This is a genomic window from Pseudomonas borbori (genome assembly GCF_900115555.1).
GTDB classification, from domain to species: domain Bacteria; phylum Pseudomonadota; class Gammaproteobacteria; order Pseudomonadales; family Pseudomonadaceae; genus Aquipseudomonas; species Aquipseudomonas borbori.
Genome location: NZ_FOWX01000010.1, coordinates 114,609 through 172,279, shown reverse-complemented (window position 1 = coordinate 172,279; position 57,671 = coordinate 114,609). Strand labels below are relative to the sequence as shown.

The window sequence follows — 57,671 nt, the reverse complement described above, 5'->3', positions numbered from 1 at the left end:
AACTGGTTGGCGCTGCTGCGAATCGACAATTGCTGACGCGCGATAATCCCGGCACACACCACAGTCGCCACCGCCACCACCAGCATCACGGTGATCAGCGCCACACCGCGTTGCGCCTTCATGGCTCGAGCACCTCGCCAGACTCTTCCGGCTCATCCGGCGATTGCGCCTCCGACGCCTGCGCCACGCTCTCGGGGCGCACGTCGGGTAGACGCAGCAACCGGCGCAACTCGCCATAGCGGCGATGCTCCAGCACCAGCTCGATTGCCCGGGGCAACCCGATCAGCCGCGCTTCGCCAGTGGTTCCGGTTGGCGGCCAACTGTCCAACCAGTTGCCGTCGCCGTCCAGGTATCGCAAGCGTAGGGCTGTCACCCCGTCCAGTGCCTGCTGCACCTGAGGCTGGCTGTCCTGGGCCTGATCGAGGACATTCCAGTAGCGGCGCTGCCACTGCTCGCCGCTCAGTTGCCAGCGCACCCGCTGCACGCTCGCGCGACTGCGCCCCAGCGGATTGCGCCAGCCGGCGCGACTCAGCTCCACGGCCGCGACCTCGTCCGCCTCGCCACGCAGGGCCGGGCGTGGATCGCCGAACGGGTCGCGCACCGGCCTCTGCGCAACCTGCAACAGGTCGCGCTCGAAGGCGGCGATGGCGCGCACCAGTTCGCGCAGCTGCAGTTCATGGGCACGGGTAACGCTGTCGGTACGCAGCACACTGGTGAGCATGCGGTAGGTCGCCAGCCCGAGCAGGGCAAAAATCGCGATGGCGATCAGCAGTTCGAGCAAGGTGAAGCCACGCGCCCGCCTCATCGCGAGTCTCCAAGAAAGCCGTTGAGACTGACCACCGCGCGCTCGCGCAGTTCGCCACCAAGGCGTCCGCGCGCCGGATGCGGCGCCACCCACAGGGTGACCCGGTACATGCTCGGCTCGCTGGTCGCCTGGATTTCGCTCTGCCATTGCCAGCGCCGCCCGGCGAACTCCAGTTCCCCCTGCTCGCGCCCGGCGCTGGCCGGTGTCTCGGCCAGTTGCAACTCGGTCAAGCGATTGTCGGCGATCCACATCGCCAGGGTTTTCTCTTCCAGCCGTGCAGCGGTTTGCAGGCTGCGCGCACTGGCGGTCAATACGCTGGCGGCGACCAGTGCAAAGATGGCCAGGGCCACCAGCACTTCGAGCAGGGTGAAACCTCGGCAACCCTTCATCCCGAGCGCCCCGGTGGACTATCGACCTCGACCCTGGGCAAACGGAAGCCGTCGCTGGACAGTTGCAATTGCACACCACCCTTGCGCCGCTCGCGCAGGTGCAAACGAAAGGGGCTGAGTTCGCCGCTGGAAAGAATCAACAGCTGCGGGGGGGCTGCCCGTCGCCGCTCGGCTGCCGGCTGTGGCAATTGCAGCGCCTCTCCCTCCAGCTCGACACTCAACTCGGCCCAGTCCGGCAAGCGATAGGGCTCGTCATCCAGAGCCTGCCAACGCGCGCTGCCGGGCTGGTACTGCAACACCTGATAGCCCTCTGCGCTCAGCCGCAGACCATACTCGCGGTTATCCAGCAGCGCTTCGTCGGCCAGTACACCGATCAATCCGGCCAAGCGCTCGGCTTCGTTACGCAACTCGCGGGCCGGACCGGCGATACCGCTACTGAGTACGGCGAGACCGATCAGGCTACCGAGAATCACGATGACCACCAGCAGCTCGATCAGGGTAAAACCCCGGAGCGGGCCGGACGCGCCAATGCGCCGGGCAAGCATGGCTCAGTCAAGCCTCATCAGAGGTCCCAGCTACCGATATCGGCATCCAGCTCGCTGCCACCCGGCTTGCCGTCGGCGCCCAGCGAATAGAGGTCGAAAGCACCCTTGGTGCCGGGCGCCAGGTATTGATAGACATTGCCCCAAGGGTCGATGGGTAAACGCTTCAGGTAGCCCTCGCGGTTCCAGTTCTTCGCCGGCGGATTACCCGTGGGTTTATCCACCAGCGCTTCAAGCCCTTGCTGGGTGCTCGGGTAGGCATGGTTGTCCAACTTGTACATATCCAGAGCCGCGGAGATGGCCTTGATGTCGCCTCTGGCGACTGTCACCTTGGCCTGATCCGGCCGGCTCATGATCTGCGGCACCACCAGGGCGGCGAGAATGCCGAGAATCACCACCACCACCATGATTTCGATCAGGGTGAAACCTGCCTGACGCCGGGCAGCCCGCTGCCAAGCGGCCTCGGTTGTCTTGACGATCCCACCTGCGTGTTGCAACGACCTGCTATTCACCTGCTTACCCCACCAACTGATTGAGAGACAGAATCGGCAGCAGAATCGCCAGCACTATGACCAGCACCACTGCGCCCATAAACACCAACATGAACGGTTCGAACAGCCCGACCAGCAGCGCCACCTGGGCGCCCAGGTCGTTTTCCTGATTGCGTGCCGTGCGTGCGAGCATCTGATCCAGCTCGCCGGAACGTTCGCCGCTGGCAATCATGTGCAGCATCATCGGCGGGAACTGCCCACTGGCTTCCAGTGCGCGGGTCAGGCTGCCGCCTTCGCGGACCTTCTGCGCGGCCACCACCACCTGCGCGCGAATCACCCGGTTGACGATCACCTCGGCGCCAATGGCCAAGGCTTCGACCAGCGGTACGCCGCTCTGGGTGAGGATGGCCAGGGTCGAGGCGAAGCGCGCGCAATCGGTGGCGCGAATCAAGCGCCCGAGCAACGGCACGCCCAGCAGCAAGCCATGCCAGCGCAGTTTCACCGCCTCATCGCGCAGCGCCCAGCGCAGCACGAAAAAACCCAGCAGCAGCACAATGACCGCCAGCCAGCCCCAGCTCTTGACCCATTCGCTCGCCACGATCAGCCCGCGGGTCAGCATCGGCAGGGTTTGCCCGGAATCGACGAATACCCGCACGATATCCGGCACCACGTAACCCAGCAGAAAAGCGACGATCAGCAGCGAGGCGCACATCAGGATCAGCGGATAAAGCAGTGCCAGCTGGATCTTCTGCCGCGATTGCTGGCGCTGCTCGGTATAATCGGCCAGTTGTTCCAGCACCGGCCCCAGGTGCCCGGCGTGCTCGCCCGCCGCCACCGTGGCGCGGTACAACTCGGGGAAAGCCGCGGGAAACTCTTTCAGGCTGCTGGCCAGGCCATGGCCCTCCAGCACCCGCGCGCGCACCGCCAGCAGCATGGCCTGAATGCGCGGCAAGCGGGCCTGGGCCGCCGCCGCGCGCAGCGCTTCCTCGATCGGCAGCGCGGCCTGGATCAGGGTCGCCAACTGGCGGGTAAGCAAGGCCAGATCGCGCGCCGACAGCCCACGCACCAGACTGAAGCGCCCGCCCCCGGGAGCCTGCTCGCGGGGGCGGGTCGCCTGCACAGCGAGCGGCGCCAGTTGCCGCTCGCGCAGGAGTTGCCGCACCTGACGCGCGCTGTCGGCCTCCAGCACACCTTTGTGCTGGCGGCCTTTGCCATCGAGGGCGAGGTATTCGAAGGCGGCCATTAGCGTTCCCGGCTCATTCGTCTTGGGTTACGCGCAGCACTTCTTCCAGGCTGGTCAGCCCTTCCAGCACCTTGCGCCGGCCATCTTCGCGGATGCTTGGACCCAGGGTCCGGGCATGGCGGATCATCTCCTGCTCCCCTGCAGCGCTATGGATCAGCGTACGCAAGTGATCGTCGAACACCACCAGTTCGTAGATCCCGGTACGACCACGGTAACCCTGTTGATGACACTCGTCGCAGCCATGCGGGCGATAGAGGGTCGGTGCCTGCCCGGCAGCCACGCCAAGCAGCGCGCACTCGGCAGCATCGGCCTGAAAGGCCTCCTTGCACTGCGGACAGAGGACCCTGACCAGGCGCTGGGCCAGCACGCCCAGCAAGGAGGACGACAACAGAAACGGCTCGATGCCCATGTCCACCAGGCGGGTAATGGCGCCTATCGCGCTGTTGGTATGCAGGGTGGAAAGTACCAGATGCCCGGTCAATGACGCCTGCACGGCGATTTCGGCGGTTTCCTTGTCACGGATCTCACCGACCATCACCACATCCGGGTCTTGCCGCAGAATCGCCCGCAGACCGCGAGCGAAGGTCATGTCGACCTTGGTGTTGACCTGGGTCTGGCCGATGCCTTCGAGGTGGTACTCGATCGGGTCTTCGACCGTGAGGATATTGCGCGTGCGGTCATTCAGGCTGACCAGACTGGCGTACAACGTAGTGGTCTTGCCCGAACCGGTCGGGCCGGTGACCAGCAGGATGCCGTGGGGCTTGCGCAAGGTCGCCTCCATCGCCTGGCAATCCCGCGCGCTCATGCCCAAGCGCTGCAGATCGAGGCGCCCGGCCTGTTTGTCGAGCAGGCGCAGCACCACCCGTTCGCCATTGGCCGAAGGTAGCGTAGAGACACGGATATCCACCTCGCGACCACCGACCTTGAGGGAAATACGCCCATCCTGCGGGATACGCTTCTCGGCGATGTCCAGCCGCGCCATGACCTTGACCCGCGACACCAGCAACGCCGCCAACTCGCGCTTGGGCTCGAGCACCTCGCGCAGGATGCCATCCACACGAAAACGCACGACCAGACGCTTCTCGAAGGTTTCCAGGTGGATATCCGACGCGTCTTCCTTGATCGCTTCGCCAAGGATGGCGTTGATCAGGCGAATGATCGGGGCGTCGTCTTCCTGCTCCAGCAAGTCTTCGGTTTCCGGCACCTGCTCGGCCAAGGCCGCCAGATCGAGGCTACCGCCAAGGCCTTCGGCCAGCTGCATGGCCCCGGATTCGTGCTGATAAGCCTTGGCCAGCGCCTGCTCGAAAGCTTCGTCGGCCAAGGACCGCATGGGTAAACGGCGCCCGGCAAAGCGCTGGGCCTCGGCCAGCGCCACCAGCTCGACAGCGGTGCGATGGGCCAAACAGGGCGGATCTGCCTCGATCAGCAAGACCACCCCATGACGCTTGGCGAAGCTGAACGGCAAACGGCGCAGGGGCGCTTCGGTGGGCAGTGCGTTCATCCTGGATAGGCCTTGAAGCGGTAACCTGACCGGCGTATCACGACTGATTCTGACCGTTGTACGCCTGCGATTGCACCGCTTGATGATTATGAATTCCCCGCCCTGGAGCGGAAATACTGAGAGGTTGTACAGAAACCTCGCCTACTGCGGCCGCCTGCCGACGGCATCCGAGACTTTCACGATCTCTGAGCTATCTTTAGCACATCACATGGCGCTACACACCACCCTGAATGGGGGCTGTCAAATACTTGGCAAGTGTCTATGATCGACGCGCGAGCCGCGCCACATAAGAATAAATTTCGGGAGTGATGCCCTTGCCTCTTTTGGCTACTCGACGCTGGATGCAACTGCACGCGGGCACTCTGCTCGGCGTAGCGGTCATTCTGCTCATGAGCATCAGCCTGGCCTGGCAAACCGCCGAATGGCTGCGTCTGCTGCGCACACCGGCCGCCCTCGACAGGCCGAACGCAGCCAGCCTGCAGCCCTCCACCGCCCGTCAAGATCTGGAACAATTATTCGGCGGCGGCCAGAGCAGCGCTGCGCCAGCGCCCGCCACCAGCATGCGCCTGACCCTGCTCGGCAGCTTCGTCCATACCGACCCCCAGCGCTCCAGTGCCATCATCCGCCTGGATGGCAACCCGGCACAGCGCTACAGCGTAGACAGTGAAGTGGTGGGCGGCGTAAGCCTGCATGCGGTCTACGTCGATCGCGTAGAGTTGCTGCGCAATGGCCGTCTGGAAAGCCTGGCATTTCCGCGCAATTACTCCAGCGATGAGGCTATGGTTTACCCGCCGGACGAAGCCGCTGCTGACCCGCGGGATCAACCCGAGCAACTGGAAGCCGACAACCTCACACAATTGCGCGAACGCATGGACGCCCTGCGTCAGCAGATGGAGATGTCCGGCACCTTGCCAGCGGACGCCGAACCCACCGACCCGCCTACGGAAAGCAACTGAACCGATGACTCCGATCTTCTCGCGTCTCACCTTCGTCCTGCTTGCCGCCGGCTTGGCCGCCGGCCCTTTGCCCCTGAATGCCGCGATCACTCCGGCAGTGCCCAGCACCAACCAGCAGGAGGAAAGCTGGACCATCAACCTGAAAGGCGCCGACATCCGCGAGTTCATCGAGCAGATCGCGCAGATCACCGGGGAAACCTTCATCGTCGATCCGCGGGTCAAAGGCCAGGTCAGTGTCGTGTCGAGCACCCCGCTGAGCCTGAGCGAAATCTATCAACTGTTCCTCTCGGTGATGGCCACCCACGGTTTCAGCGTCATCACCCAGGGCGAACAGGCGCGTATCGTGCCCAACGCCGAGGCCAAGGCCGATGCCGGACAAGGCCGCGCCGCCCCGGATCGTCTGGAAACCCGCCTGATTCAGGTGCAGCACAGCTCGGCAACCGAACTCATTCCGTTGATTCGCCCGCTGGTTCCTCAATACGGTCACCTGGCGGCGGTCACCTCGGCCAACGCCATCATCATCAGCGACCGCAGCGCCAATATCGCCCGCATCGAAGACTTGCTGCGCCAACTCGACCAGAAAGGCGATCGCGATTACAGCGTGCTCGACCTGCGGCATGCCTGGGTCATGGATGCCGCCGAACTGCTCAACAACACCCTGGAACGTGGCCAGGCAAAGGCCTCGGCCGGCGTCCAGGTGATCGCCGATTCGCGCACCAACCGCCTGATCATCCTCGGCCCGCCGGCCGCACGCGCCAAGCTGGTCGCGCTGGCGCAATCGCTGGACAGCCCGACCAGCCGCTCGGCCAATACCCGGGTGATTCGCCTGCGGCATAACGACGCCAAGGCTCTGGCGGAAACCCTCGGCGAGATCTCCGAAGGACTGCAACCCCAGAGCGACGGCGAATCCATCGGCAGGCCGCAGAACATCCTGATTCGCGCGGACGAAAGCCTCAACGCCCTGGTCCTGCTGGCCGACCCGGACCTGGTAGCGACCCTCGAAGACATCGTCCGCCAGCTCGATGTGCCACGCGCCCAGGTGATGGTGGAAGCGGCCATCGTCGAAGTGTCCGGTGACATCAGCGAGGCCATCGGCGTGCAGTGGGCGGTGGATGCCCGCGGCGACACGGGCGGTCTCGGCGGAGTCAATTTCGGCAACACCGGTCTGTCGGTCGGAACTGTTCTGCAGGCTATCCAGGACCAGCGCAACAACATCGACAACCCGATCCTGAACAACCTGCCGGACGGAGCCATCATCGGCCTCGGCACCGACAGCTTTGGCGTGCTGATCACCGCACTGTCGGCCAACGCCAAGAGCAACCTGCTGTCGACGCCCAGCCTGCTGACCCTGGATCACCAGAAAGCCGAGATCCTGGTCGGCCAGAACGTCCCCTTCCAGACCGGCTCCTTCACCACCAGCGCCTCCGGCGCCGACAACCCCTTCACCACCATCGAGCGCCAGGACATCGGCGTGACCCTCAAGGTCACCCCGCATATCAACGAAGGCGCCAGCCTGCGCCTGGAGATCGAGCAGGAAATTTCTTCCATCGCCCCCGTCGTCACCCAGACTGTCCAGGCGGTGGATCTGATCACCAACAAGCGCTCGATCAAGAGCACCATCCTCGCCGAGGATGGCCAGGTCATAGTGCTGGGCGGACTGATCCAGGACGACGTGACCCAGACCGACTCGAAAGTGCCGCTGCTGGGCGATATCCCCTGGCTCGGCCGGCTATTCCGCTCAACCAAGGACACCCATATCAAACGCAACCTGATGGTATTCCTGCGCCCGACCGTGATCCGCGATGGCGCAGGCCTGGCCGCGCTCTCGGGCAAGAAGTACAGCGACATCCGCGTACTCGGCGACGTGCGCAGCGATTACCGCCCCGGCATCCTGCCACGCGACCCCACCAAGCTGTTCGATCGCGACCCCGAACCGGCCATCGACCTGCGCGAGTAAGGCCTGCATGGCAATGGGTTTGCGCGCTGGGTGAGTTCGCCGCTCCTACGATGGGCATTTATCGCCAGCATCCGCACACAACAAAAAGCCCCGCACGAGAGCGGGGCTTTTTTTCAAGGTCTGCGCAGCTGCTTTAGAGCGCCGCCAAACCGCGCGCCAGATCGGCCTTGAGGTCGACGATATCCTCCAAACCCACGGCCACCCGAATCAGGTTGTCGCGAATCCCGGCGCTGGCCCGCTCGGCCGGCGATAGACGACCATGAGAGGTGGTAGCCGGGTGGGCGATGGTGGTTTTTGTATCGCCCAGGTTGGTGGTGATCGAAATCACCCGAGTCGCGTCGATAAAGCGCCAGGCCGCGTCCTTGCCGCCCTTGACTTCGAAACTGACCACCGCGCCGAAGCCACTCTGCTGACGCTTGGCCAACTCATGCTGTGGATGACTGGGCAACCCCGAATAGTAGACATGCTCAATGCCCGGCTGCTGTTCCAGCCATTCAGCCAACTGCTGGGAACTTGCGCAATGCGCCTGCATACGCACGCGCAGGGTTTCCAGGCCCTTGAGAAAGATCCAGGCATTGAACGGGCTGAGGGTCGGCCCTGCGGTACGCAGGAAGCCCACCACTTCCTTCATCAACTCGGCCTTGCCGGCGACCACCCCGCCCATGCTGCGGCCCTGGCCGTCGATGTACTTGGTCGCCGAGTGCATGACGAGATCGGCCCCCAGCTTGAGCGGCTGCTGCAGCGCCGGGGTACAGAAGCAGTTATCCACCGCCAGCAACGCGCCCTTGCCGTGGGCTATTTCCGCCAGCGCGGCGATGTCCACCAGTTCGGCCAGCGGATTGGACGGCGACTCGACGAACAGCAGCTTGGTATTGGGCTTGCACGCAGCGCTCCAGGCCTGCAGATCGGCCAGCGGCACATAATCGACCTGCACGCCGAAACGCTTGAGGTACTTCTCGAACAGACTGATGGTCGAGCCGAACACACTGCGCGACACCAGTACATGGTCGCCGCCACTGCACAGGCTCATGACCATGGCCAGGATCGCCGACATGCCGGACGAAGTCGCCACGGCTTGCTCGGCGCCTTCCAGCGCCGCGATGCGTTCCTCGAAGGCGCGCACCGTGGGGTTGGTGTAGCGCGAATAGACGTTCCCCGGCACTTCGCCGGCAAAGCGCGCGGCAGCGTCGGCAGCGGTGCGGAACACATAGCTGGAGGTCGGGTAAATCGCCTCGCTGTGCTCGCCCTCAGGCGAGCGCTGCTGGCCGGCGCGTACCGCCAGGGTGTCGAAACCCACACCGTCCAGATCGCTATCCAGACGCCCTGCTTGCCATTCTTCGGTCATGCTGCAAACCTCATTACGACCGGCAGCGCCGGCCGTGCCGCGTAGGGTGCGCCGCGCGCACCAGCCAAACGCCGGACAGATTCCGCCTGCCCAGCCTGCCGTCAGTTGTTGTACAGGTCGATAATCGCGCTGACCGCCTGGGACTTGACCTTGCTGGCATCGTTGCGCGCCTGCTCGATCTTGTCCAGGTAAGCCTCGTCGACATCGCCGGTCACATACTTGCCGTCGAACACCGCGCAGTCGAAATTGTCGATCTTGATCTTCTTGCTACCACTGACCGCTTCGATCAGATCCGGCAGATCCTGATACACCAGCCAATCGGCACCGATAAGCTCGCAGACCTCTTCAGTGCTGCGGTTATGGGCAATCAACTCATGGGCGCTGGGCATGTCGATGCCATAGACGTTCGGATAACGCACCGCCGGCGCCGCCGAACAGAAGTACACATTCTTCGCCCCGGCCTCGCGGGCCATCTGGATAATCTGCTTGCAGGTGGTGCCGCGCACGATGGAGTCGTCCACCAGCATCACGTTCTTGCCGCGGAATTCCAGCTCGATGGCGTTGAGCTTCTGCCGTACCGACTTCTTGCGCGCCGCCTGGCCCGGCATGATGAAGGTACGACCGATGTAGCGGTTCTTGACGAAGCCTTCGCGGAACTTCACCCCCAGGTGATTGGCCAGCTCCAGCGCCGAGGTACGGCTGGTGTCGGGAATCGGAATGACCACGTCGATATCGTGATCGGGGCGCTCGCGGAGGATCTTGTCGGCCAGCTTCTCGCCCATGCGCAGGCGCGCCTTGTACACCGAGATGCCATCCATGATCGAATCCGGGCGCGCCAGGTAGACATGCTCGAAGATGCACGGCGAGAGATGGGGATTGCTCGCGCACTGGCGGGTCGACAGTTTGCCGTCCTCGGTGATGTACACCGCCTCGCCCGGCGCCAGGTCGCGAATCAGGGTGAAACCGAGCACGTCCAGCGACACGCTTTCCGAGGCGATCATGTATTCCACGCCTTCGTCGGTGTGGCGCTGGCCGAAGACGATCGGACGAATGCCGTTGGGGTCGCGGAAACCGACGATGCCGTAACCGGTGATCATCGCCACCACCGCATAACCACCAATGCAGCGCTCATGCACCTGGCTGACCGCGGCGAAGATGTCTTCCTCGGTCGGCTGCAACTTGCCGCGCTGGGCCAGCTCGTGGGCGAAGACGTTGAGCAGTACTTCCGAGTCGGAGTTGGTGTTGACGTGACGCAGGTCGGATTCGTAGATCTCCTTGGCCAACTGCTCGACGTTGGTCAGGTTGCCGTTGTGCGCCAGGGTGATGCCGTAGGGCGAGTTGACGTAGAAGGGCTGCGCCTCGGCCGAGCTGGAACTGCCGGCGGTGGGATAGCGCACATGGCCGATACCCATGTGACCGACCAGTCGCTGCATATGACGTTGATGAAAGACGTCGCGCACCAAGCCATTGTCCTTGCGCAGGAACAGCCTCCCATCGTGACTGGTGACGATACCGGCAGCATCCTGGCCGCGGTGCTGGAGGACGGTCAAGCCGTCATACAGCGCCTGATTGACGTTCGATTTACCGACGATACCGACAATGCCACACATGTGCCGCAACCCCTAGTGAAGTGAAACAGGCTAATTCCGAATGCGTTTAAGGCAGTTTATGCTGCATCAGCGCTTCTTTGAACGGCAGCTCAGCAGGTGCGCTGATGCTGCTGGCAAGCCACTGGCTGGACACCCCCAGAATGAGGTTCTTCGACCAGTCCGCGACCATTAAAAAATGAGGCAACAGCGTCGATTGCCGCCACCATGGATCTTCCTGCACCGGCGCCAGGCTGAGCAGCCCGACCAGCACGACAACCAGCAAGCCACCACGGGCGGCACCGAAAACCATACCGAGAAGACGATCGGTACCGGACAGTCCGGTGACGCGGATCAGTTCGCCGATCAGGTAATTGACCAGCGCGCCAACCAGCAAGGTGACGATGAAGAGTAAGGCGCAGGCTGCTATCACTCGCGCCGAAGGAGTCTCGATCCAGGCGCCGAGGTGTTCGGACAGCGCCCCGCCGAACATCCAGGCAACCACACCGGCAATGATCCAGGTGAGCAAGGACAGGGCTTCCTTGACGAAGCCACGGCTCAAACTGATCAAGCTCGATACGGCGATGATGGCGACAATCGCCCAATCGACCCAAGTGAATGCCACGATGCGAGTTACCTACGGAAAAGGCGCTGCATTTTAACAGAGCCCCCGCCACTGGGGTAAACAAAGGATGCCCGGCTCACTGGAAAACAGCCGCACCCGCTCATATCGCCTCGCCGCACCCGGCGTACCGGCGACCTCAAGCTCCGTTCGCCTACTAGCAGGCCGTTGAAAAACGTAGGCGAGGCAGCCGAGGCTAGGCCAAAACAGGCGAAACGCAGCGCAGCGGAGTAACAGCCGCAGGCTGGCCCGCAGGGCGAGCGAAGCGAGTCAAAAGCGCAGTTTACTGTTGTAAATGAGCATTGGGCTCGCACCCGAGCCTGTTTTTAACGACGCAGCGGCAACGCAGGTAGTTTTTCAACAGCCTGCTAGCTGCGCTCCGGCTGAAAGCGCACCACGATGCCGCTGAGTTTGTGCTGGCGGTTCAATTGGTCACGCAGGCGATCGGCTTCCGCTCGCTCGATCAAGGGACCGACGAACACTCGATTCATCCCATCCACGTTGCGGATATAGGCGTTGTGGCCTTGACTGCGCAGGGTTTTCTGCAGATTTTCCGCTCCCGCGCGGCTGGACAGACTGGCCAATTGCACCGACCAACTGACCGGCAAGCTGTTGACATCCAGGCGACTGGCGGGGGCTTGAGTCGGAGCAGCTACTGGTGCGGGAGGGGCCGCCACCGGCTCAGGCGGCGCGGGTAGCGGAACCGGCGCCAGATCGGCAGTGGCCGGAGCCTCGGCAATGGACTCATCCGCGAGCGATTCCTCAGGTTCCTCAGGCAACAACTGAGGCTCAGGCACGATCACCGGCTGCATTTCAATCTGCGGCATGCTCGGCGCCTGCGGCATCGCCGGCGCATCGACCACCACAGGCTGCAGTTCGTCTTCACGCGACAACAGCATGGGCAGAAAAATCACCGCCAAGGCCAGCAACACCAAAGCGCCGACAATGCGTTGCTTCAATCCTTTATCCAGCAAAGCCATCCTGCACATCCCCCTTGGCATGGCGGGCCAGCCAGTCCAGGGCCTCGGCCACGCAGTAAAAAGACCCGAACAGCAGTATTTCATCGCCTGCCGACGCCCGCGTACATTGCGCCTGCAACGCCGCCTGCACATCGGCATGGGCCGTCACCTGCGCGCCACAATTGTGCAGATACGCCTGCAACTCGCCGGCCGGACGGGTGCGACTGGTCGGTAGCGGCGCCACCGCCCACTCCACGACCTGATCGAGCAAGGGCATCACCACCCCGGCCAGATCCTTGTCGGCCAACAGGCCGAACACCGCCAAGCGCTTACCGGCCAACGGCCTGCCGGACAAACGCCGCGCCAAATACTCGGCCGCGTGGGGATTATGCCCAACATCCAGCAGCAACGTGAGGGGCTTACCCTGCCAACTCAGCATCCGCCGATCCAGGCGACCGGTGACCCGGGTGCGCGACAAGGCGCTGGCGATTCGCTCGGGCTGCCAGGGCAGATCGAGCAAGGCATAAGCCTGCAAGGCCAGCGCGGCATTCTCCATCGGCAGATCGAGCAATGGCATGTGCTGCAGACGCACGCCCTCGCCGTTGCCATTCAAGCCGAACCAGGACCAGTCCCGCCCTTCGATGCTCAGACCGTAATCGCGACCGCGCAGAAAAAACGGCGCATCCAGCAACGCCGCTTGCGCCAGCAACGTCTGCGGCGGGTCGAGATCGCCACACAAGGCTGGCTTGCCCGCGCGAAAGATGCCGGCCTTCTCGAAGGCCACCGACTCGCGGTTATCGCCCAGCCACTCGGCGTGATCGATGCCGATACTGGTCACCAGGGCCAGATCGGCGTCGATCAGGTTGACCGCGTCCAGACGCCCACCCAGCCCGACCTCCAGCACCACGGCGTCCAGGGCTGCGCGCTGGAACAGCCAGAAAGCCGCCAGGGTGCCCATCTCGAAATAGGTCAGGGAAATCTCACCACGCGCGGCCTCGATCGCCGCGAAAGCCTGGCAAAGCTCGGCATCGCCGGCCTCGACACCGGCAATCTGCACTCGCTCGTTGTAGCGCACCAGGTGGGGCGAGCTGTACACCCCGACCTTGAGCCCCTGCTCCTGCAGCAAAGCGGCAAGAAAAGCACAGGTCGAGCCCTTGCCATTGGTCCCGGTAACCGTGATCACCCGCGGCGCAGGCCTGGACAAACCCAAGCGCTGCGCGACGGCTCTGGAGCGTTCCAGCCCCATATCGATGGCGCTTGGATGCAATTGCTCCAGGTACGCCAGCCAATCGGCCAGGGAGCGCCCGGTCATGCAGTGACCGGCAATGCATCGGCAACGGGCGACGGCCGCCCCATCAACTGAGCCAGCAACCTGGCCAGGCGCGTGCGCAACTCTTCGCGAGGAATGATCATGTCGATGGCGCCGTGCTCGATCAGGAACTCGCTGCGCTGGAAACCTTCCGGGAGTTTTTCCCGCACCGTCTGTTCGATCACCCGTGGACCGGCGAAACCGATCAGCGCCTTGGGTTCGGCGACGATGACATCACCGAGCATGGCCAGGCTGGCGGAAACGCCGCCATAGACCGGGTCGGTCAACACCGAGACGAACGGAACCCCTTCTTCACGCAGACGCGCCAGCACCGCAGAGGTCTTGGCCATCTGCATCAGCGAAATCAGCGCTTCCTGCATGCGCGCACCGCCCGAAGCGGAGAAGCACACGAACGGGCAACGCTGCTCCAGCGCCACGTTGGCCGCACGCACGAAACGTTCGCCAACGATCGCCCCCATAGAACCGCCCATGAAGGAGAACTCGAAGGCACAGGCCACCACGGGCATCGACTCGAGCGTGCCGCGCATGGCGATCAGTGCGTCTTTTTCGCCGGTCTGCTTCTGCGCGCCAGTCAGGCGGTCCTTGTACTTCTTGCTGTCGCGGAATTTCAGGCGATCGACCGGCTCCAGCTCCGCACCGATTTCTTCGCGGCCTTCGGCATCGAGGAAGATATCCAGGCGCGCACGCGCATTGATGCGCATGTGGTGGTTGCACTTGGGGCAGACATCCAGAGTCTTCTCCAGCTCGGGTTTGTACAACACCGCATCGCAGGACGGACATTTGTGCCAGAGGCCTTCGGGCACCGAACTCTTCTTGACTTCGGACCGCATGATCGATGGGATCAGTTTGTCTACCAACCAGTTGCTCATGCTTTTGATTCTCCAAAACTGTGGGCTCGAACAGGCGTCTGGCACAGGGCCTTGCCGGCACATCCAAGCAAATTCACGAGGGCAGTCTCAACAGGGGCCGTCCGCCACCTTGACCTCGACTGCCAAAGGCGGTCACTGCATCTGGGTTATGGACGGCCAAGCCTGCAGCGCCGTCACATCGACCAAGCATTGGCTCAGGCCCCCCTGACCGCATGTACGAACGCATGAATCTTGTCGCTGTCCTTCAGACCCTTGCTCGCCTCGACACCGCCGCTGACATCCACCGCATAAGGGCGCACCTGCTCGATAGCGGCGCGCACATTCTCCGGCGTCAAGCCTCCCGCCAGGATAATCGGCACAGACAAATCCTGCGGCACCAATGACCAGTCGAACGCCTCGCCGGTCCCGCCCGGCACGCCCGGTACAAAAGTATCCAGCAAAACGCCAGCGGCAGAGCCGTACAAGCCGATCCGGGCGGCAATGTCGTCGCCCGGCTTGACCCGCAATGCCTTGATATAAGGCCGACGAAAACCCTCACAGGCAGCCGGAGACTCGTCGCCATGGAACTGCAGCAGATCGAGCGGCAACACATCGAGAATGGCGTTCAACTCGCTGCGTGCGCAATCGACGAAAAGCCCCACCGTGGTCACGAACGGCGGCAACGCCGCCAGAATCGCCTGCGCCTGCGGCACGGTCACGGCGCGCGGGCTCTTGGCATAAAACACCAGACCGATAGCGTCCGCACCAGCCTCAACGGCAGCCAATGCGTCTTCTACGCGGGTAATTCCACAGATCTTGCAGCGAACGACTGGCAACGGGCGAATACCTCCAGTAAAGGGCCGATGGTAGCAAAGGAACGCCTAGGCGTCTGCCGTCACATCCGGCAATCCCGAGAGGAAGTGCGGCCCCAGATAACGGGTGGGCAAGTCGAACTCCTGCGGGTAGTCGACTTGCACCAGATACAAGCCATATGGATGCGCGGTCACCCCACCCGTGCGCCGCACCCCGGTTTCCAGCACCTCACGCGCCCACTCCACCGGCCGCTCGCCGGCACCGATGGTCATCAATACCCCGGCAATATTGCGCACCATGTGATGGAGGAACGCATTGGCACGAATATCCAGAACGATGAAGCGGCCGTGTTCGAGCAATGTCAGGTGATGCACGGTCTTGATCGGCGACTTGGCCTGGCACTGGCGGGCACGGAAGGCACTGAAATCGTGCGTCCCGACCAAGGCTTGCGCCGCTTCGCGCATGCGCCCGATATCCAGCGGCCGATGATTCCAGGTCACTTCCTCGGCCATATGCGCCGGGCGAATCTGATCGTTGTAGATCACATAGCGATAACGCCTGGCCATGGCACAGAAACGCGCATCGAAGTGCGCCGGCATGAGCTTGGCCCACACCACGCTGATATCGACCGGTAGATTCCGGTTGGCCCCCATGACCCAGGCGAGCGTGGAGCGCTCGACCGGCGTATCGAAATGCACCACCTGAGCACTGGCATGCACCAGCGCGTCGGTACGCCCGGCACAGCTCAGGGTGACAGGCGCGCCACCAGCCACTTTCGACAAGGCTTTTTCCAGGGATCCCTGGATGGTCGGCACGCCGGCACGCTGGCGCTGAAAGCCACGATAACGCGAGCCTTTGTATTCGACACCGAGGGCAACTCTGTAAATGCCAACGGCAGCCGAATCGGCTGCCGCTGCGGGTATTGCATCAGACATGGATCAAACCAAGTTGGAGATCAGCTCACGCGCTTCCTGCTGCTGACCATCGTTACCTTCGGCGATCACTTCATCGAGGATGTCACGCGCACCCTCGGTATCGCCCATGTCGATATAGGCGCGCGCCAGGTCAAGCTTGGTCGCGGTTTCATCGGTCCCGGAGAGGAAGTCGAAATCATCGTCGCCATCCAGATCAGCCCCTTGCAGCGCAGCATCAGGTGCTGGCTGAGTCAACTCGGCGGGCTGATCCAGACTCTCCGACAACTGATCCAGCTCTGCGGTCACCTCATCGAGCTGGGCAGCGAAACTATCGCCGCCGGGCTGAACCGCAGCCTCATCGCTTAGCGACAGATCGAAGTCGTCGGACAGGTCGAAACTCTCACCCTCGCTTGCGCCCGGCAAATCGAAGCTCAAAGCGGCCAGCTCATCAGTCACAGGCTCGGCAGCCGGCTCATCGTCCAGGCTCAACAGAAACTCCTCTTCATCGGTTTCTGCCGGCTTGCTCTCGGCATCCAGATCCAGGCTGAAATCCGCCAGATCCCCAGCCAGCTCCACATTCTCGGCGGTGGCATCGTCAAGGCTCAGATCGAACTCCAGCTCATCGTCTTCCTCCACCGGCTCGACCGGTGCAGCCAGATCCAGCTCAGCGTCCAACGACAGGCTGTCCAGGTCAGCCAGCGAAGCATCGCTACCCGACGCATTCAGCTCACGCTCGAGGTCGGACTCAAGATCGTCCAGACTCAAATCGAAGGCATCATCCAGGTCGCCTGCAGCAGCCGCCGGCTGATCTGGCTCATCCAGACTCAGATCATCCATACTGAAGCTGGAAAAATCATCGTCAGCCAAGGTAGCGGCAGCTACACCGGCGCCGGCGAAAGCCGCGATCGCCGGATACTTGCCTTTCAATTGCTCGACCTCGGCAGAGACACCGCCAATTTCATGTAATTCGCCTTCCTGACGGGTGAAACCTTCACGGTCACCCAGTTCGGCGTAAACCTCCATCAGCTTGAGCCGCAGGTCACTGCGTTGCGGTTCATCGTTGATGGCATTCTGCAACAACTCGGCAGCCTGATTGAAACGGCCATAGGCGATATAGATGTCCGCCTCGCCCAGCGCATCGTTGGTTTGCGCAATCACACGATCTTCGCCTGACTCGGCAGCAGCCGGGCTGTCGAGGATGTCATCGGGGAAGCTGTCGGCCGGCAGCTGCATATCGCCATCGAGACTATTGTCGTGGCTCTCGGCAGCCTGACGTTCGTGCAGCTCGGCCTCCTTCAATGCGTTGCGCCGTGACAGCATCATCAGCCCGATCAATAGCACCAGCAACGCGCCGCCACCGGCCAACCCCAGGAGCATGGGATTGGCGAGCAGGTCATCGAAAGTACTGAGCTGTGGCGGCTGTTCAACAGGTTTGGCCGGAACGACCGGAGCGGCGGCTTTGGCCACCGGAGCTGGCGGCACCTCGGCGACGGGCGCCGCTGCAGGCTCAACGGCTATGGCAGGCGGAGAAACCGGCTGCAGGGGCTCGGCTTCGCCAACCGCTGGTTCTTCGCCCTGGTTAAGGTCGGGGGCTTCGGCTGCTGCGGGGACAACCGGCGCAGCGGCGGGCGCTACCGGTACAGCCGTGACGGGCGTCTCGGTCTGGACTTCTGCCGCAGGAGCCTGCGCTTGCGCAGCAAGGTCGGCCTGCAGCTTGGCCAGCTGATCGTCTTTGAGTTGAATCAAACGTTGCAATTTATCGAGCTGACCTTGCAGGTCACTCATGCGCCCTTTCAGCTCCTCGTTCTCGCGGCGGGTGGAGTCCAGCCCCTCCTGAGTCACCGCCAACTTGTCGCTCAGCGCCTTGCTATCGGCGGCACCTGCCTCACTGCCACTGGCGGCCTTGCCGGTATCGGCGGCGACCAGCTTCAGACTGTCCTGCGTTTTGGCCTCGGCAGGCGCTGCGCCGGCAACACTGCGCCTGGTCGCATCCAGTTGGCGTGCACTGGCAGCAACGTCACGCCCCTCGCGCCAGGCGGCATTCTGTTCGGTAACCTGGGCCACTGCTTCGGCCTGGGCACGGCTGGTAATCTGCTGCTCTTGAGGCAGACGCAACACCTGGCCGCTCTTGAGGCGATTGATATTGCCCCCGATAAAGGCATCAGGATTCAGATCCTGAATGGCCAGCATGGTTTGCTGCACACTGCCGCCGCCGCGCACGCGCTGGGCGATTTCCCACAGGGTGTCATTGGCCGTGGTCTTGTATTCATCGCCTGACAAGGCACTTGGCGCAGCGGCTGGCGCACGCGCCACCGGCGCACTGGCTTGCGGAGCTGAACGTTGAATAGGAGCACTGGCTTGCGGGCGTGGTGCCGGCGCGGCTACCGGCAGCTGCGGCGCCGCGGCAACAGCGGTTTGCGGCGAGTAAAGCGGCGGATCGAGCAGCAACGTGTACTCGCGCAACAGGCGGCCATTGGGCCACAGCACCTCGACCAGGAAATTCAGGTAAGGCTCACGCACCGGTTTGCTCGAGGTCACACGGATGACGCTCTTGCCATTGGGTTTGAGGATCGGGGTGAACTTGAGGTCGGTCAGGAAATACTGACGTTCGACTCCGGCCCTGGTGAACTCTTCGGGGGACGCCAGGTTCGGCAGCAACTCATTGGAAGCCAGGTCGCGCACCTCAAGCAATTCGATCTCAGCCACCAACGGCTGATTCAGCGCCGACTGCAAGGTCACCTCACCCAGTCCCAGCGCGTGCGCCATACCGGAGGACAGTGCCGAAGCAGCTGCGATTGCCAGCACCAGTTTGCGAACCCGAACCATAGCGTTATCCCTTGTTTTATCTTTTTTCTCGATATCCGAGAGGATCTTGATAGCTGCTGCCTGCATTCACCCGAAGGTGGCTCCCCATTCAGCAATCAACTCAGCCAATGTTGCCAAGCTCGAAAGATTATTCAGATTTCCAGCTAAGTATCTTTTACAGATAGTCTTTTATCAATAACTCAGCCAATTGCACAGCGTTCAAGGCGGCGCCTTTCCTCACATTATCAGACGCAATCCACAAATTGAGTTCCGCAGGGTCATCCTGCCCGCCACGCACGCGGCCTACATACACCACATCCTGCCCCACCGCATCGCCCACAGCCGTCGGATAATCGCCGGACTCGATGTATTCCAGGGCGGTACATACCTGTAGAGCCGCACAAATCGCCGGCAGATCGACAGCAGCATCTGCCTGCAGCGACACACTGAAACTGTCGCCAAAGAACACCGGTGCCTGAATACAGGTTGCCGATACCTTTAACTGCGGCCGAGCAAGCAACTCCTTGAGTTCATTGGCCAGGCGTTTTTCCAAGACGCCATGGCCGGCGCTATCCGGCATTTCCACTTGCGCCAGCAGATTAAAGGCAACTTGGCGGTCGAACAACTGCGGCTCGAATGAACGACCGTTAAGCAATTCGGCGGTTTGCCGGGCCAACTCGGACACGCCTTGACGCCCGCGACTGGAAACGGCCAGACAAGCCGTGACCGCCACACGCTGCACATCGACCCGCTCGCGCAGAGCGGCCAGCACCAGCGCCACGGCAATCGCCGCGGGACTCGGGCTGGTCAATTGATAGGGCGCAGCGAGGGTCTTCAAGACCTCGGGGTTTACTTCAGGCACGACCCGAGGCGCCTGTTCGGTCGGCAAAGCGGCGGTCAGATCGATCAGGGTACAACCAGCCGCATGGGCCCTGGACGCATAGCTGCGGGTAATCGCCTCACTGGCGGCGAAGAAAACCAGGCCGACGCTGGAGAAATCGAAAGATTCCAGGGTGCGCACCCGCAGATTCTTGCCTTTGAACGACAAGGAACGCCCGGCCGACTCGCCACTGGCCAGCAGGTGCAGATTGGCCACGGGGAAATCGCGCTCTTCGAGCAGTTGCACGAGGGTTTCGCCGACGCTGCCGGTGGCGCCGATCACGGCGATATCAAAGGTACGGGTCATGGACAGGCTTCTGACGGAATAATCAGCGCACTGTATAGCGCAGCCCCACAAATGCAAAGGAGCCAGCTATGCCGATGATCGCTCAACATCTCGATCATCGACACCGCTCGCTCCTATTCATTCCAGCTGGGCACGCTCAGGCCAAACTCACTGCGCCAGCTATCAACGCTCCAGCAGAATCCGCAGCATACGGCGCAGCGGTTCGGCGGCGCCCCACAGCAACTGGTCGCCGACAGTGAAGGCGCCCAGGTACTGCGAGCCCATGTTCAGCTTGCGCAGACGCCCGACCGGTACGCTCAGGGTGCCGGTGACGGCAGTTGGGCCAAGCTCACGGATACTGGCCTCACGCTGATTGGGTACCAATTTGACCCAGGGGTTATGCTGGCTGATCAGCCCTTCGATATCCGACAGCGGCACATCCTTGTTCAGCTTGATGGTCAACGCCTGGCTGTGGCAGCGCATGGCGCCGATGCGCACGCAGAGGCCATCGACCGGGATCGGATTCTTGAAGCGGCCGAGAATCTTGTTGGTCTCGGCTTGGGCCTTCCACTCTTCACGGCTCTGGCCGTTGGGCAGTTCCTTGTCGATGTAGGGAATCAGGCTGCCGGCCAGGGGCACACCGAAGTTGTCCACCGGGAAGGACTCTCCGCGCATGGCCTCGGCCACCTTGCGGTCGATATCCAGGATGGCACTGGCCGGGTTCGCCAGATCGTCGGCCACCGCACCGTTGATCGCGCCCATCTGCTTGATCAGCTCACGCATGTTCTGCGCGCCGGCGCCGCTCGCCGCCTGATAGGTCATGGCGCTCATCCACTCGACCAGACCGGCTTCGTAGAGACCGCCCAGGGCCATCAGCATCAGGCTGACGGTGCAGTTGCCGCCGATATAATTCTTCATGCCCGCGTCGAGGGACTGGTCGATCACCTTGCGGTTGACCGGATCGAGCACGATCACCGCGTCATCGGTCATGCGCAGCGAAGACGCGGCGTCGATCCAGTAACCCTTCCAGCCAGCCTCGCGCAGCTTGGGGAAGACTTCGCTGGTGTAGTCGCCACCCTGACAGGTGAGGATCACGTCCAGGCCCTTGAGCTCGTCGATGCTGTAGGCATCCTTCAGCGGGGCGATGTCCTTGCCGATGGCCGGGCCCTGACCGCCAACATTGGAGGTGGTGAAGAATACCGGTTCGATCAAGTCGAAATCCTGCTCTTCCAGCATGCGCTGCATCAGCACGGAACCGACCATGCCACGCCAACCGATCAGACCTACACGTTTCATAACCACTACACCTATATGAACAGACCGCCGGAAACGTTCCGGAGAACCTGGAAGATTACAGACTACGCAGCGCTTCGACTACCGCATCGCCCATGGCCGCAGTGCCGACCCTGGTCGTGCCCGCCGAATGGATGTCGCCGGTGCGCAGACCCTGATCCAGCACCTTGCTGACCGCCTGCTCGATAGCATCGGCGGCCTGGCCCTGGCTGAAGCTGTAGCGCAGCATCATCGACACCGAGAGGATGGTCGCCAGCGGATTGGCGATGCCCTGCCCGGCGATGTCCGGCGCCGAACCATGGCACGGCTCGTACATGCCCTTGTTGTTGGCATCCAGCGAAGCAGACGGCAGCATGCCAATGGAACCGGTGAGCATGGAAGCCTCATCCGACAGAATGTCGCCGAACATGTTGTCGGTGACCATTACATCGAACTGCTTGGGTGCGCGCACCAGTTGCATCGCCGCGTTGTCGACGTACATGTGGCTGAGTTCGACATCCGGGTAATCCCTGGCCACTTCCTCGACCACGGCGCGCCACAACTGGCTGGAGGCCAGCACGTTGGCCTTGTCCACCGAGCACAGCTTGCTGCCGCGCACGCGGGCCATGTCGAAACCGACCCGGGCGATACGGCGAATCTCGCTTTCGCTGTACGGCAGAGTGTCGAAGGCCATGCGCTCGCCATTTTCCAGCACGCGCGATTCACGCGGGCTGCCGAAGTAGATGCCGCCGGTGAGTTCGCGCACGATCAGGATGTTCAGTCCGGCAACCACTTCCGGCTTGAGCGACGAGGCATCGGCCAACTGCGGATAGAGGATCGCCGGGCGCAGGTTGGCGAACAGGCCCAGCTGCGAACGGATCTTCAGCAGGCCGCGCTCGGGGCGCAGGGCCGGGTCTATGGCGTCCCACTGGGGGCCACCCACCGCACCGAGCAGGATCGCATCGGCGGCGCGGGCGCGCGCCAGGGTTTCGTCGGCCAGCGGCACACCGTATTGCTCATAGGCGGCGCCGCCCAGCTGATCGAACGACAGCTCGAAGCCCAGGTCGAACTTGTCGTTGGCCAACTGCAGCACCTTGACCGCCTCGGCCATGATTTCCGGGCCGATACCGTCGCCGGGCAGAATCAGAATCTGTTTGCTCATCTTGTCCTCAATACGCCGTAGGGTGCGCCGTGCGCACCAGCAACTCGGTTAACGGGTGCACGCGGCCTGGGCGGCCCCACGCACCCCATTTATTTGATCGCGCCGAACAGCCAGGGGCTCTTCTGCTGGTAATCGGCTTCGAAGGCCTTGATCGCCTCGGCATCCTGCAGGGTCAGGCCGATATCGTCCAGGCCGTTGAGCAGGCAATGCTTGCGGAAGGCATCGACCTCGAAAGCGTACTGCTTGCCGTCCGGGCGGGTCACGGTCTGCGCCGCCAGGTCGACGGTCAGTTGATAGCCTTCGTTGGCTTCGCTCTGCTGGAACAGCTCATCGACATCATTTTCGTCGAGAACGATCGGCAACAGGCCGTTCTTGAAGCTGTTGTTGTAGAAGATATCGGCAAAGCTCGGCGCGATGATCGCGCGGAAACCGTACTCTTCCAGGGCCCAGGGCGCATGCTCGCGGCTCGAGCCGCAGCCGAAGTTCTCCCGCGCCAGCAGCACGCTGGCGCCCTGATAACGCGGGAAATTCAGCACGAAATCCGGGTTCAGCGGACGCCGGGAGCTGTCCTGGTTGGGCTGACCGACATCCAGGTAGCGCCACTCGTCGAACAGGTTGGGGCCGAAGCCGCTGCGCTTGATGGATTTCAAGAACTGCTTGGGAATGATCTGATCGGTGTCGACGTTGGCGCGATCGAGCGGCGCGACCAGGCCGGTGTGTTGAGTAAAAGCTCTCATGTTCGGACTCCTTAAGGCCGGATCAATTCACGCACATCGATAAAGTGGCCGGTCACCGCCGCCGCCGCCGCCATCGCCGGGCTGACCAGATGGGTACGTCCGCCAGCGCCCTGACGCCCTTCGAAGTTGCGGTTGGAGGTGGACGCGCAATGCTCGCCACTGCCGAGCTTGTCCGGGTTCATCGCCAGGCACATGGAGCAGCCCGGTTCGCGCCACTCGAAACCGGCCTCGATGAACACCTGGTCGAGCCCCTCTCGTTCGGCCTGGGCTTTGACCAGGCCGGAGCCCGGCACCACCATGGCCTGCTTGATGGTCGCCGCGACCTTACGGCCCTTGGCCACCGCGGCAGCGGCGCGCAGGTCTTCGATCCGCGAGTTGGTGCAGGAGCCGATAAATACCCGATCCAGCTGGATATCGGTGATCGCCTGGTTGGCCTGCAAACCCATGTATTTCAGGGCGCGGATGATCGAATCCTTCTTCACAGGGTCGTTTTCGGCGGCCGGGTCCGGCACATGCTGATCGACAGCCAGGACCATTTCCGGCGACGTGCCCCAACTGACCTGCGGCTTGATCTCCTCGGCACGCAACTCGACCACGGTGTCGAAATGCGCGTCGACGTCGGACACCAGGTCTTGCCACTGGGCGACCGCCTTGGCCCAGTCCGCACCTTTGGGGGCGAACGGGCGACCCTCGACGTAGGCGATGGTCTTCTCGTCCACCGCCACCAGACCGACCCGGGCACCGGCCTCGATCGACATGTTGCAGATGGTCATGCGCCCTTCCAGCGACAGGTCACGGATCGCGCTGCCGGCAAACTCCAGGGCATGGCCGTTGCCGCCGGCGGTGCCGATCTTGCCGATCACCGCGAGGACGATGTCCTTGGCGGTGACACCGAAGGGCAACTGGCCCTCCACGCGCACCTGCATGTTCTTCATCTTCTTCGCCACCAGGCACTGGGTCGCCAGCACATGCTCGACCTCGGAGGTGCCGATGCCGTGGGCCAGCGCGCCGAAGGCGCCGTGGGTCGAGGTGTGCGAGTCGCCGCAGACCACGGTCATGCCCGGCAGGGTCGCACCCTGCTCCGGGCCGACCACGTGGACGATGCCCTGGCGCACGTCGTTCATCTTGAATTCGAGGATGCCGAAGTCGTCGCAGTTCTCGTCGAGGGTCTGCACCTGAATGCGCGAGACCTCGTCGGCGATGGACTCCAGACCGCCCTGGCGCTCGGCCTTGGTGGTCGGCACGTTGTGATCCGGGGTGGCGATGTTGGCGTCGATGCGCCACGGCTTGCGCCCGGCCAGACGCAGCCCTTCGAAGGCCTGCGGCGAGGTCACTTCGTGAAGGATATGGCGGTCGATGTAGATCAGCGACGAACCATCGTCACGGCGCTTCACCTCATGCATGTCCCAGAGCTTGTCGTAGAGCGTTTTGCCGGCCATCAGCGGTTCCCTCATCAGCGTGTTTCTATGCAAAGGACGAATAGCCCTTTATTTATAGGGTGATCCTAAGAGCCTGGATCGAATTACTCAAATTCATATTTTTTATTCGAAGGATTCCCTTAAGGAATAGTCGTAAGCTGCAAGCCTCAAGCCGCAAGCAAGGGCTCGCGACGCCCCTCTTGCAGCTTATGGCTTATCTCTTGGAGCTATTGCGTCATGGATCTCGCCACCCTCAATGCCTTTATCGCCATCGCCGAGCTTGGCAGCTTCTCCGAGGCCGCCGAACGCCTGCACCTGACCCAACCGGCCGTGAGCAAGCGCATCGCCAGCCTGGAACAGCAGCTAAATGTACGCCTGTTCGACCGCCTGGGTCGTGAGGTGAGCCTGACCGAGGCCGGCCGCGCCCTGTTGCCGCGCGCCTATCAGATCCTCAATGTGCTGGACGATACCCGCCGCGCCCTGAACAACCTCAGCGGCGAGGTCAGCGGCCGCCTGACCCTGGCCACCAGCCACCACATCGGCCTGCACCGTTTGCCGCCCTTGCTGCGTGCCTTCACCCGCGCCCACCCGCAGGTGGCGCTGGACATCCAGTTTCTCGACTCCGAAGTGGCCTACGAAGAAGTCCTGCATGGCCGCGCCGAGCTGGCGGTGATCACCCTGGCCCCGGAGACCCGCGAACCGGTGCATGCGGTCGCGGTATGGGACGACCCGCTGGATTTCGTCGCAGCGCCCGAGCATCCGCTGGCCCGCAGTGGCGTGATCAGCCTGGCCGACGTGGCCGGTCACCCGGCGGTATTTCCCGGCGGCAATACCTTTACCCACCATATCGTGCGGCGCCTGTTCGAAGCCCAGGCGCTGACACCGAATATCGCCATGAGCACCAACTACCTGGAGACCATCAAGATGATGGTATCGATCGGCCTGGCCTGGAGCGTACTGCCGCGCACCATGCTCGACGAGCAGGTCGCGCGCCTGCCGCTGCCCGGCATCCAGCTGTCGCGGCAGCTCGGCTATATCTCGCACACCGAGCGCACCCTGTCGAATGCCGCACGGGCTTTCATGCAGCTGCTCGATGGCCAACGCGACAGCCTTGCGCTGGCGCCCGCGCAAAGGCTAACGTGAGGCGCATAACGAATAACAAAGGGCCCGTTACATGACCCTGCACCGCTCGACACGGCACAGCTCACCCCACGACCAAAAGGCCGCCAATGGCCAACGCCAGTGACAACCGGCCACCGCTGCCGCACATTCCTGCCCTGGATCCAACCGTATTCGAGAAAACCTGGAATGACGCCCCGCGCCTGCTGGCGGCACTCAACGGCGCGCAACTGGGCGCCTGGTACTGGGATGTGCCAAGCGGCCAGATCAACTGGTCGCGTGGTGCCCAGGCATTGTTCGGCCTGGATCCGAATCGCCCCGTGCGCACCCCGGTCGACTATATCGAGCTGATCCCGGAAGAAGAACGGCACGAGGTGCTCCAACTGTTCCAGGCCGTGCTCGATGGCGTACCGAGCAAAAGCGCCTTGCGCCACCGTATCCGCTGGCCGGACGGCAGCCTGCACTGGCTGGAAATCAGCGGCAGCCTGCAGGTCGACGACGCTGGCCGGCAGAAGATGTTCGGGGTGGTTCGCGATATCACCGTCCAACAGCAGCGCGCCCAGGCGCTGCGCAACTCCGAGCAGCGCTTCGCCAATCTGTTCCACCTCAGCCCGGACGTGATCCTGCTGGTGCGTTTCGCCGACAGCGTGATCACCGAGGCCAACCAGCATTTCGCCAGCACCTTCGGCTGGCCGACCGACCAGGTCATCGGCCGCTCGACCCTCGACCTGAACCTCTGGGTGCATGACCGGCAGCGCGACCATCTGCGCCACACCGCACCGAACAGCCGCGAGCCGGTCACCCAGGAAGTGCAGCTGCGTGCCCGCGACGGCCGCATTCTCGACGGCTTGATGTCCAGCCAATACATCGAGCTGGATGGGCAAACCTTTCTGCTCTGCACCTTCCTCGATACCAGCGAACGCAAGCGCGTCGAAGCCGCATTGCGCAACAGCGAGGAAAAATTCGCCCAGGCGTTCCGCCACACCCCCGATGCGGTGGTGATCACCGACAAGGAAACCGGGCGCTTTGTCGAGGTCAACCCGGCTTTCGAGCGGCAGTTCGGCTGGAAAAGTGAGGAAACCCTGGGACTCACCTCGCTGGAACTGGGGATCTGGGCCGACCCCGATGACCGCCAGCGCATGCTCGACGCACTGCGCCAAGGCAGCCTGAACGAGCTGGAAGTACGCTTGCACAGCCGTGACGGCAGCGTCAGCAGCAACCTGCTGTTCGGCGGAGAGATCGAGCTGGGCGGGCGCACCGGACTGGTCCTGACGGTACGCGACATCACCCGGCAGCGCGCCCAGGAGCAGGCCCTGAACAACAGCCAGGAACGCCTGAACCTGGCCCTGGAATCGGCCGACCTGGGTACCTGGGACTGGCACATCCCGAGCAACATGCTGTTCGCCTCGCCCCGCGCCTCGGCGCTACACGGCCTGAGCCAGGAGCCCTTTCACGGTGACTTTCAGCAGTTCTTCAGCCATGTGCCGCTGAACGACCGGCGCGCCATGCGCCAGACCTACAACGAACTGACGCGAAGTGGCGAACAGGACTACCAGGTCACTTATCGGGCGATCTACGGCAATGACGAAGTCCATTTCCTCGAAAGCACCGCCAAGCTCTACCGTGACGAACAAGGCCAGCCCCTGCGCATGGCTGGCATCCTCATCGACATCAGCGAGCGGGTGCAGCGTGAACAACGCCTGGCCGCCTCGGAGGAAAAATTCGCCAGCCTGTTCCAGGCCAGCCCCGACCCCATCTGCGTGTCGCGCATCCGCGACGGCGTGTTCGTCGAAATCAACCAGAGCTTCAGCGCGGCCTTCGGCTGGACGCCAGAGGAGATCGTCGGGCATAGCGGCCCGGCGCTCGACTTCTGGGTCGAGCGCGACGAACGCCAACGCCTGTATGACAAGCTCACCGCGCAACAGGGCCTGGACAACGAGCAGGCCCGTTACCGCACCAAGGCCGGTACCGAACTGACCTGCGTGGTGTCCTGCCGTTTCATCAGGGTCGACCGCCAGCTGTGCATCCTCTCCACCTTCCGCGACGTCGGCGAACGCCTGCAAGCCGAGGCCGCGCTCAAGGCCAGCCAGGAAAAGTTCGCCAAGGCCTTTCACTCCAGCCCCGACGCCATCACCATCACCGAACGCGATACGGCCCGCTATATCGAGGTCAACGAAGGCTTCCACCGCCTCACCGGCTACCGCGCCGAGGAGGTCATCGGTCGCTCGGCCCTGGAAATGAACGTCTGGGCCGACCCCAGGCAGCGCCAGGAGATGCTCGAGACGCTCCAGCGCGACGGCCGTGTGACGCATCGGGAGATGCTCGGCAAGCACCGCGATGGCAGCGTCAAGACAGTGGAGGTCTCGGTCGAGCCGATCGACCTCAACGGCCTCGACTGCCTGCTGCTGACCGCCCGCGATATCAGCCTGCTGAAGGACGCCCAGGCGCAAATCCAGCACCTGGCCTACCACGACTCGCTGACCAACCTGCCCAACCGCGCCCTGCTGATGGACCGCCTGACCCAGCAGATCGCCCTGCTCAAACGCCACGATTTGCGCGGTGCCCTGCTGTTTCTCGACCTCGACCACTTCAAGCACATCAACGACTCGCTCGGCCACCCGGTCGGCGATAGCGTGCTGAAACTGGTCACCGCCCGCCTGGAAGCCAGCGTGCGCCAGGAAGACACGGTCGCCCGCCTCGGCGGCGACGAGTTCGTCGTACTGCTCTCCGGCCTCGAAGGCAGACGCTCGGCCGTCACCCGCCAGGCCCGCATGGTCGCCGAAAAACTGCGCATGCTGCTGGCCGAACCCATGCTCATCGACGGCCACCGCCTGCAGGTCACGCCAAGCATCGGCATCGCCCTGATCCCCGACCACGGCGCCACCCCGGCCGACCTGCTGAAACGTGCCGACATCGCCCTCTATCGCGCCAAGGACTCCGGGCGCAATACCGTCCAGCTGTTCCGCCGGACCATGCAGGAAGCCGCCAGCGAACGTTTACGCCTGGAAAACGACCTGCGCCTGGCCCTGGCGCGCGGCGAGTTCGAGCTGCATTTCCAAGCCCAGGCGGATGCCCGCTCCGGCCAGATCATCGGCGCCGAAGTACTCCTGCGCTGGCTCCATCCAACCCTGGGCGCGCAGTCGCCGGCGCTGTTCATCCACGTTCTGGAAGAGAGCGGCTTGATCCTCGAAGCCGGCGGCTGGGTGCTCGCAGAATCCTGCCACGCCTGCGCGCAGCTGCTCGAAGAAGGCTTGATCGATACGCAGAACTTCAGCCTGTGCGTCAACATCAGCCCGCGCCAGTTCCGCCACCACGACTTTGTCGAGCGGGTGGAAAGCAGCCTGCGCAACAGCACCTTGCCCGAATCCATGCTCAAGCTGGAAATCACCGAAGGCATCGTCATCCACAACATCGAGGATACCATCGCCAAGATGAATCGCCTGAAGAAGCTCGGTGTCAGTTTCGCCATGGACGATTTCGGCACGGGCTATTCCTCGCTGACCTACCTCAAACGCCTGCCGGTGGACCTGCTGAAGATCGACCAATCCTTCGTCCGCGACGCCCACCATGACGCCAACGATGCGGAAATCATCCGTGCCATAGTCGCCATGGCGCGCAGCCTTGGCCTGGCGATCATTGCCGAAGGGGTCGAACAGCAGGAGCAGCTGGATTTTCTCGAGCAGCAAGGCTGCCACCTGTACCAGGGCTACCTGTTCAGCAAACCTCTGCCGCTAGGGGAGTTTCGCGCCCTGTTGATGCACACCCCGCAACGCCCGCGCCGGGCATGAAAAGCAACGGCCGAGGGCGATACCGAAGGAGTCCGTCCATGACTAAAGTCATGCTGATAACCGGTGCCAGCCGCGGCATCGGCGCTGCCACCGCCCGGCTGGCAGCGGCCCAGGGCTATGCCCTGTGCCTCAATTACTGCCGGCACGCCGAGGCCACCGAAACCCTGGCCAAACAGATCATCGAGGCTGGCGGTCAGGCCATCGCCGTGCAGGCCGACGTAGCCGATGAAGCCCAGGTGCTGCGCCTGTTCGCCAGCCTCGACCAGCACTTCGGTCGCCTCGACGTGCTGGTCAACAACGCCGGCATCCTGGAACAGCAGATGCGCCTGGAACAGATGGATGTCGGTCGATGGCAACGGGTCTTCGCCGTCAACGTATTCGGCAGCTTCCTCTGCGCCCGCGAAGCGGTGCTACGCATGTCGACCCGCCATGGCGGTCGCGGCGGCGCCATCGTCAACCTGTCCTCGGTGGCCGCCCGCCTCGGCGCACCGGGCGAATACATCGACTATGCCGCCGCCAAAGGCGCCATCGACAGCCTGACCCTGGGCCTGGCCAAGGAAGTCGCCGGCGAAGGCATCCGCGTCAACGCCGTGCGCCCCGGGGTGATCGACACCGAGATCCACGCCAGCGGCGGCGAGCCGGCACGGGTCGCCCGGGTCAGCCAGAGCGTACCCATGGGCCGCGGCGGCCTGGCCGAGGAGGTGGCTGAAGCGATTCTCTGGCTGGCCAGCGGCCAGGCGTCCTACACCAGCGGTGCACTGCTGGATGTCAGCGGCGGCCGCTGAGGGTCACGATCGCCCGGCCATGCGTACTCCCGTAGCCCGCCTAAATTCATAGAGCAGGCCTCGGCGCAATCCGGGGCAGCGCGTGGAGTCCGAAAGAAGATGCCGCACCCGCCACGGTATCAGCAGGCACACCGCAATGATGGGTTACGCCGCGCCTAAAATATCGTCTAGCCACACATCGTCTCGGCGGCTAACCCATCCTACGAAAGCCGGCTGCTGGCTGATGGTCACCGGCCGCATCTATGCCGAGCAAGACATCGATCCGATTACAATCGTTCTCCCGGCGCAGCAGATTGAACAACGCGAACGCCTCGGGGTAGCTGCGGGTGAGCATCGCCAGCCATTGCTTCAGGCGTCCCGGGGCATAGCGCGGGGACATCTTGCGCCGGGCCTGCTGCCAGAAATCGGCGAGCAGGGGTTGCAAGGCGGCCCAGTCCATCTCGACCACGGCCTGCCCGGCCCGCGCCGCGGCGATCTGCCGGGCCAGGTCCGGCCGCGCCACCAGGCCGCGGCCGAGCATGATGTCATCGACGCCGCTGATTTCGCGGCAACGCCGCCAGTCGTCCAGCGTCCACACCTCGCCATTGGCGAACACCGGCACCCTGACCGCCTCCTGCACCCGCGCCACCCACTCCCAATGAGCCGGCGGCTTGTAGCCCTCGACCTTGGTCCGCGCGTGCACCACCAACTGCGACGCCCCACCTTCGGCCAGGGCCTCGGCGCACTCCAGGGCATGGTCCTTATGCTCGAAACCCAGGCGCATCTTGGCCGTCACCGGAATCCCGGCCGGCACCGTGCGGCGCACCTCGCGGACGATGGCATGGAGCAGTTCCGGCTCTTTCAACAACACCGCGCCGCCACGGGACTTGTTCACGGTTTTCGCCGGACAGCCGAAGTTGAGGTCGATCACCGGTGCGCCGAGGCCACAGGCAAAGGCGGCGTTATCCGCCAGGCACTGCGGATCGGAGCCGAGAAACTGCACGCGCAACGGCGTGCCGGCCGCCGTTCGCGCAGCGCTGAACAGTTCCGGCGCCAGTTTCTGGTAGGTCGAGACGGGCAACACCCGCTCGGTGACGCGGATAAATTCGGTCACGCACCAGTCGATTCCGCCGACCCGGGTCAGCACATCGCGAAGGATCTCATCGACCAATCCTTCCATGGGTGCAAGGGCGATCTGCATAGAGAAATTCTCGAAAAAACGCCGCGTAGTGTACGCGGCGCATGGCCCTGGATGAAATGCCTGCCCGCGCACGCCGAGGCGAACGACATGGAACACCGTCACCCTCAGGGAGTCCATAACAAGGTCACTACAACGCCATGGAGGACAAATATGCGCATTCCGATACTGCTCGCCAGCCTGTACCTCAGCCTCGGTCTGAGCCAGGCGGAGTCACGGGAAACCGGCGAATCTGAACTGCGCCCCACAGCCGAACACATGGCCCAACTGGTGATCGGCCGCGACCGCAAGGTGCCGAACGCCTGCGCTGTCGAGCTGTTCGTGGAGAACCAGCCGGCGGCACAACTGCCGGGCGGTGAGTCGGTGAGCCTGGAGGTGCCGGCTGGCACTCTCAACCTCAGGGCGCGCCTGAAATCAGCTGGCAGTTGCGATGCCGCCGGCCTGGCCAGCGGCCAGTCGATTCTGCTCAAGCCAGGAGAGACCCGGCGGTACCAGATTATGCTCGACAACCATGCTTTGTTCCTGGCGCCGCAACTGCACTAACGGCACCAGTCAAAGCTCCAGGGGAAAGGGTAACTGCAACGCACGGCCATACCCCTCGACGAACTCGGCCGGCATGCGCCTGGGCTTGCCGCTGGACAGTTCGATGCAGACGAAGGTGGTCTTGGCCCGCAACAGGGTCAGGCCATCCTCCGGACGCACCAGCTGAAAGCGCCGGTCCATCTTCAAACGCTGATCGGACTCGACGATCCAGGTGGCCATCTGCAATTGCTGATCTTCATAGGCACTGGCCAGGTAGTCGATCTCGTGACGCAGCACCGCCATGGCCCGGTCGAGCCGGCGGTACTCGGCCAGGTCGAGGCCCAGGTACTGGGAATGACGCCAGGCGCAGCGCTCCAGCCAGCTGACATAGACGGCATTATTGGCGTGTCCGAGACCGTCGATGTCGTCGGCAACCACGCTGATGTCGATCACGAACGGATTCGCCAGATCCCAGTTCATCGCTGCCGCTCCAGTCTGCCGCGAGACGCGCCCGCAGGCACAGGACGCGTCGAAAGTTGATTGATCTTCAGCGCCGGGCGCATGGGCTTGCTCCTGAGTTTTCAAGTGAGGTACCGCCGGAGCTGGCCGGCGCACCATTCTAGGCATTAAAGGGGCGGCAACTCCATGCCGCACATGCTGGCTGCAATTCTACACGCGGGCAACAGCACGGCATGCACCGCCAGCCTGCGAGCAACTACAGGCTTAAACCACTTTGGTTAATAGCTAAAAGCCACTAGGCTATCGCCCGGACATCAAGCCACACCGGCGCCCCACTCGCCCGAGAACCTAGCACTTGCTTGCCGCCTTACGCCTGTTACTGCTGCTATTACTACTGCCCAGCCTGAGCCTGGCAGATGTCCTGTCGCTGCCCGCTACGGAGCAACCCGTGCTGCCCGGCCCCTTCATGCAGGTCTGGCAGGATCCAGAAAAGCAGGCAGATATAGACGATGTGCGCCGCCTGCCGGACTCGGCCTGGCAGCCGGTTGCCCGCCGCGACGCCAGCTTCGGCTATAGCGGTAACGCCTACTGGCTGCGCCTGCAACTGCATAACCCCGAACCGCGCAGCATGGACTGGGTACTGCTGATCGCTAACCCGCTGCTGGACTATCTGGACGCCTATGGCCTGGATGGCGAGCAGGTCTACCGCGCCGGCGATCAGCGCCCGTTCGCCGCGCGCTGGATCGAGCACCGGCAACTGCTGCTACCGCTGCGCCTGGCCGCCGGAGAAAGCCGCGAGCTGATCCTGCGCATGCAGACCGAAGGCTCGGCCAACCTCAGCGCCAGCCTGATGACCCGCGCAGCCTTCGACCGTCACGAACAACGCATGCTGCTTCTGCAAGGCCTGTTCTTCGGCGCACTGGCGGCGATGTTCATCTACAACCTGGCGATCTTCCTCATCACCCGCGACCGCAACTACCTCTGGTACAGCCTGTTCGTCGCCAGCTTCGGCGGCTACCAGTTCATCCAGCTCGGCTTCGCCCTGCAATGGCTATGGCCGCATTCGCTCGGCTGGCAGCAATTGAGTTTTCCGCTCAGCTCGGCCGTGACCACCCTGTTCGCCATCCTGTTCACCTACGGGGTGCTCGAGCTCAAGAATGCTCCGCCCTTCTACACCTGGATCACCCGCCTGCTGCTGGCCTGCACCTGGCTGGTCATCGGCCTGGCCCTGCTCGGCCCCTACCGAGTGGCGCTGATCGGCAGTTTCGCCCTGGTCATCGTCGGCGCCGTGCTCGCCAGCCTGTTCACCCTGCTGCGCTGGCGCGCCGGCCTTCGGGCCGCCCGCCTCTTCGCCATCGGCTGGTTCGTGCTGATCGCCGCCAGCCTGTTCAGCATCCTCAGCGGCACCGGCTTGATCGCCAACTCGCTACTGACCCTGCACGCCCAACAGATTGGCGGCTTGATCGAATTGACGGTGTTCTCCATCGCCCTGGCCGCGCGCATCCGTCAGGCGCAGAGCGCACACCATCTGGCCCAGGCGCGCCTGTTCGCCAAGGAGCACCAGTTGCGCATGGAGCAGGCCAAGGGCCTGGACCTGCAGAGACAGATCAATGACGGCCTGGAACTGCGCGTCACAGAGCGTACCGCGGCTCTGCAACAGGCCCTGAGCGAGCTTTCCGGCGCCCACCAGCAATTGTCCGAACGTAACCGCCGGGACGGCCTTACCGGCCTGCTCAACCGCCAGACCCTGAACGAAGAGCTGCACCGCACCCAGGCCCAGGCCATGCGCAGCCAGCGCCCCACGGCCATCCTGATGATGGACCTCGACCATTTCAAGCAGGTCAACGACCAGTACGGTCATCTGACCGGCGACGCCTGCCTGCAGCATGCCGCCCAACGACTGCAACAGCGCTTGCGGGCGGCCGATCTGCTGGCCCGCTTCGGCGGCGAAGAGTTCGTCGCCGTGCTGAGCGATACCGATCTGGCCGGCGCCCATGAGCTGGCGGAACAACTGCGCGATGACCTGGCCCGCCACCCCTGCATCCATCAAGACCGGATCATCAACCTGACCATCAGCATCGGCGTATGCGCCGCGATCCCCACCAGCGCGGACAGCGAACAGCTGCTCAATCGCGCCGACCTGGCCCTCTACCGAGCCAAGGCGGCCGGGCGCAATCGCGTGGAAAACTATGAGGCCAGTTCGCTTAGCGAAGCCTGACGCAAACTGGCCAATAGCTGCACAACCGCCTGGACCAGCTGCGGATCGGCCAAGACCCGCTGGTGCCCGCCCTGCTCGATACGCAACAGCCGGCTATCGAACCAGGCCTCATGGATCGCCTGCGCCTCACTATAGGGCACCAGCGGATCGTCGGCGGCGTGCACGATCAAACCAGGGAAATCCAGCTGATAGTGCCTCACGTCAAGCTTTCCGGCCGGCATGCCCGCTTTCTCCTCGACCAACCGGACAAAATGCGCCCGCGCCCGGGCGGGCAAGCCCATATAGTGGGAAAAACGCCGCAGCATGGTGAGAATCCGGCTCGGCGCCGCGATGCTGACCACAGCCTCGGCACGCAAGCCCAACTGTGTCGCCAGCAAGGCGCTGGCGCCGCCCATCGAGTGACCGATCACCGCCTGCAGTGGCGGCAACTCACCGGCGGCCTCGAGCAGGGCGCGGGCGAACAGCACCACATTCGCCTCCTCTCCCGGCGAGCGACCATGTGCCGGGGCATCCAGGGCGACCACGCCGTAACCGGCCTGCACCAAGGCCTTGATCAGCTCGGCAAACTGGGTCGGCCGACCTTCCCAACCATGCATCAGCAGCACCGTCGGCCCGCTACCCCAGCGCAATGCCGACAGCCCGAAACGCAGGGTGATGCGCTCGGCCTGCGCCAGTAGCGGCAGCTCCCAATCGCGCGGCGGCAGCCTGCGCGGCGTCATGAACTGACGCCGCAGATTGCTCGCCACCGCCTGCGGCGCCACCCAGCCAACGGTGGCGTTGAATCCACGTACCCAGTTCATGCTGTTCATTGCCCTTCTCCTCATACGACAGGCTCACATCAAACGATTTAACGATTGCCTCAAACGATCGCCGACTTGGCGGCACGCAGAACGCGGTCGGACAACTCGCCGGGACCCAGCGCGCGCGCCAGCGCCAGCCCCCCCACCATCAAGGCGATGTCGGCGAGCACCCGCGAAGCGTCCTCGGGACTTGCCGACAACTGCGCCACCATCAACTCCAGATGCTCGGCCAGGGCCGTGCGAAAGCCCTCGGGCAGGCGCGTCAGCTCGCCCAGCGAACTCGGCAGCGGGCAGGCTTGCTCGCTGGCATCGCGGTGCTTGCGCGACAGGTAGAACGCCGCCAGCAACGCCCGCCGCTCGTCGGCCGGCAGGTCGCTGTCCATCTGCTTGATCAACTCGCGGCGCTGGCCGAGCAACTGCCTGAACGCCTCCAGCATCAGCGCATCCTTGCTCTCGAAGTGCGCGTAGAAGCCGCCCACGGTCAGCCCAGCGGCGCCCATCACCTCGCCGACACTCGGCTCGGCGGGACCGCGCTGCACCAGCGCGGCACTCGCCGCAGAAAGAATGCGTTCACGGGTCTGGGCTTTCTTGTCGTTCATGCTCGCCTCCAAAATATTACGATTGAAATATTATGCTCATAATAAATTTAAGCAAGCAGAAAGCCTTGCCGCTGGTCGGGCCGATTGATCGGGAAGGAAAGGCGGAGCAGAAAAACAAAAGGGCCATTCCGCAAAGAATGACCCTTAAAAGTCCCGCAGAGCGGGCAAAAATGGCGTCCCCTAGGGGACTCGAACCCCTGTTACCGCCGTGAAAGGGCGGTGTCCTAGGCCACTAGACGAAGGGGACGAAACCTTCGAAGAACAAGGCCAGCACTAGGCTGGCCTGTCGTGGAATTGGTGGAGCTAGACGGGATCGAACCGTCGACCTCTTGCATGCCATGCAAGCGCTCTCCCAGCTGAGCTATAGCCCCGGATTTAATGTCTCTCGACGCGCAACGCCTAAGCGCTGCGGCTGGAAATAGTGGCGTCCCCTAGGGGACTCGAACCCCTGTTACCGCCGTGAAAGGGCGGTGTCCTAGGCCACTAGACGAAGGGGACGCAGATACCCTTCAAAACTCAGCCAACTCGAGAGCTGACTGTGGCAAGCCTTTCGGCTTTGAGATTGGTGGAGCTAGACGGGATCGAACCGTCGACCTCTTGCATGCCATGCAAGCGCTCTCCCAGCTGAGCTATAGCCCCATCTCAAGGACGGGGCGCATGTTAAGGGCAGCCCCGGACACTGTCAACAACATTTTCCCCGATAGATGCTTTTTTTATGCTGATAGAACAACCACTTACCCTGCCCCGCCAGCAACAGGCCAATTAGCCTATGGTTGCCAGCAGCTTTTCCCACTCCTTGTTTTCCTTCTTCGACACGCCACCGAGCAGTTCGATGGCCTGGCGCAGGCGGAAACGGGTCAGGTCCGGCCCGAGTATCTGCATGGCATCGAGCACCGACACCGAGCTGGCCTGCCCGGTCACCGCGGCGAACATCAGCGGCATGGCGTCACGCAGCTTCAACTGCAGATGTTCGACCACCGCCTGGATGCAAGCGGTGATGTTGTCCTTCTCCCACTGGCGCAACGCCTCCAGCTTCCACAGGATCAGTTGCATGACCTGACGCACCTGATCGGGCGAGAGCTTCTTGTGCTCGAACAACTTGGGATCGGGGTTGACCCCACCGGCGAAGAAGAAGCTGGCCAGCGGTGCGATCTGGCTGAAGGTTTCCACCCGGCCTTGCACGTGCGGGGCGATCTGCATCAGGTAATCGGAATTGAAGGCCCATTTCTGCACCCCCGCGGCGAACTCCTCGACGCTCAGCTCACGCATCCACTGGCCGTTGAGCCAGGACAGCTTCTCCAGGTCGAAGATCGGCCCGCCCAACGACACGCGCTGGATGTCGAAATGCTCGACCATCTCGTCGAGACTGAACTTCTCGCGCTCGTCCGGCATCGACCAGCCCATGCGCCCGAGGTAGTTGAGCATGGCCTGGGGCAGGAAACCCATGCGCTCGTAGAAGGTGATCGAGGTCGGGTTCTTGCGCTTGGACAGCTTGCTCTTGTCCGGGTTGCGCAGCAGCGGCATGTAGCACAGCTGCGGCTTGTCCCAGCCGAAATACTCATAGAGCAGGATCAGCTTGGGCGCCGAGGGCAGCCATTCCTCGCCACGCAATACATGGGTGATGCCCATCAGGTGGTCGTCGACCACGTTGGCCAGGAAGTAGGTCGGCAGGCCATCGGTCTTCATCAAGACCTGCATGTCCATCCGGTCCCAGGGGATCTCGACCTCGCCGCGGAGCATGTCCGGCACCACGCAGACGCCTTCGCTCGGCACCTTCATGCGCACCACGTTGGGTTCGCCGGCGGCCAGGCGCTGCTGCACTTCGTCGGCCGTCAGGTGCATGCAATGGCCGTCGTAACGCGGCGTCTGCTTGGCCTCCATCTGCTCGGCGCGGACCTTGTCCAGACGCTCGGCGCTGCAGAAGCAGTGGAAGGCGTGGCCCTTCTCCACCAGCTCGGCGCTGTACTTGCGGTAGATATGCCCGCGCTCGCTCTGCCGATAGGGGCCGTGGGGGCCGCCGACGTCCGGGCCTTCGCTCCACTCGATGCCGAGCCAGCGCAGGGCGTCGTAGATCTGCTGTTCCGACTCGCGGGTCGAGCGCACCTGGTCGGTATCTTCGATGCGCAGGATGAATTCGCCACCGTGCTGGCGGGCAAAGCACAGGTTGAACAAGGCGATATAGGCGGTGCCTACGTGCGGATCGCCGGTGGGCGACGGCGCGATACGGGTACGGACGGTGGTCATGGAGGCTCTCAAGGAATCGACGCGTAGATCAAGGGGGCGATATTAACAGGCCTGCCGTGGCAGTCTCCAGCGGACGCGCTCAGCGCACCTCGCCGCGCAGCGCTGCCACCCGCGCCTGCAAAAGCTGCCGGTCGGCCTGTGCGGCGTCGAGCGGCGCGCCGGCCACCAGCTTGATCCGCGACCACAGACGGCGGAACAAGCGCTTGCGCGGATCGCGACTGAAGAAGCTGCCCCACAGGCCTTGCAGCGCCATGGGAATCACCGGCACCGGGTTTTCCGCGATGATGCGTTCGATACCGCCCTTGAACTCGTTGATCTCGCCGTCGCCGGTCAGCTTGCCCTCGGGGAAGATGCACACCAGCTCGCCGGCCCGCAGGTATTCGGCGATCTTCTTGAACGCCGCGTCGTAGATCAGCAGGTCCTCGTTGCGCCCGGCAATCGGCACGGTGCCGGCGGTGCGGAAGATGAAGTTGAGTACCGGCAGGTTGTAGATCTTGTAGTACATGACGAAGCGCACCGGCCGGCGCACCGCGCCGCCGACCAGCAGGGCATCGACGAAGGACACATGGTTGCACACCAGCACCGCCGGGCCGTCCTCGGGAATGGCATCCAGCCCCTGATGCTCGACCCGGTACAGCGAGTGGCCGAGCAGCCAGATCAGGAAGCGCATGCTGAACTCGGGAACCAGCTTGAAGATGTAGCTGTTGACCGCGACGTTCATCAGCGAAATCGCCAGGAACAACTGCGGAATCGACAGCTCGGCGACGCTGAGAAAGAGGATCGAGACGATGGCCGAGACCACCATGAACAGCGCGTTGAGGATGTTGTTGGCGGCGATCACCCGCGCCCGCTCATGCTCGGCGGTGCGCGACTGGATCAGGGCGTACAGCGGCACTATGTAGAAGCCGCCGAACAGGCCGATGCCGAGAATCGAGGACAGGATCCACCAGGCCTGGCCATGCCCGAGCAGCGCCAGCCAGTCGTGGGCCTGCGCGCCCTGCGGGAAACCGCCGGAGTGCCACCACAGCAGCATGCCGAACAGGCTCAGGCCGATCGAGCCGAAGGGCACCAGGCCGATCTCCACCTTATGCCCGCTCATCCGCTCGCACAGCATCGAACCCAGCGCGATGCCCACCGAGAACACCGTGAGGATCAGGGTCACCACGCTCTCGTCGCCGTACAGCCACTGCTTGGCATAGGCCGGAATCTGCGTCAGGTAGACCGCGCCGAGGAACCAGAACCAGGAGTTGCCGACCAGCGAGCGCGAGACCGCCGGCCGCTGCTCGACCAGGCCCAGGCGCATGATGCGCCAGGACTGGCGCAGGATGTTCCAGTCCAGCACCAGCTCCGGCAGCGCCGCATGGGCGCGGGGGATGCCGCGACTGGCCAGGTAGCCGAGCACCGCCACCGTCACCACGGTACCGGCGACCAGGCTGGCATAGCCGCTGCTGGCCATCATGATGCCGGCGCCGATGGTGCCGGCGAGAATCGCCAGGAAGGTGCCCATCTCCACCAGGGCGTTGCCGCCGACCAACTCCTCTTCACGCAGGTGCTGCGGCAGGATCGAATACTTGACCGGCCCGAACAGCGCCGACTGGGTGCCCATGCAGAACAGCACGGCGAGCATCAGCGGCAGATGATTCAGCAGCACCCCGGCGGCGCCGGCGAGCATGATCAGGATCTCGGCGAACTTGATCGTACGAATCAGGCTGTCCTTGGCGAATTTCTCGCCGAACTGCCCGCCGAGGGCGGAAAACAGGAAGAACGGCAGGATGAACAGCAATGCACAGAGGTTGACCAGCAGGCTGGCGTCCGCCCCGGAGCTGAGCTTGTAGAGGATGGCGAGGATCAGCGACTGCTTGAAGATGTTGTCGTTGAAGGCGCCGAGCAACTGGGTGAGGAAGAACGGCAGGAAGCGCCTTGTGCCGAGCAGGCTGAATTGCGAGTGTGGGGTCATCGTCCATGTACCTGGCATGAGGGCCGTGCAGGGCCGGGAAAACCGCGAGCGCCGCGGCGCCCGTCCAGCATTGGACTGCAACAAGCCCCGGCAAAGCCACAGGGAACGGTGATTTTTGCCACTGTTTCGGCAAAATAGCCGATCTCAGATCGGCAACTGGCCCAGCGCCCAGCGCAACAGGAAGAACACCAGCAGACCGCCGCCGATGGTCGCCAGCAGGTGACGGCTGACGGCGGCGATGGCGATAGTCGCCAGCCCCGCCAGCAGGTAGGCATTGTCCAGACTCAGCGCCCAGTGCTGGCCGTCCGGCAGGAGCATGCCCGGCAGCACGATGGCGGTGAGCACCGCGGTCGGCACGAAATGCAGACCCTGGCGCACCAGCGGCGGGAAGTGCAGGTCGGGAAAAGCGAACAGGCTGTAGCGGATCGCAAAGGTGATCGCCAGCATGCCGAGGATCAATAGCCAGTTGTCCATCAGGCCAGTTCCTCCACGTCCACGTCCGCTTCGTTACGCCGCTCCAGCAGCACGCCGACGACTATCCCGCCGAACGCCGCGGCCAGCAGCCCCAGCTTGTACGGCCAGGCATGGCAGGCCAGGGCCAGCGCCCCGGCAACCAGCGCCGCCGCCACCTGCGGGCGGTTGCGCAGCATGGGTACGACTATGCCGATAAAGGTCGCCAGCATGGCGAAGTCCAGGCCCCAGGCCGCGAGGTTCGGCACACGCTGGCCAAACAGCACGCCGACCAGGGTGCACAGTTGCCAGTTCAGGTACATGGCCAGGGCCGCGCCGAGAAAATACCAGTGTTTGTGCGGCGAACTATCGGGCTCGGTATAGCGATTGAGCACCACTGCGTAGGCCTCGTCGGTCAGCCAGAAAGCCAGCGGCATGCGCCAGCGCTTGGGCAGATGACGCACGAAGGGTTGCAGGCTGGCGCTGTACAGGGCATGACGCAGGTTGACCACCAGGGTGGTGAGCAGCAGCACGGCCAGGCCGGTCCCGGCGCCGAGCAGGCTGATGGCGATGAACTGCGCCGAACCGGCGAACACCAGCAGCGACATGCCGATGGTCTGCCAGACGCTCAGGCCGGCGGCCCCGGCCAGGCTGCCGAAAATGATGCCGAAGGGTATGGCGCCAAGCAGCATCGGCAGCATGTCGCGGGCGCCCTGGGCGAATTCGTGTTGACGGGACATGGATCCTCCTTGGACTGCGCAGGTTACCCCACAGCCCTGAGGACGGTCTTGAACGATCTTGCGCAGTGACTGGTGCGAGCCAGGCGATGGCACAAAAGTCCCCGCTGCTCGGCGTGGCACAGCTATGTGGGGGGGTGGGAGGGGCTTTAGCCGCAAGTGCCGCAGGGCCGTCAGAAACGGGCCATCGCGGTGTGTTTGTAGAAACGCTCCTACAGGGATCGCGGCGCTCTTGTGGGAGGGGCTTTAGCCGCGAACCCGGGCGACGCGATTTCCAGGCCAACCCAGGCGCGGTAGCGGCCGCCCGCCCCCACACGGGCCTACGGCTGCCCTGGTAGCGGCTGCAGCGCCACCGCCGCTGGCGCGCACGCCCCCTTAGCCGGGGCGGGCGCCGCAGGCCTTGCGGTATTCGCCGGGGCCGACGCCATAGGTCCGCTTGAATTGCCGACTCAGGTGGCTCTGGTCGGCGAAGCCCAGTTGCATGGCCACGCTCAGCGGCGTGCAGCCGGTTTTCAGCAGGCCGCGCGCCTGCTCCAGGCGGCGCTGCAGCAACCAGGTATGGGGCGGCAGGCCGGTGGCGCGGCGGAACACCCGGGCAAAATGAAAAGGCGACAGGTTGACCGCCCGGGCCAGCGCTTCCAGCGACGGTGGTTCGGCCAGCTGGCTGCTCAGCAATTCCTTGGCCCGCGCCACGGCCCGGGGTTCGTGCCCCGGCGCGCGGCCAGCGGGAACCTGCGCATGTCGCTGGAACAACGCCAGGATCGCCTCGCGCCAGGCGGTCTGCTGCTGCAAAGCGCTGGCCTGGCTGTCGAGCAAGCGATGCAACTCGGCGAACATGCGGTGCAACTGCGGGTCATGCAAGACGCTGTCGGCAAACGCCGGCAGGCCGCCCGCAGCCAGTCCCAGCTCGGCCAACACGCCGACGATCAGGCGGTTATCAGGATAGAAACCGCGGTAGCGCCAGCCCTGCTCATGGGCCTTGGAGCCGGTGTGCAGTTCATCCGGATTGATCAGCACCATGCTGCCGACCGGCGCCAGGTGGTCGCTGCCACGATGGCGGAACGACTGCGCGCCCTGCTCGATCACGGTGAAGACGAAACCCTCATGCACATGCGGGGTGAAGCGCTGCTCGATGTAGTGGGCATGCAGCAGCTCGACCCCGTGCAACTCGCGCGAGGTCCAGAAACGTGTGCGCTCAACCTCGGTCGGTGCCATCGATCAACCGCTGAAACGCGCCTCCAACTGCTGCTTGAGCGCCGGCCACTGCTGGTCGGTGATGCTGTACAGCACGCTGTCGTCCAGCCGCCCGTCGGCCAGCCGGCGATGATTGCGCAGCACGCCCTCGCGCTGCGCGCCGAGTTTTTCGATGGCGCGTTGCGAGCGCAGGTTGCTGGCGGCGGTTTTCAACTGCACGCGGACCATGCGCCAGCTCTCGAAGGCGTGACGCAGCATCAGGTACTTGACCATGGCGTTCAGGCCGGTGCCGTGCTGGCCGTGGTCGAGCCAGGTCCAGCCGATCTCGGCGGCGGGCAGCGCCGGCATGAAGTCGCCGAAACGGGTGGTGCCCACCAGTTGCTCGCCGAGACGGATGACGAACGGCAGCGCCTTGCCCTCACGCTGGTCGAGCAGGCCCTGGCGGTACCAGTCCAGGCGCTGGGTGCCACTCATGTGGATCAGTTCCTGGCGATTGGCTTCGGCCAAGGCCACCAGCGCCGGAATATCGCCATCGAGCATCGGTTCGATACGCAACGCACCGCGCTGCAGGGTAATCAATTGCGGCTTGAACATGGGCTCCCTCCTCCGGCTAGACGCAAGCGCGCCACGCTAACAGGGCACAGGCCCGACCACAATTACCCAAAGGCAGCAACCGACCGACCTGCGACCTTGGTCGCGCCTGACGGCACGGCACTTTACTGCGACACTGCTGAGCATTCATTTGAAGTATTGTCTCGTCTTGAGGGGAGCTGTGATCGGCACCTGCATTATGACCGGGCAAGTCCCATATAGTTTGCTGTCGGAGTACCCATGTCGCTGTCCAGCGGGTTGATCGCTGCGGTCGCCCTGATCTACATGGCCATCCTGTTCGCCATCGCCTTCTATGGCGATCGCCGCCGCACGCCCTTGCCGCCGCGCATGCGCGCCTGGGTCTACAGCCTGTCACTGGCGGTCTACTGCACCAGCTGGACCTTCTTCGGCGCGGTCGGCCAGGCCACCGAGCAGCTCTGGTCATTCCTGCCGATCTACCTGGGTCCGATCATCCTCATGCTGCTCGCCCCCTGGGTGCTGCAGAAGATGGTGATGATCAGCAAGGAGGAGAACATCACCTCGATCGCCGACTTCATCGCGGCGCGCTACGGCAAATCCCAACCCCTGGCGATAGTCGTGGCGCTGATCTGCCTGGTCGGCGTGCTGCCCTATATCGCCCTGCAACTCAAGGGCATCGTCCTCGGCGTCAACCTGCTGATCGGCGCCGGTCCCGACTCCAGCGGCATCCGCGCCCAGGACACCGCGCTGATCGTATCGCTGATCCTGGCGCTGTTCACCATCCTGTTCGGCACGCGCAACCTGGACGTCACCGAACACCACCGCGGCATGGTGCTGGCGATCGCCTTCGAATCGCTGGTCAAGCTGCTGGCCTTCCTCGCTGTCGGCGCCTTCGTCACCTATGGGCTGTACAACGGTTTCGGCGACCTGTTCGAACAGGCGCGCAACACCGCCGAACTCGACGAGTTCTGGTCCCAGGCGGTGAACTGGCCGGCGATGCTGACCCTGACGGGCATGTCGATGATCGCCATCATCTGCCTGCCGCGGCAGTTCCATGTCGCCGTGGTGGAAAATATCGAGCCCAGGGATCTGCTCCTGGCGCGCTGGGTGTTCCCCGCCTACCTGGTGCTCGCCGCGCTGTTCGTCGTGCCCATCGCCCTGGCCGGGCAGATGCTGCTGCCGGCCGGGGTGACGCCGGATTCCTTCGTCATCAGCCTGCCGCTGGCCCAGGCCCACCCGACCCTGGCCGTACTGGCCTTCATCGGCGGCGCCTCGGCGGCCACCGGCATGGTCATAGTCGCGTCCGTCGCCTTGTCGACCATGATATCCAACGACATGCTGCTGCCCTGGCTATTGCGCCGACAGAATACCGAACGGCCGTTCGAGGCCTTCCGCCACTGGATGCTCACCGCCCGCCGGGTGAGCATCGTGCTGATCCTGCTGCTGGCCTATGTGTGCTATCGCCTGCTCGGTTCCAACGCCAGCCTGGCGACCATTGGCCAGGTTTCGTTCGCCGCCATCAGCCAGCTGGCCCCGGCGATGTTCGGCGCCCTGGTATGGAAGCAGGCCAACCGCCGCGGCGTGTTCGCCGGGATGCTCTTCGGCGCGCTGATCTGGTTCTACACCCTGGTCATGCCCCTGGTGGCACGCAGCCTCGGCTGGTCGCTGGACAGCCTGCCCGGCCTGCAAGGCCTGCTCTATGCGCCGATCGGCTTCGAGGTCGACGCCCTGACCCGCGGCGTGGCGCTGTCGCTGGCCGGCAATTTCCTGCTGTTCGCCTGGGTGTCCTATTTCTCCCGTACACGGGTTTCCGAACACTGGCAGGCCAGCCGCTTCATCAACCACGATTTCGGCGCCAAGCCGAGCAACCGCAGCCTGCTGGCGGTTCAGGTCAACGACTTGCTGATACTCGCCAGCCGCTTCGTCGGCAAGGAGCGCGCGCAACAGAGCTTCAAGCGCTGCGCCTACCGTCAGGGGCAAAGCTTCAACCCCAACCTGCCGGCCAACAGCGAGTGGATCGCCCACACCGAACGCCTGCTCGCCGGCGTGCTCGGCGCCTCCTCGACCCGTGCGGTGGTCAAGGCGGCCATCGAAGGGCGCGAGATGCAGGTCGAGGATGTGGTGCGCATCGTCGACGAAGCCAGCGAGGTACTACAGTTCAACCGCGCCCTGCTGCAAGGGGCGATCGAGAACATCACCCAGGGCATCAGCGTGGTCGACCAGTCGCTGCGCCTGGTGGCCTGGAACCATCGCTACGTCGAGTTGTTCGACTACCCGGACGGCCTGGTCTACGTCGGCCGACCGATTGCCGAAATCATCCGCTTCAATGCCGAGCGCGGCATGCTCGGCAACGCCGATGTCGAGGAAAGCATCGCCAAGCGCCTGCACTGGATGCGCCAGGGCACCGCACACACTTACGAGCGAACCTTCCCCAATGGCCGGGTGATCGAACTGATCGGCAACCCGATGCCCGGCGGCGGCTTCGTCATGAGCTTTACCGACATCACCGAGTTCCGCGAGGCCGAACGGGCACTCAAGGACGCCAACGAAGGCCTGGAACAGCGGGTCGCCGAACGCACCCAGGAACTGTCGCAACTGAATCAGGCGCTGACCGAGGCCAAGGGCGTGGCCGAATCGGCCAACCAGTCGAAGACCCGCTTCCTCGCCGCGGTCAGCCACGACCTGATGCAGCCACTGAACGCCGCGCGGCTGTTCTCCGCCGCACTCTCCCACCAGGAGGACGCACTGCCGTGCGAGGCCAAGGAACTGGTACGCCACCTGGACAGCTCGCTGCGCTCGGCGGAAGACCTGATCAGCGACCTGCTGGACATCTCGCGCCTGGAGAATGGCCGCATCACCCCGGAGCGCAACGCCTTCGCGCTCAATTCACTGTTCGATACCCTGGGCGCCGAGTTCAAGGTGCTGGCCACCGAGCAAGGCATCGACTTCCGCCTGCGCGGCAGCCGCCTGCGTGTGGACAGCGACAGCAAACTGCTGCGCCGGGTGCTGCAGAATTTTCTCACCAACGCCTTCCGCTACGCCAAGGGCCGCGTGCTACTGGGTGTGCGCCGCTCAGGCGGACAGCTGCGCCTGGAGGTGTGGGATCGCGGCCCGGGTATCCCGCAGGACAAGCTCAAGGTCATCTTCGAGGAGTTCAAGCGCCTGGATAGCCACCAGACCCGCGCCGAGAAAGGCCTCGGCCTCGGCCTGGCGATTGCCGATGGCCTGTGCCGGGTACTCGAACACAGGCTGGAGGTGCGTTCCTGGCCAGGCAAGGGCAGCGTGTTCAGCGTCAGCGTACCTATGGCCCGTACCCCGGCGGCCAAGCCCAAGCCGGCCAGCGCCGAACTCAATGGCCAGTTGCTGACCGGCAGCCAGGTGCTGTGCATCGACAACGAAGACAGCATCCTCGCCGGCATGCACAGCCTGCTGTCGCGCTGGGGCTGCCAGGTGTGGACCGCGCGCAACCGCCTGGAGTGCGAGCACCTGCTCAGCGAAGACGTGCGCCCGCACCTGGCCCTGATCGACTACCACCTCGACGAAGGCGAGACCGGCACCGAATTGATGGCCTGGTTGCGCACCCGCCTGGGCGAGCCAGTGCCCGGCGTGGTGATCAGCGCCGACGGCCGTCCCGAACTGATCGCCGCAGTCCACGCCGCCGGCCTCGACTACCTGGCCAAGCCGGTCAAACCGGCGGCCTTGCGCGCCCTGCTCAGCCGCCACCTGACGTTGCGCTAGGCTGGCCGCGGGAACCCCCTCCCACAAGCGACGGCACGACAGCCGCGCTTGCCAGTGGCCGCGACGCTCACCCACTGACCTGCCGCAATACGTCGCGATCGCCCACTGGCTAAACTGCCAAGATCAAGCCCCGCTCAAGGACGCCGCATGCCCGAGGCTCTCGACACCCTGCTGAATTTCGCCAGCGCGCTGGCGGTTGGCCTGCTGATCGGCGCCGAACGTGGCTGGCAGGAACGCCACAGCGAGGACGGCCGCCTGGCCGCCGGCATCCGCACCTATGGTTTGAGCGGTTTGCTCGGCGGTTTCGCCATGCTGCTCGGCGAACATTTCGGCGTGGTCGCCTGGGCGGTCGTCTTCATCGGCTTCGCCGCCCTGGTACTCGCCTCCTACTTCGGCGACCTGATGCAGTTAGGCGACCGCGGCCTGACCAGCGAAGTGGCGATGCTGATCACCTTCGTCCTCGGCAGCCTGGCAGTCGCCGGACACCCTCCCCTGGCCGCCGCCGGGGCGGTGGCGGTGGCCCTGCTCCTGAGCCTCAAACGCACCCTGCACGGCGCCCTGCGCCGACTCAGCGAGGCGGAACTGTCGGGGGTGCTGAAGCTGCTGTTCATCTCCCTGGTGCTGCTGCCGGCCCTACCCAACCAGGGCTACGGCCCCTGGCAGGCGTTCAACCCCTACGTCATCTGGTGGATGGTGGTGCTGATCGCCGGCCTGGGTTTCGCCGCCTATGTGGCGATCCGCCTGGTCGGCACCCGCCACGGCCTGCTGATCACCGCCCTGCTCGGCGGCATCGTCTCCTCCACCGCGATGACCATCACCCTGGCCCGCCTGAACCAGCAGCGCGGCCTGCACGCCATGCTGGCCTGCGGCCTGCTGGCCACCTCGGCGCTGATGTTCCCGCGGGTGCTGCTGGAGGTCGGCGTGGTCAATACCCAGTTGCTGCCGCGCCTGCTCTGGCCATTGGGCGTGGCGGCCCTGGTCTATGCCGGGGGGGCGCTGATGTATTTCCGGCTGGCCGGCGACCCGCGCGAGGAAAGCGCCGAACCGCCGCTGAAGAACCCCTTCGAACTGGCTCCCGCATTGCGCTTCGCTGTGCTGCTGGTGCTGATCCTGTTCCTCGTCGAGGCGGCGCGGCGCTGGCTTGGCGATGCGGGCGTGTACCTGGTGGCGTTGCTCTCCGGACTCGCCGACGTGGACCCCATCACCCTGACCCTGGCACGCAGCGCCAAGACCGAGCTGGCTCCCCAGGTCGCGGTGCAGGGCATCTTCCTCGCGGTCCTGAGCAACAGCCTGGTCAAGGGCTTGCTGATCGCCCTGATCGGCGGCCGCCAGCTGGCCCTGCGCACCCTGCCGGTGATGGCCGCCGGCCTGCTGGCGGGGGCGGCGGTGTTGCTGCTGGTTTGAGCGCGACCGGGCTTCTTGGGCAAGGACGGCGTGGCGACGCTGCGCCCTACTCGGCCGCCTCGTCGAGCAACACCACCCCTGCCGCCTGCTCAAGCAACTCGGGCGACAGGCTCTTGCTGGCGCGGGCGCCGAGCAGTTTGAGGTTCTCCACCCGCCCGACTATATTGCCGCGGCCGTCGCACAGTTTGTTGCGCGCCGCGGCGTAGGCCTTGTCCAGTTGCTGCAGCCGCGCACCGACTTCGTCCAGGTCCTGGATGAAGGCGACGAACTTGTCGTACAGCGCCCCGGCGCGCTCGGCGATCTCACGGGCATTCTGGCCCTGGCGCTCCTGGCGCCAGAGGCTGTCGATCACCCGCAGGGTCGCCAGCAGGGTGGTCGGACTGACGATCACAATGTGCTGCTCGAAGGCCTCCTGGAACAGGCCGGCATCGGCCTGCAACGCCGCGGCGAAGGCCGCCTCGATCGGCACGAACAACAGCACGAAATCCAGACTGTGCAGCCCTTCCAGGCGCTGGTAATCCTTCAGCGACAAGCCCTTCAAATGGCCACGCAGGGACAGCACATGCTGTTTCAGGGCCTGTTGCCGGCTGGGTTCGTCTGCACCGGCGATGTATTGCTGGTAGGCCGTCAGGCTGACCTTGGCATCCACCACCACCTGCCTGTCGCCGGGCAGCCGGATCAGCACATCGGGCTGGAAACGCTGGCCGTCCGGGCTCTTCAGGCTGACCTGGGTCTGGTATTCGCGGCCCTTCTCCAGCCCGGCGTGTTCCAGCACCCGCTCGAGCACCAGCTCGCCCCAGTTGCCCTGGGTCTTCTGGCCTTGCAGGGCACGGGTCAGGTTGGTTGCCTCATCGCCCAGACGCTGATTGAGCTGCTGCAGGCGCTCGAGCTCCTTGCCCAGCGAGAAACGCTCGCGGGCCTCCTGCTGGTAGCTCTCCTCGACGCGTTTCTCGAACGACTGGATGCGCTCCTTGAGCGGGTCGAGCAACTGGCCCAGGCGCTGCTGGCTGGTCTCGGCGAAACGCTGCTCGCGCTCGTCGAAGATCTTGCCGGCCAGTTCGGCGAACTGCGCGCGCAATTCATCGCGCGAGCCCTGCAGGTCGTCCAGGCGCTGCTGGTGGCTGGCCTGCTGCTCGCGCAACTCGGCACTCAAGGCCGCGCGCTCGGCGCCCAGGCGACGCAGTTCGGCTTCCTGCTGCTCACGCTGGGCGTGCCAGGCCAGGGCGGCTTCGCGGGCGATCTGCCGTTCGTGCTGCAACAGTTCGCTCTCGCGCCGCTTGGCCGCCAGCTCGGCCTGCTGGTCGGCCTTGATCTCGCTGATCTCGGCGAGCTCCTGGCGACATTCGTCGAGCTGCGCACTCAAGCCGGCCTGAGCCAACTGAACACTGCCCAGACGCTCCTGCAGCAAGCTGGATTCGAGTTGCGCACTGGCCGCACGCCGCTGCAGCGACCAGGCCAGCACCAGCAACGGCACGCCAGCGACGGCCAGGCCGAACAGCAGCGCAGGTAGCTGGGAAGGTAAATCGATTGGCATAAGCGGCTCCGCGCAAGATTGCCGGGCAGTATACCCAGCCAGGTCCCGCGCAGAACGCTCAGAGCGGAATCAGAGGCCGCCCAGCAGCTGCCTGGCTTCTGCCGAGCCCTGTGCGGCGGCCAGTTCCAGCCAGTGCCGCGCCTGCAGCGCTTCATTGCTGCGCGGCTGGCTGTACAGCCGACCCAGTTCCAGCTGGGCGCGGCGATCGCCGGAACGCGCAGCCTGGCGCAATAATTCGAGGCCGATACGCCGGTCGCGGGCGTTGCCACAGTCGCGGCAGAGCAATTGGCCCAAGCGGCTCTGAGCCAGCACCACACCCTGACGCGCCGGCTGCTTGAGCAACTGGCCAGCGAAGCGCTTGACGCTTGGCGCTTCACCGAAGCGCGGGCTGTCCAGCAGCCAGAGCGCAACACGTATCGGCAAGCGGGGGCTGACAGGAGATGTTGCAGCGGATAAACGAGACATAAGCAACAGCGATAGCGGGAAAGGCGCGCACTTTACTCCTTTTTTCACCGAGGTAAAGCGCGAAAAACGCGCTTGGCGGCGTGCCAGAGCGGAGCCCTGAGACAATCCACAAAAACTGTGGATAACTCAGTGGATAACATGTCCGCAAGGCGTCTGACCGCCTGCGCCACGGGGCTTATGGACAAACTGATGATTTTTTCACCAGCATAAAAAAATCATATTTTTCATTGACTTAAGAAATCATCAAGGAGAATCAAGGATTTACATCAATCACAAAATCAGTCTTGACAAGGCGCACCGCAACTGTGCAAAAGTTTTTACCCCGCACCACCTAAGCGCCCTGTTTAGAGCCCTTTGCGCATCAATACGCGCCCCCCTGGCAGCCCATCTAACGCAACGCGGCCCAGTACAAAAATTCGAGCCCGCTCAGTTCTTTCGTCAAGCAGAACGACTTATCACCGGGAGTTCTCCAGCCCGAAATTGCGCAAAAAACCATCTCGATCCGAAATCTCAAACCGAGGCCTTTCCCTCGTGACGGACGATCCAACCCGGCAAACTGCTAGTAAGATACTGGCCTGTCGAACCTCTGCGGGCGCATGCCTGTCGAAGGCTTTGAACTGACTCTGGAGAATCCCATGCTGCGTCCGACCGCTGTAATCCTCGCCCTTAGCCTCCCCGCATTGGTTCAGGCCGCATCGCTGAACGACTTCGAGCTGGGCAAGACCCTCGAACGAGTCGCCAAGGAAAGCAGCATCGGGACGCCGCGGGCGATCAACGAAGACATTCTCGATCAAGGCTATAGCGTCGACGGCAATCAACTGGTCAACCACCTGAGCGTGCGCCCCGAGCATGCCGCGCAGATGCGCGGCAACCCGGATAGCGTGCGCGCGCAACTGGCCAACAGCGTCTGCCGCAACCCGGGCTATCGCCAGTTATTGGCCCGCGGCGCCGTCCTGCGCTACGAGTTCAGCGAGTACAAGAGCAATCGCCCGGTCGTCAGCGAGCGCTTCAGCAGCAGCGACTGCGGTCTATAGGCCGCTCGGCGGGCGCTTCCGCGTCGCGCCGATGAGCCGCCCACAGGGCCCCTTTCAGGCGGTTCAGCGCAGGCATTCGGGCCTGCCCGTGCCGGCCAGTGCGGCCTGTTCCTCCTTGCTCAACAGTTTCCGGGCGGGGATACCCAGCACCTCTGTGACCGCTTGCAACACATGGGCCCAGGTCGCCTGGTTGGCGAACAGCATGCCCGCCTCGTCCAGGGTGCCACCGCGATTGCGATAACCCAGCACCCGGTTGCAGCGGGCATCGCCGAGTACCGGCCAGAGATGCCCACGCGCCACTTCCGGGCGCATATGGGTCAGCAGCACGCGGCGCGGGTACTGCGCCGGGAACAAGGCGTCGCGTAGCGCGGCCGGCGCCACCGCCTGCGCTTCCCAGCGATCGCGCGGCTCGCGAAAACGCCCCGGCTCCTGCAGGTAAACCAGACGCCAGGCGCATTTCTTCGCGCTCAGGCGCTCGGCCGCCCGGCGCATCTCGCTCAACTGATAAGAACCGCTGGCGATCAGCAGCACCGGGTCGGCGCCCTCCTGCTGGTCCAGCAGCAGCGCGCCATCACGGGCCAGTTGCTCGGCCTGCTGCTGGTCGAACTGGGCCGGGCGCTCGCGCTTGGGACTGACGATGCAAGCCAGTTGCCCGCGCGCCTGGTAGACCGCCGGCAGCAGAGCCAGCAGTGAGTTATGGTCGGCCGGAAACAGCACCCGCAACATGTCGTTCATCTCGCCGAGCAGAGCCTCGCAGAAGCTGGTGTCCTGGTGCGATTGCTGGTTCTTGCCGTTCTCCCAGGTATGCGAAGTCGCCACCAGCGGCCAGCCGAGCCAGCCGGCAGGACGCCCCACTTCTTTCTGCTGCCGGGCGAAGATCAGGGTCTGGCGCACCGCCCCGAGCATCTTCACGCAGAAGGCCTCGTAACTCGCCACCAGGTTCAGGCCGCCTTGATTGGCCAGGCAGGCGGACACCACCGCTTCCTCGTTGAGCGCGGTAATGATCGCGCCATCCACGGCTTCCAACTCGCTTTCAGGTGCACAGACCCGGTGCTTGAGGGCGCGCAGAACGCCTTCCAGGCGATTACTGGCCAATTCATCCGGGTTGCCCACCCGCGGCCGCAGCTGCGGGTTGGCCTGCACCAACTCGACGAAAAAGCGCTCCAGCGCCGACATCGGCGAGCAGTCCTGCCCGTGGTAGTGCAGTTCGGGCAGCTGCGGCGCAGCCGGCTGGCGTAGCGCCAACGGATGATCGCGCTCCAGCGCACGCTCGGCGCGGCCACCACGAAATTGCGCACAGACCTGGCTCAGCTCGTCCGGCGCCACCCACAGAGCGGCCGCATGCCGATTGAACAGCGCACGCGCGGTGTCATCCAGATGCGGGTTGGCCGGTAGCGGCAGGTTGTGCGCGGCGTTGCTGCCGGCACCATAGAAGCCGAAGCCTTTCTCGGTTTCAGCGATCGCGTAGGGCATCGGCAACGGGTAATCCAGGATGCCGCTGTGCAACTCGGCAACCCGATGCCCCAGGCGCTGCTCCATCTGCCACAGGGCGCAAACGAAGGCCGCCGGATCGCGCCCATCGAAGCTGATCGGATCGAAACCGCAGCGGCGCAGATGCTGGCGGAAACCCTCCAATCCCGTCTGGGTACCCAGCTCGGTGCGCTGTTCGATACGCCGGCCGTTGGCGATCATCACCGGCAGCGCCACCCCGCAGTCTTGCGCCCGCCACCAGCGCGGCATCCAATCGCTGCCGCGCTGCTCTTCGGCCGCGCCATCCGACAGGAAGGCCACCAGCTTTTCACCGGGCAAAGGCAAGTGGCAGTACTGCAACTCGGCAAAACCGAGGTAGCCCCCTTCGGCGATACCGCCAGCGGTGTGCGGGTTGACGTGACTGCCCAGGGGCACAGCCGGAGCGCCGTCGGGCGCCTGGGCATAGCTGTAGAAGTCCGCCACCAGCCGGCTCATGCCCGCCTCATCGCAGCCATAACGTGCGACCTGTTCCGGGTGCTGGTTGGCGGTCAGCAGATTCAGCGCCTCGACCGCCGCCACACAGTGCCCCTGGCCCATCAGCCAGCCACGGGTTTCCCCCGTCAGGGCGTTCAACGCCAGGTAGGCGGCATAGCCGGGCACCATGTTCAAGGCGCCGCCGGTATGCCCCTCGGGCTTTACCTTGAAGTCATCAGGCTCCAGGGCCACGCCGTCCAGGCGCACGCGCCGGGCGTAGGTCATGTGCACCACCAGCCATAAGCCGGCGGCGTTCAGCCGGTCCAGGGCGCGCAGCAGGGCATAGACGCAGGCCAGGTCGGGCTGCTGGCCCGCCTGCACCAGTTGATGGGCCATGCGAAAGACCGCCGCACGGGTTTCCGGACTATGCTGTACAGGGCCGTAGCCCTGCTGCCAGGCGGCGAAGCCGGGTTCGGCCAGGGCATGTGCGGCCAGCTCGCTGGCACTCGGCAATAGTTGCGGCATGAGCGCTCTCCCGGTTTTTTCAGCCAGTCTAGGACAAACCGAACAGTCGACACCCTGACCTGTATCAAGGCCGTCGGCCTGCGTTCGCGGCACCCTGTGATCATTCGCCCTCATCAAGGATTTCCCACATGGCTCTGCTCAGCTTCCTTGGCGCCATCCAGCAAGTCACTGGTTCCTGCTACCTGATCGAAAGCCGCGATGGCGCCAAGGTGCTGCTGGAGTGCGGCATGCGCCAGGGCCGCCGCGAAGAGGAGGAAGGCAACCGCGCGCCCTTCCCCTTCGATCCGCTGAGCCTGGACGCCGTGGTGATTTCCCATGCCCATATCGACCATAGCGGTCTGCTGCCCAAACTGGTTGGCGCCGGGTATCGCGGGCCGATCTTCGCCACCGACGCCAGTTGCGAACTGATGGAACTGATGCTGCTGGATGCGGCGCAGATCCAGGAAAAGGATACCGAGTGGGAGAACAAGTGGCGTGCACGCCTGGGCAAGCCGCCGCTCAGCCCGCTGTACACCACCGAGGATGCCGATCAGGCGCTCAAGCAACGGCGCCCACAGGCTTATGCCCAGCCAATCGAAGTGGCCAAGGGCGTGCAGGTCACCTTTCACGATGCCGGACATATCCTCGGCTCGGCGATCGTCGAACTGCAGGTGCAGGATCATCACCTGACCCGGCGCCTGGTGTTTTCCGGCGACCTGGGCAACACCTGCTCGCCGCTGATGCACACCCCGACCACGCTCGACCGCGCCGATCTGGTACTGCTCGAGTCCACCTATGGCGATCGCGATCACCGCAACAGCGACGACACCCTGGATGAACTGGCCGAAATTCTCCAGCAGGCTCATCGCGACGGCGGCAACGTACTGATCCCGGCCTTCGCCGTGGGCCGCACCCAGGACCTGATCTACTACCTCGGGCGTTTCTACCAGGAAGGCCGACTGCCGCAGCAGGCGGTATTCCTCGACAGCCCGATGGCCATACGCGCCAACGCCATCTATTCGCGCTTTCAACACCTGTTCGACCCGGACGATCACGCGGCCATCGCGGACAAGCCCGCCAGGCGCATCGAGGACTGGCTGCCGATCCTGCGCTGTACCCCGACCCCGGACGAATCCATGGCGATCAACCGGGTCAAGAGCGGTGCCATCATCATCGCTGGCAGCGGCATGTGCACCGGCGGGCGCATCGCCCACCACTTCAAGCACAACCTCTGGCGCGAGGACTGTCATGTGGTGTTCCCCGGCTTCCAGGCCAGAGGCACCCCGGGACGCGCCATAGTCGATGGCGCCAGCACGGTGAAAATGCTCCATCAGCGCATCGCGGTCAAAGCGCAGATCCACACCCTCGGCGGCTTCTCCGCCCATGCCGGGCAGTCGCAGCTGCTCGACTGGGTCAGTCATTTCGACCATCACCCCGAGCTGTATCTGGTGCATGGCGAACTGGAGAAAATGCAGGCGCTGCAGCAAGCCCTGCGCGAGCGCCTCAACTGGATTGCCAGCATTCCCGAACCCGGCGAGCAGATCGCCATCTGAACCCATGCGGGGCAACTGCAGCAGAGCGAAGCCGGGCCATCGGCAGAGATCCTCCTGCTGGGCGATGGCGAGTCGAACCAAGATCCCCTACAACGACCCAGCCGGATCTGTCGCCGACCGCCAACCCAGCCCGGAGATTTTCTGCAACCTGATCAGGTATTTAGCCTTCCCAAGGACAAGCTCGAGCCATACTCTGAATATGGCCGGGCTTTCACAACGGCGAAAGAATCCGGCCGGCATCCTGAAAGGAGAAGTCGAATGCCTTACGAATCGGACGATTACTTATCCCGCCACTTCCAGACCAGCGGCATCGACCTTACCGACAAAGTCGACGAACTGGTTACTCTGGTCGTCCCTGGCGACAGCCCGAACCTGCCCCTGTATCGCGACATGCTGATCACCGTGATCCGCATGGCCCAAGCCGACCGCAATCGCTGGGACGCCAAGATCATGCTGCAAACCCTGCGTGAAATGGAGCACGCATTCAGCTCACTGGAGCAATTCAAACGGCGGCGCAAGGTCACCGTCTTCGGCTCGGCACGCACGCCACCCGATCACCCGCTGTATGCCTTGGCCCGCGAACTGGGCGCCACCCTGGCGCGGCACGAATTGATGGTGGTTACCGGTGCCGGCGGCGGCATCATGGCGGCCGCCCATGAAGGCGCCGGACTGGAAAACAGCCTGGGGTTCAATATCACCCTGCCCTTCGAACAAGGGGCCAATGCCACTGTGCATGGCACCAGCAACCTGCTGTCATTTCACTTCTTTTTCCTGCGCAAGCTGTTCTTCGTCAAGGAAGCGGACGGCCTGGTGCTTTGCCCTGGCGGCTTCGGCACTCTGGATGAAGCCCTCGAAGTACTGACCCTGATTCAAACCGGCAAGAGTCCACTGGTGCCCGTGATCCTGCTCGATCAACCGGGGGGCAGTTTCTGGAAAGAGGCCATGGCCTTTATCGACAAACAGCTGGTGGGTAACCGCTATATCCTGCCCCACGACCTGCACCTGGTGCGCCTGGTGTACAGCGCCGCAGACGCCGCCGATGAAATCGCCCAGTTCTATCGCAATTACCACTCCAGTCGCTGGATCAAGGATCGCTACGTGATCCGTCTCAACCACCCACTCAATGAAGCGGCCATGCAGCAACTGAACAGCGAGTTCATCGACCTGTGCAAGAGCGGTGGTTTCCAGCAGCAGGCTTATTGCGAATCCGAACAAGACGAGCCGGAACTCTGCCACCTGACTCGCCTGGCATTCGCATTCAATAGCCGCGACCACGGTCGCCTGCGCGAACTGCTGGATCTGATCAACCAGCCGCAGCACTGGGAACAGACAAGCTGACAACAGCTGGCAAGCGGGCCTACGCGACCCATGCCAGCAACGAGGCCGTGCAAACGACAACAGTCCAGAAACACAAGACCCGGAGCACAGGATCCGGGTCGACAGGGCGTTTCAGTCCAGATCGATGCCGCGCAACAAGCGTCCGATCAGATCCAGTGGGTAACCGCGATAACTGAGGAAGCGGCCTTGCTGAGCACGTTCGCGAGCGTCACCCGGTAGCTGGCCGGCAAACTTGCGGCGCCAGGTCTGTGCCAGTTGCTCGCCCCAGTCGACGCCGCTGTCGCGCAACGCCTGCTCGACATCGGCTCGCGACAAGCCGCGCTGGATCAGCTCTTCACGAATGCGCAACGGCCCATAACCGGCGCGCGCACGATAACCGACAAAGCTTTCCAGATAACGCGCCTCGGATAACAAACCCTCTTGCGCCAGGCGCTCGAGGGCTGTGTCGATCAACTCGATAGGGGCACCGCGCTTGGCCAGCTTACGGGTCAACTCGACGCGCCCATGCTCGCGGCGCGCCAGTAGATCCATGGCCACTCGGCGTACCGCGACGAGGTTATCCAGTACGTCAGGCATGTTCTACGAATCAGACCTCGGCAGTGGCCAGATCGTCTGCGCTGGCCTTGGCCGGTGTACTGACAACCAGCAGTTTCTCGCGGATCAGGCCCTCGATGGTGC

At 63.9% G+C, this 57,671-nt stretch carries 48 protein-coding genes and 4 tRNA genes (2 of these 52 cut by a window edge); 12 read left to right on the top strand and 40 right to left on the bottom strand.

The genetic code is table 11. The features are described from left to right. The 7 genes in view from gspK to gspE are tightly spaced (at most 37 nt apart) and all read right to left on the bottom strand, a layout consistent with a single transcriptional unit that may run on beyond the window. A protein-coding gene (gspK, locus tag BM315_RS10005) for a type II secretion system minor pseudopilin GspK (protein ID WP_090500432.1) crosses the window boundary here: on the bottom strand, nucleotides 1-122 show its 5' end (the start). 844 nt of this gene lie to the left of the window's left edge; the window shows 122 of its 966 coding nt (coding positions 1-122); it begins with the start codon at nucleotides 120-122; the stop codon falls past the left edge of the window. Beyond that, nucleotides 119-805, bottom strand: a complete 687-nt coding sequence (gene gspJ, locus BM315_RS10000; RefSeq protein WP_090500430.1) for a type II secretion system minor pseudopilin GspJ — start codon at nucleotides 803-805, stop codon at nucleotides 119-121. Before gspJ ends, gspK begins: the two co-directional genes overlap by 4 nt. Next, entirely contained in the window at nucleotides 802-1,194 is a 393-nt protein-coding gene (gene gspI, locus BM315_RS09995; RefSeq protein WP_090500427.1) for a type II secretion system minor pseudopilin GspI, read from the bottom strand. The genes gspJ and gspI overlap by 4 nt, the downstream gene beginning before the upstream one ends. After that, a complete protein-coding gene (gspH, locus tag BM315_RS09990; RefSeq protein ID WP_090500425.1) occupies nucleotides 1,191-1,739 on the bottom strand; it encodes a type II secretion system minor pseudopilin GspH in 549 nt (182 codons plus the stop codon). The genes gspI and gspH overlap by 4 nt, the downstream gene beginning before the upstream one ends. Before the next feature lie 17 nt (nucleotides 1,740-1,756). Further along, nucleotides 1,757-2,215 (bottom strand): type II secretion system major pseudopilin GspG, encoded by a 459-nt coding sequence (gspG, locus tag BM315_RS09985; RefSeq protein WP_280140421.1) that lies wholly within the window; start codon nucleotides 2,213-2,215, stop codon nucleotides 1,757-1,759. Between the two features lie 37 nt (nucleotides 2,216-2,252). Further along, on the bottom strand, nucleotides 2,253-3,470 hold the full coding sequence (gene xcpS / locus BM315_RS09980) for a GspF family T2SS innner membrane protein variant XcpS (RefSeq protein ID WP_090500421.1): 1,218 nt from the start codon (nucleotides 3,468-3,470) through the stop codon (nucleotides 2,253-2,255). Nucleotides 3,471-3,483: 13 nt separating this feature from the next. After that, nucleotides 3,484-4,971, bottom strand: a complete 1,488-nt coding sequence (gspE, locus tag BM315_RS09975; protein ID WP_090500419.1) for a type II secretion system ATPase GspE — start codon at nucleotides 4,969-4,971, stop codon at nucleotides 3,484-3,486. A 341-nt stretch (nucleotides 4,972-5,312) separates the two neighbouring features. Here gspE and BM315_RS09970 point away from each other — a divergent pair, with 341 nt between their 5' ends. Continuing rightward, a complete protein-coding gene (locus BM315_RS09970; protein ID WP_244527287.1) occupies nucleotides 5,313-5,927 on the top strand; it encodes a type II secretion system protein N in 615 nt (204 codons plus the stop codon). Nucleotides 5,928-5,931: 4 nt separating this feature from the next. Beyond that, on the top strand, nucleotides 5,932-7,884 hold the full coding sequence (gene gspD, locus BM315_RS09965) for a type II secretion system secretin GspD (protein WP_090500415.1): 1,953 nt from the start codon (nucleotides 5,932-5,934) through the stop codon (nucleotides 7,882-7,884). 133 nt (nucleotides 7,885-8,017) lie between these two features. Here gspD and BM315_RS09960 read toward each other — a convergent pair whose 3' ends face one another. From BM315_RS09960 to leuC, 14 genes are all read right to left on the bottom strand, one after another. After that, nucleotides 8,018-9,229: an O-succinylhomoserine sulfhydrylase gene (locus BM315_RS09960; RefSeq protein ID WP_090500413.1), complete on the bottom strand. Its 1,212-nt coding sequence runs from the start codon at nucleotides 9,227-9,229 to the stop codon at nucleotides 8,018-8,020. Nucleotides 9,230-9,330: 101 nt separating this feature from the next. Further along, nucleotides 9,331-10,839 carry an amidophosphoribosyltransferase gene (gene purF / locus BM315_RS09955; RefSeq protein ID WP_090500411.1) on the bottom strand — a complete coding sequence of 503 codons (1,509 nt, stop codon included), beginning with the start codon at nucleotides 10,837-10,839 and terminating at the stop codon, nucleotides 9,331-9,333. A gap of 46 nt (nucleotides 10,840-10,885) precedes the next feature. Continuing rightward, entirely contained in the window at nucleotides 10,886-11,440 is a 555-nt protein-coding gene (locus tag BM315_RS09950) for a CvpA family protein (RefSeq protein WP_090500409.1), read from the bottom strand. Between the two features lie 365 nt (nucleotides 11,441-11,805). Further along, on the bottom strand, nucleotides 11,806-12,417 hold the full coding sequence (locus BM315_RS09945; protein WP_090500407.1) for an SPOR domain-containing protein: 612 nt from the start codon (nucleotides 12,415-12,417) through the stop codon (nucleotides 11,806-11,808). After that, nucleotides 12,401-13,708, bottom strand: a complete 1,308-nt coding sequence (gene folC, locus BM315_RS09940) for a bifunctional tetrahydrofolate synthase/dihydrofolate synthase (protein WP_090500406.1) — start codon at nucleotides 13,706-13,708, stop codon at nucleotides 12,401-12,403. Before folC ends, BM315_RS09945 begins: the two co-directional genes overlap by 17 nt. Continuing rightward, nucleotides 13,705-14,595, bottom strand: a complete 891-nt coding sequence (gene accD, locus BM315_RS09935; RefSeq protein ID WP_090500403.1) for an acetyl-CoA carboxylase, carboxyltransferase subunit beta — start codon at nucleotides 14,593-14,595, stop codon at nucleotides 13,705-13,707. Before accD ends, folC begins: the two co-directional genes overlap by 4 nt. Nucleotides 14,596-14,789: 194 nt before the next feature. Beyond that, entirely contained in the window at nucleotides 14,790-15,410 is a 621-nt protein-coding gene (locus BM315_RS09930; RefSeq protein ID WP_090500401.1) for a phosphoribosylanthranilate isomerase, read from the bottom strand. 45 nt (nucleotides 15,411-15,455) lie between these two features. After that, on the bottom strand, nucleotides 15,456-16,322 hold the full coding sequence (truA, locus tag BM315_RS09925; RefSeq protein WP_090500399.1) for a tRNA pseudouridine(38-40) synthase TruA: 867 nt from the start codon (nucleotides 16,320-16,322) through the stop codon (nucleotides 15,456-15,458). Between the two features lie 3 nt (nucleotides 16,323-16,325). Then, nucleotides 16,326-19,127, bottom strand: coding sequence for a motility hub landmark protein FimV (locus BM315_RS09920; RefSeq protein WP_090500397.1), 2,802 nt, complete (start codon nucleotides 19,125-19,127; stop codon nucleotides 16,326-16,328). Nucleotides 19,128-19,281: 154 nt separating this feature from the next. After that, complete coding sequence (locus BM315_RS09915) at nucleotides 19,282-20,292, bottom strand: aspartate-semialdehyde dehydrogenase (protein WP_090500395.1); 1,011 nt, start codon at nucleotides 20,290-20,292, stop codon at nucleotides 19,282-19,284. 162 nt (nucleotides 20,293-20,454) lie between these two features. Beyond that, nucleotides 20,455-21,567, bottom strand: coding sequence for an aspartate-semialdehyde dehydrogenase (asd, locus tag BM315_RS09910; RefSeq protein WP_090500394.1), 1,113 nt, complete (start codon nucleotides 21,565-21,567; stop codon nucleotides 20,455-20,457). 55 nt (nucleotides 21,568-21,622) lie between these two features. Beyond that, on the bottom strand, nucleotides 21,623-22,705 hold the full coding sequence (leuB, locus tag BM315_RS09905) for a 3-isopropylmalate dehydrogenase (protein WP_090500392.1): 1,083 nt from the start codon (nucleotides 22,703-22,705) through the stop codon (nucleotides 21,623-21,625). Between the two features lie 89 nt (nucleotides 22,706-22,794). Then, complete coding sequence (gene leuD, locus BM315_RS09900; protein WP_090500390.1) at nucleotides 22,795-23,442, bottom strand: 3-isopropylmalate dehydratase small subunit; 648 nt, start codon at nucleotides 23,440-23,442, stop codon at nucleotides 22,795-22,797. Between the two features lie 11 nt (nucleotides 23,443-23,453). Continuing rightward, nucleotides 23,454-24,881 (bottom strand): 3-isopropylmalate dehydratase large subunit, encoded by a 1,428-nt coding sequence (leuC, locus tag BM315_RS09895; protein WP_090500451.1) that lies wholly within the window; start codon nucleotides 24,879-24,881, stop codon nucleotides 23,454-23,456. Between the two features lie 216 nt (nucleotides 24,882-25,097). On the opposite strand from leuC, the gene BM315_RS09890 reads away from it, so the two are divergent. The 3 genes from BM315_RS09890 (at nucleotide 25,098) to BM315_RS09880 (ending at nucleotide 30,552) form a co-directional block, all read left to right on the top strand. After that, complete coding sequence (locus BM315_RS09890) at nucleotides 25,098-26,003, top strand: LysR family transcriptional regulator (RefSeq protein WP_090500388.1); 906 nt, start codon at nucleotides 25,098-25,100, stop codon at nucleotides 26,001-26,003. Between the two features lie 86 nt (nucleotides 26,004-26,089). Next, nucleotides 26,090-29,767: a PAS domain S-box protein gene (locus BM315_RS09885; RefSeq protein ID WP_090500386.1), complete on the top strand. Its 3,678-nt coding sequence runs from the start codon at nucleotides 26,090-26,092 to the stop codon at nucleotides 29,765-29,767. Between the two features lie 38 nt (nucleotides 29,768-29,805). Beyond that, nucleotides 29,806-30,552: an SDR family oxidoreductase gene (locus BM315_RS09880; RefSeq protein ID WP_090500384.1), complete on the top strand. Its 747-nt coding sequence runs from the start codon at nucleotides 29,806-29,808 to the stop codon at nucleotides 30,550-30,552. A 190-nt stretch (nucleotides 30,553-30,742) separates the two neighbouring features. Here the strand turns inward: BM315_RS09880 and BM315_RS09875 are convergent, their stop codons facing one another. After that, nucleotides 30,743-31,732 (bottom strand): tRNA dihydrouridine synthase, encoded by a 990-nt coding sequence (locus tag BM315_RS09875; protein ID WP_090500382.1) that lies wholly within the window; start codon nucleotides 31,730-31,732, stop codon nucleotides 30,743-30,745. Nucleotides 31,733-31,882: 150 nt separating this feature from the next. Here BM315_RS09875 and BM315_RS09870 point away from each other — a divergent pair, with 150 nt between their 5' ends. After that, nucleotides 31,883-32,272, top strand: a complete 390-nt coding sequence (locus BM315_RS09870) for a hypothetical protein (protein WP_090500380.1) — start codon at nucleotides 31,883-31,885, stop codon at nucleotides 32,270-32,272. A gap of 9 nt (nucleotides 32,273-32,281) precedes the next feature. Here the strand turns inward: BM315_RS09870 and BM315_RS09865 are convergent, their stop codons facing one another. Further along, nucleotides 32,282-32,731 carry an acyl-CoA thioesterase gene (locus tag BM315_RS09865; protein ID WP_090500378.1) on the bottom strand — a complete coding sequence of 150 codons (450 nt, stop codon included), beginning with the start codon at nucleotides 32,729-32,731 and terminating at the stop codon, nucleotides 32,282-32,284. A gap of 334 nt (nucleotides 32,732-33,065) precedes the next feature. On the opposite strand from BM315_RS09865, the gene BM315_RS09860 reads away from it, so the two are divergent. Then, entirely contained in the window at nucleotides 33,066-34,928 is a 1,863-nt protein-coding gene (locus tag BM315_RS09860; protein WP_244527286.1) for a diguanylate cyclase, read from the top strand. On the opposite strand, the gene BM315_RS09855 is transcribed toward BM315_RS09860, so the two are convergent. The 12 genes from BM315_RS09855 to BM315_RS09800 all read right to left on the bottom strand — a co-directional run bounded on the left by BM315_RS09855 (nucleotide 34,898) and on the right by BM315_RS09800 (nucleotide 43,503). Continuing rightward, the gene (locus BM315_RS09855; RefSeq protein WP_090500376.1) at nucleotides 34,898-35,737 is read right to left on the bottom strand and encodes an alpha/beta fold hydrolase; all 840 of its coding nucleotides are present in this window, start codon (nucleotides 35,735-35,737) and stop codon (nucleotides 34,898-34,900) included. The two genes, BM315_RS09860 and BM315_RS09855, sit on opposite strands and share 31 nt — an antisense overlap. A gap of 50 nt (nucleotides 35,738-35,787) precedes the next feature. After that, the gene (locus BM315_RS09850; RefSeq protein ID WP_090500373.1) at nucleotides 35,788-36,327 is read right to left on the bottom strand and encodes a TetR/AcrR family transcriptional regulator; all 540 of its coding nucleotides are present in this window, start codon (nucleotides 36,325-36,327) and stop codon (nucleotides 35,788-35,790) included. Between the two features lie 171 nt (nucleotides 36,328-36,498). Beyond that, nucleotides 36,499-36,574 (bottom strand) — tRNA-Glu (locus BM315_RS09845). A gap of 48 nt (nucleotides 36,575-36,622) precedes the next feature. Then, nucleotides 36,623-36,698 (bottom strand) — tRNA-Ala (locus BM315_RS09840). Nucleotides 36,699-36,749: 51 nt separating this feature from the next. Further along, a tRNA-Glu gene (locus BM315_RS09835) sits at nucleotides 36,750-36,825 on the bottom strand. Nucleotides 36,826-36,890: 65 nt separating this feature from the next. Then, a tRNA-Ala gene (locus BM315_RS09830) sits at nucleotides 36,891-36,966 on the bottom strand. A gap of 123 nt (nucleotides 36,967-37,089) precedes the next feature. Further along, entirely contained in the window at nucleotides 37,090-38,571 is a 1,482-nt protein-coding gene (gltX, locus tag BM315_RS09825; protein ID WP_090500371.1) for a glutamate--tRNA ligase, read from the bottom strand. A gap of 79 nt (nucleotides 38,572-38,650) precedes the next feature. Beyond that, nucleotides 38,651-40,528 (bottom strand): MFS transporter, encoded by a 1,878-nt coding sequence (locus tag BM315_RS09820; protein WP_090500369.1) that lies wholly within the window; start codon nucleotides 40,526-40,528, stop codon nucleotides 38,651-38,653. Between the two features lie 144 nt (nucleotides 40,529-40,672). Next, on the bottom strand, nucleotides 40,673-41,002 hold the full coding sequence (locus BM315_RS09815) for an AzlD domain-containing protein (RefSeq protein WP_090500367.1): 330 nt from the start codon (nucleotides 41,000-41,002) through the stop codon (nucleotides 40,673-40,675). Beyond that, complete coding sequence (locus BM315_RS09810) at nucleotides 41,002-41,718, bottom strand: AzlC family ABC transporter permease (RefSeq protein ID WP_090500365.1); 717 nt, start codon at nucleotides 41,716-41,718, stop codon at nucleotides 41,002-41,004. Before BM315_RS09810 ends, BM315_RS09815 begins: the two co-directional genes overlap by 1 nt. A gap of 372 nt (nucleotides 41,719-42,090) precedes the next feature. Next, nucleotides 42,091-42,930, bottom strand: coding sequence for an AraC family transcriptional regulator (locus tag BM315_RS09805; RefSeq protein ID WP_090500363.1), 840 nt, complete (start codon nucleotides 42,928-42,930; stop codon nucleotides 42,091-42,093). A gap of 3 nt (nucleotides 42,931-42,933) precedes the next feature. Then, nucleotides 42,934-43,503: a GNAT family N-acetyltransferase gene (locus BM315_RS09800; RefSeq protein ID WP_090500361.1), complete on the bottom strand. Its 570-nt coding sequence runs from the start codon at nucleotides 43,501-43,503 to the stop codon at nucleotides 42,934-42,936. A 237-nt stretch (nucleotides 43,504-43,740) separates the two neighbouring features. On the opposite strand from BM315_RS09800, the gene BM315_RS09795 reads away from it, so the two are divergent. Then, entirely contained in the window at nucleotides 43,741-47,217 is a 3,477-nt protein-coding gene (locus BM315_RS09795) for a PAS domain-containing hybrid sensor histidine kinase/response regulator (protein ID WP_090500359.1), read from the top strand. A 147-nt stretch (nucleotides 47,218-47,364) separates the two neighbouring features. Next, complete coding sequence (locus BM315_RS09790; RefSeq protein WP_090500358.1) at nucleotides 47,365-48,621, top strand: MgtC/SapB family protein; 1,257 nt, start codon at nucleotides 47,365-47,367, stop codon at nucleotides 48,619-48,621. A gap of 46 nt (nucleotides 48,622-48,667) precedes the next feature. Here BM315_RS09790 and BM315_RS09785 read toward each other — a convergent pair whose 3' ends face one another. Both BM315_RS09785 and BM315_RS09780 read right to left on the bottom strand, forming a co-directional pair. Further along, entirely contained in the window at nucleotides 48,668-50,029 is a 1,362-nt protein-coding gene (locus tag BM315_RS09785) for a DNA recombination protein RmuC (RefSeq protein WP_170862192.1), read from the bottom strand. A gap of 195 nt (nucleotides 50,030-50,224) precedes the next feature. Next, complete coding sequence (locus BM315_RS09780; protein ID WP_090500447.1) at nucleotides 50,225-50,620, bottom strand: tetratricopeptide repeat protein; 396 nt, start codon at nucleotides 50,618-50,620, stop codon at nucleotides 50,225-50,227. 635 nt (nucleotides 50,621-51,255) lie between these two features. On the opposite strand from BM315_RS09780, the gene BM315_RS09775 reads away from it, so the two are divergent. Continuing rightward, on the top strand, nucleotides 51,256-51,654 hold the full coding sequence (locus BM315_RS09775; protein ID WP_090500354.1) for a quorum-sensing-regulated virulence factor family protein: 399 nt from the start codon (nucleotides 51,256-51,258) through the stop codon (nucleotides 51,652-51,654). 63 nt (nucleotides 51,655-51,717) lie between these two features. Here the strand turns inward: BM315_RS09775 and BM315_RS09770 are convergent, their stop codons facing one another. Then, nucleotides 51,718-54,123 carry a phosphoketolase family protein gene (locus tag BM315_RS09770; protein ID WP_090500352.1) on the bottom strand — a complete coding sequence of 802 codons (2,406 nt, stop codon included), beginning with the start codon at nucleotides 54,121-54,123 and terminating at the stop codon, nucleotides 51,718-51,720. A 128-nt stretch (nucleotides 54,124-54,251) separates the two neighbouring features. On the opposite strand from BM315_RS09770, the gene BM315_RS09765 reads away from it, so the two are divergent. Continuing rightward, nucleotides 54,252-55,655 (top strand): MBL fold metallo-hydrolase RNA specificity domain-containing protein, encoded by a 1,404-nt coding sequence (locus BM315_RS09765; protein WP_090500350.1) that lies wholly within the window; start codon nucleotides 54,252-54,254, stop codon nucleotides 55,653-55,655. A 258-nt stretch (nucleotides 55,656-55,913) separates the two neighbouring features. Further along, nucleotides 55,914-56,993 carry an LOG family protein gene (locus BM315_RS09760; RefSeq protein ID WP_090500348.1) on the top strand — a complete coding sequence of 360 codons (1,080 nt, stop codon included), beginning with the start codon at nucleotides 55,914-55,916 and terminating at the stop codon, nucleotides 56,991-56,993. Nucleotides 56,994-57,104: 111 nt separating this feature from the next. Here the strand turns inward: BM315_RS09760 and recX are convergent, their stop codons facing one another. Together recX and recA are read right to left on the bottom strand one after the other, a co-directional pair. Next, on the bottom strand, nucleotides 57,105-57,569 hold the full coding sequence (recX, locus tag BM315_RS09755; RefSeq protein WP_090500346.1) for a recombination regulator RecX: 465 nt from the start codon (nucleotides 57,567-57,569) through the stop codon (nucleotides 57,105-57,107). A gap of 10 nt (nucleotides 57,570-57,579) precedes the next feature. Then, nucleotides 57,580-57,671: the 3' end of a recombinase RecA gene (gene recA / locus BM315_RS09750; RefSeq protein ID WP_090500344.1), read on the bottom strand. It continues 946 nt past the right edge of the window; only the last 92 of its 1,038 coding nucleotides appear in the window; its start codon lies beyond the right edge, outside the window; its stop codon occupies nucleotides 57,580-57,582.

Excerpts from the sequence above, each read along its gene's own strand:
- gspI (WP_090500427.1), bottom strand. The coding sequence starts at position 1,194 with ATGAAGGGTTGCCGAGGTTTCACCCTGCTCGAAGTGCTGGTGGCCCTG.
- gspJ (WP_090500430.1), bottom strand. The coding sequence starts at position 805 with ATGAGGCGGGCGCGTGGCTTCACCTTGCTCGAACTGCTGATCGCCATC.
- BM315_RS09915 (WP_090500395.1), bottom strand. The coding sequence starts at position 20,292 with ATGACCCGTACCTTTGATATCGCCGTGATCGGCGCCACCGGCAGCGTC.
- BM315_RS09810 (WP_090500365.1), bottom strand. The coding sequence starts at position 41,718 with ATGTCCCGTCAACACGAATTCGCCCAGGGCGCCCGCGACATGCTGCCG.
- recX (WP_090500346.1), bottom strand. The coding sequence starts at position 57,569 with ATGCCTGACGTACTGGATAACCTCGTCGCGGTACGCCGAGTGGCCATG.
- BM315_RS09870 (WP_090500380.1), top strand. The coding sequence starts at position 31,883 with ATGCGCATTCCGATACTGCTCGCCAGCCTGTACCTCAGCCTCGGTCTG.
- gspH (WP_090500425.1), bottom strand. The coding sequence starts at position 1,739 with ATGCTTGCCCGGCGCATTGGCGCGTCCGGCCCGCTCCGGGGTTTTACC.
- BM315_RS09920 (WP_090500397.1), bottom strand. The coding sequence starts at position 19,127 with ATGGTTCGGGTTCGCAAACTGGTGCTGGCAATCGCAGCTGCTTCGGCA.
- BM315_RS09850 (WP_090500373.1), bottom strand. The coding sequence starts at position 36,327 with ATGAACGACAAGAAAGCCCAGACCCGTGAACGCATTCTTTCTGCGGCG.
- BM315_RS09780 (WP_090500447.1), bottom strand. The coding sequence starts at position 50,620 with ATGTCTCGTTTATCCGCTGCAACATCTCCTGTCAGCCCCCGCTTGCCG.
- BM315_RS09820 (WP_090500369.1), bottom strand. The coding sequence starts at position 40,528 with ATGACCCCACACTCGCAATTCAGCCTGCTCGGCACAAGGCGCTTCCTG.
- xcpS (WP_090500421.1), bottom strand. The coding sequence starts at position 3,470 with ATGGCCGCCTTCGAATACCTCGCCCTCGATGGCAAAGGCCGCCAGCAC.
- purF (WP_090500411.1), bottom strand. The coding sequence starts at position 10,839 with ATGTGTGGCATTGTCGGTATCGTCGGTAAATCGAACGTCAATCAGGCG.
- BM315_RS09890 (WP_090500388.1), top strand. The coding sequence starts at position 25,098 with ATGGATCTCGCCACCCTCAATGCCTTTATCGCCATCGCCGAGCTTGGC.
- truA (WP_090500399.1), bottom strand. The coding sequence starts at position 16,322 with ATGTCTGATGCAATACCCGCAGCGGCAGCCGATTCGGCTGCCGTTGGC.
- BM315_RS09775 (WP_090500354.1), top strand. The coding sequence starts at position 51,256 with ATGCTGCGTCCGACCGCTGTAATCCTCGCCCTTAGCCTCCCCGCATTG.
- BM315_RS09760 (WP_090500348.1), top strand. The coding sequence starts at position 55,914 with ATGCCTTACGAATCGGACGATTACTTATCCCGCCACTTCCAGACCAGC.
- BM315_RS09770 (WP_090500352.1), bottom strand. The coding sequence starts at position 54,123 with ATGCCGCAACTATTGCCGAGTGCCAGCGAGCTGGCCGCACATGCCCTG.
- BM315_RS09865 (WP_090500378.1), bottom strand. The coding sequence starts at position 32,731 with ATGAACTGGGATCTGGCGAATCCGTTCGTGATCGACATCAGCGTGGTT.
- gspE (WP_090500419.1), bottom strand. The coding sequence starts at position 4,971 with ATGAACGCACTGCCCACCGAAGCGCCCCTGCGCCGTTTGCCGTTCAGC.
- gspD (WP_090500415.1), top strand. The coding sequence starts at position 5,932 with ATGACTCCGATCTTCTCGCGTCTCACCTTCGTCCTGCTTGCCGCCGGC.
- BM315_RS09765 (WP_090500350.1), top strand. The coding sequence starts at position 54,252 with ATGGCTCTGCTCAGCTTCCTTGGCGCCATCCAGCAAGTCACTGGTTCC.
- asd (WP_090500394.1), bottom strand. The coding sequence starts at position 21,567 with ATGAAACGTGTAGGTCTGATCGGTTGGCGTGGCATGGTCGGTTCCGTG.
- folC (WP_090500406.1), bottom strand. The coding sequence starts at position 13,708 with ATGACCGGGCGCTCCCTGGCCGATTGGCTGGCGTACCTGGAGCAATTG.
- BM315_RS09790 (WP_090500358.1), top strand. The coding sequence starts at position 47,365 with ATGCCCGAGGCTCTCGACACCCTGCTGAATTTCGCCAGCGCGCTGGCG.
- BM315_RS09960 (WP_090500413.1), bottom strand. The coding sequence starts at position 9,229 with ATGACCGAAGAATGGCAAGCAGGGCGTCTGGATAGCGATCTGGACGGT.
- leuB (WP_090500392.1), bottom strand. The coding sequence starts at position 22,705 with ATGAGCAAACAGATTCTGATTCTGCCCGGCGACGGTATCGGCCCGGAA.
- gltX (WP_090500371.1), bottom strand. The coding sequence starts at position 38,571 with ATGACCACCGTCCGTACCCGTATCGCGCCGTCGCCCACCGGCGATCCG.
- BM315_RS09815 (WP_090500367.1), bottom strand. The coding sequence starts at position 41,002 with ATGGACAACTGGCTATTGATCCTCGGCATGCTGGCGATCACCTTTGCG.
- BM315_RS09885 (WP_090500386.1), top strand. The coding sequence starts at position 26,090 with ATGGCCAACGCCAGTGACAACCGGCCACCGCTGCCGCACATTCCTGCC.
- accD (WP_090500403.1), bottom strand. The coding sequence starts at position 14,595 with ATGAGCAACTGGTTGGTAGACAAACTGATCCCATCGATCATGCGGTCC.
- BM315_RS09945 (WP_090500407.1), bottom strand. The coding sequence starts at position 12,417 with ATGGCTTTGCTGGATAAAGGATTGAAGCAACGCATTGTCGGCGCTTTG.
- BM315_RS09970 (WP_244527287.1), top strand. The coding sequence starts at position 5,313 with ATGCAACTGCACGCGGGCACTCTGCTCGGCGTAGCGGTCATTCTGCTC.
- BM315_RS09880 (WP_090500384.1), top strand. The coding sequence starts at position 29,806 with ATGACTAAAGTCATGCTGATAACCGGTGCCAGCCGCGGCATCGGCGCT.
- leuD (WP_090500390.1), bottom strand. The coding sequence starts at position 23,442 with ATGAGAGCTTTTACTCAACACACCGGCCTGGTCGCGCCGCTCGATCGC.
- BM315_RS09875 (WP_090500382.1), bottom strand. The coding sequence starts at position 31,732 with ATGCAGATCGCCCTTGCACCCATGGAAGGATTGGTCGATGAGATCCTT.
- leuC (WP_090500451.1), bottom strand. The coding sequence starts at position 24,881 with ATGGCCGGCAAAACGCTCTACGACAAGCTCTGGGACATGCATGAGGTG.
- BM315_RS09800 (WP_090500361.1), bottom strand. The coding sequence starts at position 43,503 with ATGTTCAAGCCGCAATTGATTACCCTGCAGCGCGGTGCGTTGCGTATC.
- BM315_RS09855 (WP_090500376.1), bottom strand. The coding sequence starts at position 35,737 with ATGAACAGCATGAACTGGGTACGTGGATTCAACGCCACCGTTGGCTGG.
- BM315_RS09795 (WP_090500359.1), top strand. The coding sequence starts at position 43,741 with ATGTCGCTGTCCAGCGGGTTGATCGCTGCGGTCGCCCTGATCTACATG.
- BM315_RS09805 (WP_090500363.1), bottom strand. The coding sequence starts at position 42,930 with ATGGCACCGACCGAGGTTGAGCGCACACGTTTCTGGACCTCGCGCGAG.